The 44,158-nt window shown below is 50.8% G+C and carries 39 protein-coding genes; 33 read left to right on the top strand and 6 right to left on the bottom strand.

What is annotated here, in order from left to right:
* Positions 1 to 457: 457 nt before the first annotated feature.
* The 7 genes from AB4Z33_RS22095 to AB4Z33_RS22125 all read left to right on the top strand — a co-directional run bounded on the left by AB4Z33_RS22095 (position 458) and on the right by AB4Z33_RS22125 (position 9,701).
* The gene (locus AB4Z33_RS22095) at positions 458 to 2,551 is read left to right on the top strand and encodes a methyl-accepting chemotaxis protein (RefSeq protein WP_442051959.1); all 2,094 of its coding nucleotides are present in this window, start codon (positions 458 to 460) and stop codon (positions 2,549 to 2,551) included.
* A gap of 133 nt (positions 2,552 to 2,684) precedes the next feature.
* Complete coding sequence (locus AB4Z33_RS22100) at positions 2,685 to 3,800, top strand: sugar ABC transporter substrate-binding protein (RefSeq protein WP_442051960.1); 1,116 nt, start codon at positions 2,685 to 2,687, stop codon at positions 3,798 to 3,800.
* A 90-nt stretch (positions 3,801 to 3,890) separates the two neighbouring features.
* Positions 3,891 to 5,411 carry an ATP-binding cassette domain-containing protein gene (locus tag AB4Z33_RS22105; protein ID WP_442051961.1) on the top strand — a complete coding sequence of 507 codons (1,521 nt, stop codon included), beginning with the start codon at positions 3,891 to 3,893 and terminating at the stop codon, positions 5,409 to 5,411.
* An 11-nt stretch (positions 5,412 to 5,422) separates the two neighbouring features.
* On the top strand, positions 5,423 to 6,598 hold the full coding sequence (locus AB4Z33_RS22110) for a sugar ABC transporter permease (RefSeq protein WP_337100687.1): 1,176 nt from the start codon (positions 5,423 to 5,425) through the stop codon (positions 6,596 to 6,598).
* Positions 6,599 to 6,748: 150 nt separating this feature from the next.
* On the top strand, positions 6,749 to 7,084 hold the full coding sequence (locus tag AB4Z33_RS22115; protein WP_442051962.1) for an ArsR/SmtB family transcription factor: 336 nt from the start codon (positions 6,749 to 6,751) through the stop codon (positions 7,082 to 7,084).
* Positions 7,085 to 7,103: 19 nt separating this feature from the next.
* Positions 7,104 to 7,613, top strand: coding sequence for an SRPBCC domain-containing protein (locus tag AB4Z33_RS22120; protein ID WP_442051963.1), 510 nt, complete (start codon positions 7,104 to 7,106; stop codon positions 7,611 to 7,613).
* A gap of 144 nt (positions 7,614 to 7,757) precedes the next feature.
* The gene (locus AB4Z33_RS22125; protein WP_442051964.1) at positions 7,758 to 9,701 is read left to right on the top strand and encodes an S-layer homology domain-containing protein; all 1,944 of its coding nucleotides are present in this window, start codon (positions 7,758 to 7,760) and stop codon (positions 9,699 to 9,701) included.
* Positions 9,702 to 9,781: 80 nt separating this feature from the next.
* Here the strand turns inward: AB4Z33_RS22125 and AB4Z33_RS22130 are convergent, their stop codons facing one another.
* Positions 9,782 to 10,642: an aldo/keto reductase gene (locus AB4Z33_RS22130; protein WP_442051965.1), complete on the bottom strand. Its 861-nt coding sequence runs from the start codon at positions 10,640 to 10,642 to the stop codon at positions 9,782 to 9,784.
* A 29-nt stretch (positions 10,643 to 10,671) separates the two neighbouring features.
* On the bottom strand, positions 10,672 to 11,883 hold the full coding sequence (locus tag AB4Z33_RS22135) for an MFS transporter (RefSeq protein ID WP_442051966.1): 1,212 nt from the start codon (positions 11,881 to 11,883) through the stop codon (positions 10,672 to 10,674).
* A 159-nt stretch (positions 11,884 to 12,042) separates the two neighbouring features.
* Between AB4Z33_RS22135 and AB4Z33_RS22140 the strand changes: the two genes are divergently transcribed.
* Positions 12,043 to 12,435, top strand: coding sequence for a winged helix-turn-helix transcriptional regulator (locus AB4Z33_RS22140; protein WP_337100692.1), 393 nt, complete (start codon positions 12,043 to 12,045; stop codon positions 12,433 to 12,435).
* Positions 12,436 to 12,460: 25 nt separating this feature from the next.
* Positions 12,461 to 13,297: a YitT family protein gene (locus AB4Z33_RS22145; RefSeq protein WP_442051967.1), complete on the top strand. Its 837-nt coding sequence runs from the start codon at positions 12,461 to 12,463 to the stop codon at positions 13,295 to 13,297.
* Between the two features lie 38 nt (positions 13,298 to 13,335).
* On the opposite strand, the gene AB4Z33_RS22150 is transcribed toward AB4Z33_RS22145, so the two are convergent.
* Complete coding sequence (locus tag AB4Z33_RS22150; protein ID WP_442051968.1) at positions 13,336 to 14,271, bottom strand: AraC family transcriptional regulator; 936 nt, start codon at positions 14,269 to 14,271, stop codon at positions 13,336 to 13,338.
* Between the two features lie 170 nt (positions 14,272 to 14,441).
* Between AB4Z33_RS22150 and AB4Z33_RS22155 the strand changes: the two genes are divergently transcribed.
* On the top strand, positions 14,442 to 16,067 hold the full coding sequence (locus AB4Z33_RS22155) for a hypothetical protein (RefSeq protein WP_442051969.1): 1,626 nt from the start codon (positions 14,442 to 14,444) through the stop codon (positions 16,065 to 16,067).
* A gap of 204 nt (positions 16,068 to 16,271) precedes the next feature.
* Here AB4Z33_RS22155 and AB4Z33_RS22160 read toward each other — a convergent pair whose 3' ends face one another.
* The gene (locus AB4Z33_RS22160) at positions 16,272 to 17,111 is read right to left on the bottom strand and encodes a DegV family protein (protein ID WP_442051970.1); all 840 of its coding nucleotides are present in this window, start codon (positions 17,109 to 17,111) and stop codon (positions 16,272 to 16,274) included.
* Positions 17,112 to 17,346: 235 nt separating this feature from the next.
* Between AB4Z33_RS22160 and AB4Z33_RS22165 the strand changes: the two genes are divergently transcribed.
* The 5 genes from AB4Z33_RS22165 to AB4Z33_RS22185 all read left to right on the top strand — a co-directional run bounded on the left by AB4Z33_RS22165 (position 17,347) and on the right by AB4Z33_RS22185 (position 22,675).
* Positions 17,347 to 18,510 (top strand): S-layer homology domain-containing protein, encoded by a 1,164-nt coding sequence (locus AB4Z33_RS22165; RefSeq protein ID WP_442051971.1) that lies wholly within the window; start codon positions 17,347 to 17,349, stop codon positions 18,508 to 18,510.
* A 190-nt stretch (positions 18,511 to 18,700) separates the two neighbouring features.
* Positions 18,701 to 19,783: a 23S rRNA (adenine(2503)-C(2))-methyltransferase RlmN gene (gene rlmN, locus AB4Z33_RS22170; RefSeq protein WP_442051972.1), complete on the top strand. Its 1,083-nt coding sequence runs from the start codon at positions 18,701 to 18,703 to the stop codon at positions 19,781 to 19,783.
* 128 nt (positions 19,784 to 19,911) lie between these two features.
* Positions 19,912 to 20,391, top strand: coding sequence for a transcription elongation factor GreA (gene greA, locus AB4Z33_RS22175; protein ID WP_442051973.1), 480 nt, complete (start codon positions 19,912 to 19,914; stop codon positions 20,389 to 20,391).
* A gap of 295 nt (positions 20,392 to 20,686) precedes the next feature.
* Complete coding sequence (locus AB4Z33_RS22180) at positions 20,687 to 21,334, top strand: hypothetical protein (protein WP_442051974.1); 648 nt, start codon at positions 20,687 to 20,689, stop codon at positions 21,332 to 21,334.
* Between the two features lie 78 nt (positions 21,335 to 21,412).
* The gene (locus AB4Z33_RS22185; RefSeq protein WP_442051975.1) at positions 21,413 to 22,675 is read left to right on the top strand and encodes a polysaccharide deacetylase family protein; all 1,263 of its coding nucleotides are present in this window, start codon (positions 21,413 to 21,415) and stop codon (positions 22,673 to 22,675) included.
* A 54-nt stretch (positions 22,676 to 22,729) separates the two neighbouring features.
* Here the strand turns inward: AB4Z33_RS22185 and AB4Z33_RS22190 are convergent, their stop codons facing one another.
* Complete coding sequence (locus AB4Z33_RS22190) at positions 22,730 to 23,911, bottom strand: NAD(P)/FAD-dependent oxidoreductase (protein ID WP_442051976.1); 1,182 nt, start codon at positions 23,909 to 23,911, stop codon at positions 22,730 to 22,732.
* Between the two features lie 30 nt (positions 23,912 to 23,941).
* Positions 23,942 to 24,373 (bottom strand): DUF1641 domain-containing protein, encoded by a 432-nt coding sequence (locus tag AB4Z33_RS22195; protein ID WP_442051977.1) that lies wholly within the window; start codon positions 24,371 to 24,373, stop codon positions 23,942 to 23,944.
* Positions 24,374 to 24,771: 398 nt separating this feature from the next.
* Between AB4Z33_RS22195 and AB4Z33_RS22200 the strand changes: the two genes are divergently transcribed.
* The 18 genes from AB4Z33_RS22200 (at position 24,772) to AB4Z33_RS22285 (ending at position 44,013) form a co-directional block, all read left to right on the top strand.
* Positions 24,772 to 25,422, top strand: a complete 651-nt coding sequence (locus tag AB4Z33_RS22200) for a glycosyltransferase (RefSeq protein ID WP_442051978.1) — start codon at positions 24,772 to 24,774, stop codon at positions 25,420 to 25,422.
* 99 nt (positions 25,423 to 25,521) lie between these two features.
* Positions 25,522 to 25,854 (top strand): MGMT family protein, encoded by a 333-nt coding sequence (locus AB4Z33_RS22205; protein WP_442051979.1) that lies wholly within the window; start codon positions 25,522 to 25,524, stop codon positions 25,852 to 25,854.
* Between the two features lie 145 nt (positions 25,855 to 25,999).
* Complete coding sequence (locus tag AB4Z33_RS22210) at positions 26,000 to 26,494, top strand: glutathione peroxidase (RefSeq protein WP_442051980.1); 495 nt, start codon at positions 26,000 to 26,002, stop codon at positions 26,492 to 26,494.
* 99 nt (positions 26,495 to 26,593) lie between these two features.
* Positions 26,594 to 27,052 carry a hypothetical protein gene (locus AB4Z33_RS22215; RefSeq protein ID WP_442051981.1) on the top strand — a complete coding sequence of 153 codons (459 nt, stop codon included), beginning with the start codon at positions 26,594 to 26,596 and terminating at the stop codon, positions 27,050 to 27,052.
* A gap of 143 nt (positions 27,053 to 27,195) precedes the next feature.
* Entirely contained in the window at positions 27,196 to 28,968 is a 1,773-nt protein-coding gene (locus AB4Z33_RS22220) for a sensor histidine kinase (RefSeq protein ID WP_442051982.1), read from the top strand.
* On the top strand, positions 28,949 to 29,995 hold the full coding sequence (locus AB4Z33_RS22225; RefSeq protein ID WP_442051983.1) for a response regulator transcription factor: 1,047 nt from the start codon (positions 28,949 to 28,951) through the stop codon (positions 29,993 to 29,995). The genes AB4Z33_RS22220 and AB4Z33_RS22225 overlap by 20 nt, the downstream gene beginning before the upstream one ends.
* Before the next feature lie 206 nt (positions 29,996 to 30,201).
* On the top strand, positions 30,202 to 31,596 hold the full coding sequence (locus AB4Z33_RS22230) for an extracellular solute-binding protein (RefSeq protein ID WP_442051984.1): 1,395 nt from the start codon (positions 30,202 to 30,204) through the stop codon (positions 31,594 to 31,596).
* 69 nt (positions 31,597 to 31,665) lie between these two features.
* Entirely contained in the window at positions 31,666 to 32,550 is an 885-nt protein-coding gene (locus AB4Z33_RS22235) for a carbohydrate ABC transporter permease (RefSeq protein ID WP_442051985.1), read from the top strand.
* On the top strand, positions 32,547 to 33,371 hold the full coding sequence (locus tag AB4Z33_RS22240; protein WP_442051986.1) for a carbohydrate ABC transporter permease: 825 nt from the start codon (positions 32,547 to 32,549) through the stop codon (positions 33,369 to 33,371). The genes AB4Z33_RS22235 and AB4Z33_RS22240 overlap by 4 nt, the downstream gene beginning before the upstream one ends.
* A gap of 56 nt (positions 33,372 to 33,427) precedes the next feature.
* The gene (locus AB4Z33_RS22245) at positions 33,428 to 34,459 is read left to right on the top strand and encodes a Gfo/Idh/MocA family protein (RefSeq protein ID WP_442051987.1); all 1,032 of its coding nucleotides are present in this window, start codon (positions 33,428 to 33,430) and stop codon (positions 34,457 to 34,459) included.
* A gap of 150 nt (positions 34,460 to 34,609) precedes the next feature.
* Positions 34,610 to 36,355, top strand: a complete 1,746-nt coding sequence (locus tag AB4Z33_RS22250; protein WP_442051988.1) for an ABC transporter ATP-binding protein — start codon at positions 34,610 to 34,612, stop codon at positions 36,353 to 36,355.
* A 39-nt stretch (positions 36,356 to 36,394) separates the two neighbouring features.
* Positions 36,395 to 37,069, top strand: a complete 675-nt coding sequence (locus AB4Z33_RS22255) for a response regulator transcription factor (RefSeq protein WP_442051989.1) — start codon at positions 36,395 to 36,397, stop codon at positions 37,067 to 37,069.
* On the top strand, positions 37,066 to 38,133 hold the full coding sequence (locus AB4Z33_RS22260) for a sensor histidine kinase (protein ID WP_442051990.1): 1,068 nt from the start codon (positions 37,066 to 37,068) through the stop codon (positions 38,131 to 38,133). The genes AB4Z33_RS22255 and AB4Z33_RS22260 overlap by 4 nt, the downstream gene beginning before the upstream one ends.
* A gap of 196 nt (positions 38,134 to 38,329) precedes the next feature.
* Entirely contained in the window at positions 38,330 to 40,384 is a 2,055-nt protein-coding gene (locus AB4Z33_RS22265) for a methyl-accepting chemotaxis protein (protein WP_442051991.1), read from the top strand.
* 16 nt (positions 40,385 to 40,400) lie between these two features.
* Positions 40,401 to 40,967 carry a class I SAM-dependent methyltransferase gene (locus tag AB4Z33_RS22270; RefSeq protein ID WP_442051992.1) on the top strand — a complete coding sequence of 189 codons (567 nt, stop codon included), beginning with the start codon at positions 40,401 to 40,403 and terminating at the stop codon, positions 40,965 to 40,967.
* Between the two features lie 306 nt (positions 40,968 to 41,273).
* Entirely contained in the window at positions 41,274 to 42,068 is a 795-nt protein-coding gene (locus AB4Z33_RS22275) for an ABC transporter ATP-binding protein (protein WP_442051993.1), read from the top strand.
* A complete protein-coding gene (locus AB4Z33_RS22280; protein WP_442051994.1) occupies positions 42,068 to 42,928 on the top strand; it encodes an ABC transporter permease in 861 nt (286 codons plus the stop codon). The genes AB4Z33_RS22275 and AB4Z33_RS22280 overlap by 1 nt, the downstream gene beginning before the upstream one ends.
* 26 nt (positions 42,929 to 42,954) lie before the next feature.
* On the top strand, positions 42,955 to 44,013 hold the full coding sequence (locus AB4Z33_RS22285; protein WP_442051995.1) for an ABC transporter substrate-binding protein: 1,059 nt from the start codon (positions 42,955 to 42,957) through the stop codon (positions 44,011 to 44,013).
* Positions 44,014 to 44,158 lie beyond the last annotated feature (145 nt).

Raw genomic sequence — 44,158 nt, forward strand, 5'->3', positions numbered from 1 at the left:
CAAAAAGAAGCTCAAAAAGAAGCTTGCTGAGATGTTCGAGAGACGCTATTCACAATCTAACGATTAACCAATAACTCCCAAATCTATGGTGGGGCTGACCCACTACCTGCAAAAACGTCAGAACATTCAGACATAACAGTTACCCATCGTCTCGATGGATATTCCTACCTTCTTACACAAACTTCTTGACGCTACCCCCAGTGACCTTTCTCCGTTCATTTGACTGCATAAAATCCAATCAAACATCGAAATCTTCTCGTTCCTAGCCTTTTGACTGTACGAAATCCATCCAAAATGCGAGCACACCTCTATTGAGCCGAATGATTCGACAGGCAGCACAAAAAAATACTAGGTAACACAAATTTATCATCTTAATTGTTAAGCGGGTATCCAAGCAAGTCGAGTAATATTTGGGTAGAACGAACAACAACCCAAATATTAGGCGGGGGATAGACAGATGAGGAAGACGCGAGGGTGGAATTTTAATTTCCGTAAAATCGTTCGGTTTCGCATGAACGGGCGATCGCTGCGGGTCAAGTGGATGGGTCTGATCTCGGCGGCGATACTGTTGTCCTTGATAGGCTCGAGCGCGATGAACTTCGGCACCATGCAGGCTTCGCTTGCAGAGACGTTCGCAAAGGCAAACGCGACACAAGTTGAAAGCGCTACCAGAGAGCTTCGGATGTTCGCCGAGCAATACGAGAAGGCGGTCGAGGGGATGGCGGGAGAAATCGGACGAATGAGCCGCCGCTCCGGGAATTCGAATCAGGATATCGCAAGCATGCTGCAGGATGTGAAGGCTCAGGATCATTCGCTGCTCGGGGCGTACTTCATCCCAGCGTCGACAGGACAACAGTTGACGACTCACGAGAAGGGCCATTCGGGTGATGCGAGAGAGATGCCTCACTATAAGCTTGCTCTTCAAAACAAGGATACATCTTGGACGGACGTCCGGTTGGATGAATTATCGGGCAAGATGACGGTTTCGATCGTGACGCCGGTGTTGACCGGAGAAGATTTGTACGGTGTCGCGGGCTTCGATATCGACTTGAACGGGATTGGATTGCTGCGGGAATCCAACGAGAAATTCGGGGATAACAAGCTGGTCATCTACGATAACCAGGGCTTGATCATTTCCTCGTTCATGCAAGGCTTGGACGGAACGAACATTGATCCGAACGCGAGCGGCAGCATACCCGGCGTGCTGGACGCGCTCTCCGAGCCAGCCGATATGAAGCGGAATTTTGGCTGGGTGGCGGACGTGGCGGCAGGCCAAAGAAGCGGTATCGACATGGAATGGGAGGATGTCCGGTATAAAGGAGAGGTCTCGTTCGTTTATTCGATGAATTGGAGCGTCGTTTCTTTTGTGGACAAACAAGCGTTGACCGACAGTCTTTTCGAGTTCGTGGCCACGAGCCTGATCTCTCTCGCAATCGGTCTTATCATCGGGGCGCTGGCTGCTTATACAATCGCGACGGGACTGCTGAAGACAATCAATTCGCTTCGAATGACTATTGCTAAAACCGCGGAAGGCGACTTGATGTCGGAGTTCAGCTATGCGAAACAAGATGAGATTGGCGAGCTGGCGACCAGCTACAATACGATGCTTGGCAGCATGCGCGCATTGATAAGGAAAGTCGACCTCAGCGTGCAGGCGGTGGAAGAGACGGCTGGCTTCGTTACGACCATTGCAAGCGAGAATGCGACCTCGGGCGTCGAGATTGCCCGTTCGGCGGACGAAATCGCGCGCGGCGCTTCCCACACCTCGACCGAAATCGAGAAAAGCTCCGAGGCTGTTCAAGTGCTAAGCCGGGAAATCGAGACGCTCATCGGTCAGTCCGGCGACATCAAGCTTGTGCTTGCTGAATCCAGCCGTGATCTCAAGAGCGGCAACAGCCAAGTAGAGCAGCTCGAGCTGTCGTATACCCGCTTGGAGCAGGCTTTCGGAAAGGTATCGGATATCGTGAATCACTTAAGCCGCCAGTCGCAATCGATTGCTTCCGTGGCGAAAGCGATCTTCGCCATTACGGATCAGACCAATATTTTGTCTATCAACGCTTCGATCGAGGCCGCTAGGGCCGGCGAGCACGGCAGAGGCTTCGCTGTCGTGGCGGGCGAGGTGCGCAGCTTGGCGGTTCAGGCGAAGCAATCGGCGAAGAGCATTCATGCGACCATCTCCGAGATGCTGTCGCAAACGGAAAATCTCGTCTCCGTCGTCGGCGATACGAACGCGATGAACGAAACGCAGCGGATAGCCGTGTCCGAGGTGAGCCGAGCCATGAGCGGCATGAACGATTCGCTCGGCCGAATGCAGTCTCGCCTGCAAGGAGAACGGGGTACAATCGCAAGCATCGAAGCACAAAAGGAAACAGTAGTCGCGTCGATACAGACGATACTTGCCGTATCCGAGCAGACGACGGCTTCCACGCAGCAGATCGCATCAACCATGGACATGCAGACGGAATCCATCGGGGAAGTGTCCGAGCATGCCAGCAGGCTCGTGGAGCTGGTAGCCGAGCTGAAGCTCACGGTTTCCAAGTTCAGGACCTAAGAACGGACAAGACTCACCTTAAAAAAGTATAGGATTTTATAAAAGAGTGCTATTGTATAGCGCTTTCATGAATCGAGTTAGGTGATATATTTGACCTGTAAACAGCAGAAACACATTTGAGAGGGGTAAAAAAATGAATAAAAAGTTTAAAGCGATTTCTCTCCTGCTAGTTGTGATGGTGTTCGCTACAATCATGGCGGCATGCGGCAAAGACGTAAGCGGTGGCGGAAGCGACGTAAGCGTCGGTATCGTATTGCCGACCAAAGATGAGCCAAGATGGGTACAAGACGAGCAACGTTTTAAGGATGCGCTATCCGGCACGAAATATACGACGGAAATTTTGTTCAGCCAAGGTTCCTCCGCTAAGGAGAAAGAAAACGTGGAAACGTTGATTAACAAAGGCATTGACGTCCTCATTATTTGTCCTCAAGACGGCGCAGCCGCTGGCGCAGCCGTAGAAGCAGCGAAAAAAGAAGGCATCAAAGTTATCGCATACGATCGTCTGATCACGGATACGGATGCGGTTGACTACTACGTCACGTTCGACAGCGAAGCGGTAGGCGCGGCGCAAGCGAAATACCTAGTAGACAATGCAAAAGGCGCAGGCCAACCGCTGTACCTGTATGCAGGCGCAGCTACCGACAATAATGCATTCCTATTCTTCGCCGGCGCATGGAAAGTACTGCAACCAAAAATCGCTGACGGCACATTCGTTATCGCCAACTCCAGCGAAGCGGTTGCTTTGAAAGACAAAGCTGAACTGTCCCGCGATGAGCTAAGCAAAATCATCGGTCAAGTTACAACGAACTGGGATCCGAACGAAGCTAAAAACAAAGCGCAAACTCACCTGACATCCGCTGCCGCTAACGCAAAAGGCGATGTTCTGATTCTTGCTCCAAACGACGGCACGGCTCGCGCCATCGCGGACGTATTCGGTTCCGACAGCGCGGTATCGAGCTTCGTCGTAACCGGCCAAGACGCGGAGAAAGCATCCGTTCAATACATCATTGACAGCAAACAGTCCATGACGGTATTCAAAGACGTTCGTACGCTGGTTAAAGACGCAATGGGCATGGCGGTAACGCTGCTCGACGGCGGAACGCCTGAAACGACAGGTTCGTACAACAACGGCAAAATTGACGTCGCAGCTAAACAAACAGACGTTATCGTTGTTAACAAAGCGAACGTAAAAGCAAAGCTTGTTGATTCGGCTTACTACAAAGCGGAAGACTTCACAGGTCTGGAATAAGACAAAAGCATAGCCCAGGCGGGATAGTGGTAGTCCATGGCTATCACTATTCCGCAATATTAACGGCTGCTAGGTTAAGGGGGCATAACAATGAGCGAATATATATTGGAGATGAAGAACATCTCCAAGGAATTTACGGGAGTCAAAGCGCTCACTGATGTCAGCTTCAAGGTGGAAGAAGGCGAAATCCACTGCTTGATCGGTGAGAACGGCGCCGGAAAGTCCACGTTGATGAAGGTGTTAAGCGGTGTATATCCTCACGGCACGTATTCAGGCGATATCGTGTACGAGGGCAACGTACAACAGTTTGGCCGGATCAGCGACAGCGTGAAGGCGGGCATCGCCATTATTTATCAAGAGCTGGCGTTATTCCCGGATTTGACCGTATACGAAAATATTAGTGCGGGCAACGAAGTGAAACGCGGCGGAGTCATCGATTGGAACCAAACGATCGTTCATTCAAAGCAAATGCTCCAGAAGGTTGGATTGGACGTCAATCCGGAGGTGCTGATCAAGGACCTCGGCGTCGGCAAACAGCAATTGATTGAAATCGCCAAAGCGTTAAGCAAACACGTCAAGCTGCTTATTCTAGATGAGCCGACCGCGGCGCTGAACGAAAACGACAGCGAGAACCTGCTTGTGCTGCTGCGAGAGCTGAAGAAACAAGGCATCACCTGCATCATGATTTCTCACAAGCTGAAAGAAGTCATCTCCATAGCGGACCGGGCAACCATCCTTCGCGATGGACGCACCATCTGCACGCTCGATGCATCGAAGGGCGAAATAACCGAAAGCGCGATTATCAAAAACATGGTCGGTCGCGAGATCGACGACATTTATCCGAAGAGAACGAACAAGAAATTCGGCGATAAAATTTTGGAGCTTAATAATTGGTCCGCTTACGATCCAAAGTTAGGACGAAACGTTGTTAAAAAGGTTGATCTTCATGTTAAACAAGGCGAAATCGTCGGCATAGCCGGCTTAATGGGCTCGGGGCGTACGGAGCTCGCTCTTAGCATCTTCGGCAATCCCAAGTCCTATAAACTGCAGGGCGACTTATTCGTGGATGGCATGCCCTCGAAATTCCAGCATACAAGCGATGCGATCAAAGCGGGTATCGCATACGTAACCGAGGACCGGAAGGGCGATGGGTTGTTCTTGGCCCAAGACATCAAAAGCAATGTCGTTGCGGCTAACCTAAGCGGAATTGCCAAGAACGGCGTCATTAACGAGAACGAAGAAGTGAAAATTTCGAACGAGTATAAGAGCTCCATGCACGTCAAAGCTCCATCCGTGGAGCAAATCGTCGGCAAGTTGAGCGGCGGCAACCAGCAGAAGGTGTCTCTCGGCAAATGGCTGTTCGTCGGACCGAAGCTGCTGATCCTGGATGAGCCGACGCGCGGCATCGATGTAGGCGCCAAGTTYGAAATCTATACGATTATGAACAAGCTGATCAGCGAAGGAATGAGCATTATCATGATCTCGTCCGAGCTCGGAGAAGTGCTTGGCATGAGCGACCGTATATACGTCATGGCTGAAGGAAAGATGAAGGGCGAGTTGCCGATCGCAGAGGCTACCCAAGAAAACATTATGCAGCTTGCAACGCAATAGGAGGAAGACCAATGAACCTTTTTAACGAAGCGAAGTCGCTTGTCAAAGTGAATATCCGTGACTACGGCATGTACATTGCGCTGTTTGTCATTATGCTTACCTTTACGATTATGACGGACGGATTGTTTATGTCATCGCGTAATATTAGTAACCTGCTCGACGCTACGGGCTACATCGCCGTGCTCGCTGTCGGCATGACGCTTGTCATCGTTATTCGCGAGATCGACTTGTCCGTCGGCTTTGCAGCCGGATTCATGGGTGCGATCGCAGCGATCCTAATGACGCAAATGGGAGTACCGGTGTACTTGACCATTCCGATCATTTTGGTTCTTGGCGTTGTAGCCGGGTTATTCAACGGCGTGCTTGTAGCTAAGATCGGTATCCCATCGTTCGTCGCTTCCTTGGCTTTTATGCTTATTTTCCGAGGCGCGTTGCTGCAAGTCACTGAAAAGACGGGAACGATCAACGTAGATAACGATTTCTTTAATGCGCTAGGCAATGGCTTCATTCCTTCGCTTGCTCAAGTAGGCGGCCTGCATGTGCTATCGCTGCTCCTGGGCTTGCTATGCATCGTATTCTACATCTATAGCGAAATTACGCAGCGCAGGAACAAGATGAAGTACCAATTCGAAGTGATGTCTATAGGCTTGTTCACAGTCAAATTGATCTTCATCTCTTTCATTATTGGTTATATTACTTGGATTCTTGCAGGTTACAATGGCTTCTCCTGGACGGTTATCATTATGCTCGGCGTAGTAGCTATCTATCACTTCCTGACGACGAAGACAGTACTCGGCAGACATATCTACGCCGTAGGCAGCAATCCGGAAGCGGCTCACCTTACAGGTATTAACGTTAAAAAAATTACCTACATCGTATTTGGATCCATGGGCATGTTGTCTGCGCTGTCTGGAATTCTGTTCACCGCGCGCATGCAATCGGCTTCGACAACGGCGGGTACGCTGTTCGAGCTTGACGCCATTGCTGCGGCTTATGTCGGCGGCGTATCCTCCGCGGGCGGTGTCGGCAAAGTAACAGGCGCGATTATTGGCGCAATTGTTATGGCGTCTCTCTCGAGCGGCATGAACCTGCTCGGCGTTGGCGTCTCCTATCAGTACATGATCCGTGGCGGCGTGCTTGCCGCAGCCGTTATCTTCGACGTTATGACGCGCAAGAAAAGAGGCTAGGTTAGACAACAAGAAGGCGGACCTCAAGCGAGAGCAATCGTTTGGGGTCTGTTTTTTGCATTGAATATTCCTTGACAGGAATATTCAATTTGCAGTATATTAATGGTGCAGGATATGTTAACGACTGAACAACAAAGGAACGTAAGGTGTATGGATACAACAACATTTAGCGCTCTTTCCGAGCCGAACCGCTTGCGAATTGTAGAACTGCTCCAGGCCGGACCTCTGACGGTAGGGGAAATTGCTGAACGCTTAAGCCTTCGGCAGCCCCAGGCGTCCAAACATTTGCGCGTATTGCTGGAGGCTGGATTGGTTGAAGTTCAGGCGGATGCGAATCGGCGGCATTACAAGCTGCGGGAGCAGCCTTTTCGAGCAATGGATAAGTGGCTGGACGACTACCGCAGATTGTGGGAAGAACGCTTTGACAACTTAGAAATTTATTTGCAGAAGCTGCAAGCGAAGAATGAGGATGATACGACAAATTAACTTTAGGAGGAATTGTAAAATGACGAATGAAATGCTGACGAAGGTAGAAGGTCAAGAGTTTGTGATGGAGCGTGTCTTCAACGCGCCAAAGGGTCTTGTGTTCAGCGCATTCACCGAGTCTGAGCACTTGAAGCATTGGTGGGGTCCGCGCGGATGGACGCTGACGGTTTGCAATATTGATTTTCGTCCGGGCGGTGTATGGCATTACTGTATGAAGTGTATCGATGAGGCGCAAGGCGATTTCTTCGGCTTCGAATCATGGGGCAAAGCTGTCTATGAGGAGATCGTGGATCAAGAGAAGATTGTATATGTAGATTACTTCTCGGATGCCGAGGGCAACGAGGCAGAGGGTATGCCGCCATCGCATGTGACGTTGGTGTTCGAAGAGTTGGAAGGCAAGACGAAGGTTATCAGCCGTTCGCGTTTCGATTCGGAGGAAGCCGTCAAAACCGTCATCGAGATGGGTATGGAGCAAGGTATCAGAGAAACATGGGATCGTCTGGAAGAGCATCTGCAAGCTTCGAAATAATAGGGAAGGAAGAAGAGCTGCCGCGCGAGAAACGGCTGGCTCTTCTTTTTTTAATGCTTGTTAAGGCTGTTAGTTTGCTATAATGAAGAAGTTTCATAGCGTATTCGTGTATTACATAGCGTGACAAGAGGAGGTTGACTTATTTTGCTAAACAGATTCCAAAAATTATTATCCAGCGTGCTTGTGTTAGTTGTATTTATTAGTATATTTCCGCAAATGATGTTCGCGGCGGGGAGTTCGGAGAACAAGTTTCTTAGCTTCTCGGTGGAAGGGAATCCGGGAGTGATCGATAACGATAGCCATACGATCAGCGTTATCGTTCCTTTCCGCTCGGCCACGTACAACATGCTTGAGCATTTCGAAGTTTCGCCGGGCGCCTCCGTTATAAGTCATACGAGCGGGGAGACAAGATCGGACTACTCGTCGTCTCCGGTAGTATTGACGGTAGTTGCCGAAGACGGCAGCCAGCAGCCGTATGCCGTTACGGTAACGGAAGGACCGAGCAACTTAAAGGCGATAACTTCCTTTAGTCTATCCAACCCGGCCATAACCGGCTTTATTGACGAAGAAGCCTTCTTGATCTACCTGACTGTTCCGCAAGGAACGGATGTAACGCAATTGACGCCTTCCTTCGCAACCGAAGGGGTGCGAGTAGAAGTGAATGGCGACGTTCAAACAAGCGATGTGACGGCGCTGGATTTTACTTTGCCCGTTACCTACACCGTTGTGGCCGCCGATGGCAGCACGAGGAACTACACGGTGACCGTGAATACGCAGCAGGAGCTGAGCACGGCAAAAGACTTGACTTACTTTGCCTTCCCGGCAACGAGTTCTATTGGTTATATCGATAGCGAAGCCTATACTGTCCAGATTAAAGTGCCATTCGGAACGGATCTTCACAGTCTGGTGCCTGCGTTTACGACGACGGGCAGCATCGTGAGGGTGGATGACTTACAGCAGATTAGCGGGGAAGTAGCCTACGATTATATTGATTTCTCGAGCTCCGTTGTTTACCGGGTGTACGATGAAGCAGGCGATTACAGAGACTATACTATTAATGTTCAAACAGCTAATGCTGGAGATAGTTCGAGCAAAGAGCTGCTTACCTTTGCCGTGAACGGCATTGACGGCACGGTGAACGAGTCTGCTCATACGGTATCCGTCGTATTGCCATACGGCAGCGCATTGGCGAATCAAGTCGCAACGTTCACGTCGTCGGCCGAATCGACGGTATGGATCGGGAACCGCATACAGACCTCCGATGCGAGCCTCAACGATTTCACTGGGCCTCTTACGTATACGGTATATGCTGAAAATGGAACAACGCAGGCTTATACGGTCACCGTAACGGTTGCGCCGCGCAAGCCTACGCAGCCGCCGGTAGAGCCTGATCCGGAGCCTGAGGTCGAGCCTGAACCGCCGGTAACGCCGGCTGCGCCTTACAACTCGGTTGTAGACGCGGAGAAGCTGAACGCCTATGTGAAAGCAAGGATTGAAATGAATCAGAACAATCCGGCTAGCGGAGCGTTCTCGGATGCCGATGGACATTGGGCTGCATCGGATATAGCGTTATTCGCAAAGTTAGGCGTTATTAGCGGCTATGATGACGGAACGTTCCGTCCGAACGGCAGCATTACGCGTGCGGAATTCGCCGCGATTACAGCCAGGTTGTTCCAACTGAACGCAGTCGATGGCGGAAGCGCTCCAGCCTTGAATGACGTGCAGGCTCATTGGGCCAAAGACGCCATTGTCGCGCTAGCCTCCAAAGGGATTCTGACCGGCTATACGGACGGCTCGTTCAAGCCGAATCAATTCATTTCTCGCGCCGAGATGGTTTCCATCATCGTGCGCATCGTTAACCTTGATGCTATCGAAAAGCAACAGGACGTTGCCTTTAACGACATTGCAGGCTCGTGGAATGAGAATGCGATTAAAGCTGCAGCAGCCGCGGGCTTGTTCGAAGGACGAGACGCTAATACCTTCGCCCCTGGAGCTTTCTCTACGCGTGCGGAAGCGTTGATGATCATTTTGCGAGTATTGAATTTGGATGCGGATATGACGAGTCTGCTTGATGAATTGAGAAACTAAGCAATCATAATGAAATAAGGCTCGCACCGGCATGTTTACTCTCAAGCCGAGGCGAGCCTTATTTGTTGATGCATAGGACATTAGAAATCGAAGTTGTCCGGGTCCGGGCCGACGCGGCGATTCTCGTTCAAGGCTTCGATTTGTTCCATATCGCCGCTCGTAAGCTCGAAGTCGAACACATTCGCATTCTCGATTATGCGCTGTTCCTTCGTCGATTTCGGTATCGTGATGATGCCGCGCTGTAGATCCCAGCGGAGAATGACTTGGGCGACGGACTTGCAATGCTTAGCGGCGACCTCTTGCAGAACGGGATGCTCGAACAGTTGACCTTGCATGAGCGGTGACCAGGCCTCTAGCTGAATGCTCTGCTCCTTGGCGAAGCTGTGAAGTTCCTGTTGGGTCAGTAATGGGTGCAGCTCGACTTGATTAATCATCGGTTTGATCTCGGCTGTCTCCATTAAGTCCTTCAGATGATGAATCTGGAAGTTGCTGACGCCGATTGCTTTTACTCTTCCTTGCTTGTAAAGCGTCTCAAGCGCTCGCCAAGCTTCTTTGTATTTGCCCGCGACAGGCCAGTGGATGAGGTAGAGGTCCAGATAGTCGAGGCCGAGCTTGGTGAGGCTCGTCTCGAACGCGGCGAGTGTCTGCTCATAGCCCAGATCGGCATTCCATACTTTGGATGTTACGAAGAGTTGGTCACGAGATAAGCCGCTTTCGCTTAACGCTTCGCGTATGCCTTGTCCGACTCCGCTTTCGTTCTCGTAGATGGCAGCCGTATCGATGCTGCGGTAGCCATGCTTGACCGCTGCTTTGATAGCTTCGATGAGCTCGGCGCCTTCCTCTACCTTGAATACGCCAAGGCCGAACCAAGGCATGCGAACACCGTTGCTTAATGTTGTCGTGGATTGCAGATTTGTGATTGGGTTAGTTGTTGTAGTCATAATAATACATCCTCTCAAATTTTGATGATTTATGCGGAAGCGCGCAGCTTCTCTCCTTGCTTCGTGTCGTTTGCCTCGAGCTTGCGAACCCAGCCGGTTAGGACGACTGCGCCGGCGACCATAACGGACCCGATCCATGCGGTATGGATGATGCCGATGCCCCCGGCAATGACGCCGCCGAGATAGGAGCCGATCGCAATGCCTGCATTGAATGCGGCAATATTGAAGGCAGAGGCGACATCGACCGACTTCGGCGTATAGCGCTCAGCCAGCATCACAACATAGAGCTGTAGCCCCGGCACGTTCATGAACGCCAGCAAGCCCATGGCGATAATCGTCAGGAGGCCGGCAATCTTGAATGGCGCGGTGAACGTTAGGATAAGCAGTATAACGGCTTGCATAGCGAACATATAGAACAGGGCTTTTACAGGATTACGGTTGGCGGCTTTTCCTCCAATAACGTTGCCTATGGCAATCGCGATGCCGTATACGAGCAGAAGAACGACAATCGTTTTCTCGCTGAATCCGGTTATGTCGTGCAGCAACGGGGATAAATAAGTGAAGACGACAAACGTTCCGCCGTAGCCGAGCGCCGTAATGGCGAAGGCCAGCAGTAGTCTTCCGTTCGTGATCACTTTAATCTGATCGCGCATCGTAGTGGATGCTCCTTTGCGCAAGCCGGAAGGGACGAGAATCAGATTGGCTATGAACGACAGGATGCCGATGGCAACAATCGCGACGAATGCCATGCGCCAGCCAAGCTGCTGGCCGATCCAAGTGCCGAGCGGCACGCCGGTAACGGTAGCGACCGTAAGCCCGGAGAACATAAGGGCAATGGCGCTCGCTCTGCGGTTCTCCGGCACGAGATCAGCCGCGATCGTTGAGCCGATCGACATGAATATGCCGTGGGCGAGAGCGGATACGAGCCGTCCGATCAGCAGGACGGCAATGCCGCTCGCCAGCGAGGCCAGCGTATTGCCGATGATGAAGACGATCATGATCGCCAGCAGCAGCGTCTTGCGAGATACTTTGGCGGTGAGCGACGTAAGAATCGGAGCGCCAAACGTGACGCCTAGCGCGTATAGCGATACGGTTAATCCCGCAGTTGTTATCGATATGTGCAAGTCGTCGGCGATGAGAGGCAGCAGCCCCACGCTGATGAACTCTGTCGTTCCGATGGCGAAGGCGCTTATCGCTAACGCAAGCAGCGCAAAGGTACTTCTTCGTTGATTGGTTGTCATACGTTTTTTCCTCCACAGTAGTAATGACCGGCCGGTAAATGCTATTATGGATGAATCGCGCGGCGATGGATAGTACGTACTTTCAAGTGCTATAGATACCGCGAAGTGCTATAGGTACTGAAAAGTACCTATAGAATTAGAGGCAAGGAGGAATACGATATGGCTCCAAAAAGGTACAATATATCGGTAGAAGCTACGCTTGAGGTGATCGGCGGGAAATGGAAATGCGTCATTCTATGCCATCTGACCCATGGGACGAAGCGTACGAGCGATCTTAAACGATTAATGCCGGCCATTACGCAGAAAATGCTGACCCAGCAATTGCGGGAGCTGGAGCAGGACGGCATCGTCAACCGGATCAGCTATAATCAGGTTCCGCCCAAGGTGGAATATGAGCTTAGCGAATACGGCTGGAGCTTGAAGCCGATTCTGGATTCGCTCTGCAATTGGGGCGAGCTGCATATTATTAAGGAGTACGGCGATATTAACGAGATGCTGGAGGACAGCATATTGAATTATAAGGATAAGGAAGAGCAGACGGTTATTCGTTAACTGCGGCTATTTTAGGAGATACGTGATGAAGAAAAGGCTGCTAGATATACTCATTATTGTGGGCGGAGCGTTCCTGTTCGCTCTAGGCGTTAATCTGTTCGTTATTCCGAACGAGCTTGGAGAGGGCGGCGTAACGGGCATTACGATTATTTTGTACTACTTGTTCGAATGGTCGCCGGGTATTGTCAACTTGGTTATCAACGGTCTGCTGTTGATCGTCGGTTATCGGTTTCTTGATCGTACGGCCGTTCTGTATACGATCATTGCCGTCGCGAGCAACTCGCTGTTCCTCGTTCTGACGGACCATTGGCGCATCGAATCGGATGAGATCGTCGTTAACGCTATTTTCGGCGGCATGTTTGTCGGAATCGGCATCGGCATGATCATCAGGGTGGGCGGCACGACGGCAGGTACGACTATTTTGGCCCGAATCGCTAATAAATATTTGGACTGGAACATCAGCTACGCGCTGCTGTTTTTCGATCTGATCGTCGCGTTCTCTTCCTTCTTCATCATTGGCGCGAAGGCGCTCATGCTGACGATTATCATGCTCTATATTGGAACGAAGGTGATGGACTTCATCATTGAGGGCGTTAATCCGAAGAAGGCTGTTACGATCATCTCCAAGGAGCATCAGAAGATTGCCGACCAAGTCATTACCGTCATGGACCGCGGCGTCACGATCATGCACGGACAGGGCTATTACACGAAGAACAAGCAGGAGATTCTGTATATTGTGATTAGCAAGCAGGAGCTCAGCACGCTCAAGAAAATCGTCAAAAGCGCCGATAAAAATGCGTTCATCACCATTCATGATGTGCGCGACGTGTTCGGCGAAGGGTTTATCGATATATCGAAGTGACGGGACGACCGGACCGCAGCTTATTGCTGCGGTTTTTATTATTGCTCCAGCTTCAGCTCGAGCGGAGTCAAGTAATGAAGCGAATCGCGTTCCGAGCGGCGGAAGCTGCCTGGCGTCATGCCTGTCCATTTGCTGAATTGGCGAATGAAGCTTTGCACATTTTCGAACCCGATGCGATAGGCGATTTGCTCTAAGGAGTCGTCGCTGTTCACAAGCGAATGCATTGCCTCCTGCTGTCTGAGTACGGCCAAGTAATCGCGCGGTGACATACGGTAAGCTTGCTGGAATACACGGTAACAATGGCGCCGGCTGATAAGCAGCTTCTCTGCGATCTGAGCGAGCCAATTGTGAAGCGGTTCACGGGTTTCGAACCGGTCCTCGCTATCAGAATGGCGGAATGTAATCAGCTTCTCAATCTCGCGAGCAATAAGTGGGGGCAATGTTTCTTCGGAATAGTGAGGGCTGTCTGACTGCTGCGTCTTCATATGACGCTCGAGCAGGCTCATCATCAAGAGCGCGTTGGCGAACAACCCGATGTGCGAGTGCGAGTCATCCTCTTGGAGCTGCTCGATAAGCTGCATGATGATCGGTCGAAGCTTTTCGTTAAGCGGATCTCCCTTCGGATAATGGAGCTGCTCACAGTTGTTCATAAGCTGCATGAATGCCGTATCGGACACTTGAACATGCATAACAAAATATTGCAGCGGCTCTTGTCGATCCGACTTGTAACGATGGGGCTTCATAGGCGGTATGATGAGAAGATCGCCAGCTTGCTGCTCATAGACGGCATGATCCATAATGGCAGTCTGAGTCCCGCTCAGCACGAGATTGACCTCTACCATCATGTGGTGAAGATGCCGCTGGCATAACCAGCCTTTGCCGGTTACGCCTGTATGCATGCCATACAGATAAACCTCCGATTTTAAGTTGGGAAAAGCACGGCTCTTCAGCGCTGCGGCAGCTCTGTTCGTCATTGCTGGCAACTCCTTTCTTGCTGTATCTCTCTATCATGTCCCATTTGGTTCATTATTTCTAGCAGCAAGACCTCATAGGTGATAACGAATGCAGCGATAGTCCTTTATACTCTCATTATCAAGTTTTCTATTAAGGCATACAAGGATGAGGAGAGAGGGGATTGGAATATATGTCACTATCTATTTTGCAGCAACCAATCGATATTCGGGTAGAGAYGGAGCATGGCTGGAAACAGCTGACCCTGCAGGAAACGGGCAAGTGGAGTAAAGACCGTGTTGTCGTGGAGCTTGCGGGGGCGCAAGCGTCTGATGGGGCGCCGGTGCATCTGTGGTTGGAGTCGGCGGCCGAACCGGTTCTTACAGTGAAGATCCGCTGGGCGAAGCGGGCAGAGGGCAAGCTGCTCGTATTGGGTGATCACTGGGAGCGGGCGTATGGGGATTTGGAATGGCGGGGCATAGTGCCTGAGCGAGTGATGCCATGGTACTTCTTGACGAATAACGGAAGTGTCACGAACGGTTATGGCGTACGGACAGGACCAAGCGCATTTTGCAGTTGGAAACTCGATCAGGAGGGAATAACCTTCACCGCGGATGTGCGTAATGGTGCAGTCGGCGTAGTGCTCGGAGATAGAAGGCTGGAAGTAGCTGTATTGTTGGCGTTCGAAGGAAAAGAGGGGGAATCAGCCTTTACTGCCGCTCGGCGCTTCTGCCAGTTGATGTGCTTGCAGCCCGTTTTGCCGTCTCAGCCGGTATATGGGGGCAATAACTGGTATTACGCTTACGGCAATAGCTCGCATGAGCAGATCTTGGCGGACTCGGCGTTCATATCTTCGCTCGCTTCATCGGAAGCTAACCGTCCATTCATGGTAATTGACGATGGCTGGCAGCTTGCAAGCGGCGGCGGAGGCTGTAAGGGTGCGCCGTGGACGGGCAGCGACAAGTTCCCTGATATGGAGGGGCTTGCGCGAGCGATGAAGGAGACCGGCGTTCGTCCAGGCATTTGGTGCAGGCCGTTGATGTCGTCTGACCCGAATGTACCGAAGGAATGGGTACGATATTCGGCAAGCGAGACGGACAGCGTGCTTGACCCAACCGTACCGGGAGTACTCGAGTTCATTGCGAAGTCGATCAAGGATATGTCGGATTGGGGCTTCGAGCTCATTAAGCATGATTTCTCTACCTATGATCTGCTTGGCGAATGGGGGTTCCGAATGAAGTCGGACGTGAACTCGCTTGCGAATACGTTCAGCGACCGATCGAGAACAACAGCTCAAATCGTGCTTGACCTCTATTGGACTATCGCTGAAGCTTCTGGCAGCAGTCTGTTGATCGGCTGCAACACGATCAGTCATCTTGCTGCAGGCCTATTCGAAATCCAGCGTACTGGCGATGATACGAGCGGCAAGTCATGGGAGCGGACGCGTTATATGGGCGTCAATACGATGGCGTTCCGCATGGCTCAGCACAACACCTTCTATAGTCACGATGCCGACTGCATCGGCATTACGAAGGATGTTCCATGGGAGCTGAACAAGCAGTGGCTCGACTTGCTCGCAGGCAGCGGAACGCCGCTCTTCATTTCCGTTGATCCAGCCATCGTGACCGAGGAGCAGGAGGCTGCTCTGCGGGTCGCATTCGATCTAGCATCCCAAGAGCTGCCGCCCGGCGAGCCGCTCGACTGGATGGAAACGACTTGCCCAAGCCGATGGCTGCTGAACGGCGAGGAGACGGCATTCGAATGGAGCCGCAACCCGCTTGAGATCGTGGATGAGTACGATAACGAGTGGTGGCTGTAAGGCTGTGTGCCTTGACCGGGGCGGAATAGCGTAACGAATTTACGTTATTGTTCCTGCATTCCGTCTCTATCCAATGCATTTGATCATTTTTAGTATAAATAAAGTAAAAAAGTTTCGTTATTTGCCCCATTGCCAACCCGGCGTGGAGCAATAGCGAAACTTTTTTTCGTTATGATAGCAAGCAGCTTCCGAGCCTGCAATTGATTATTCAACGCAATACATAAAGCCAATAGCGCCAGGGCCTGTATGTGTCGTTATGACAGGCGTTGCGGGCTGTATGCGGATGGGGGCTGTTGTAAAACGACTAATCTCGTCACGCAGACGTTCGGCTAATGTAAGGTTATCCGCATGGGAAATGCCGATCTCCTTCACTTCTTTTCCTGCGGTATCGGCTTGGAAACGTTCGATTAGGTTTTTAATAATTTGTGTGGTGGTCCGAACTTTGGCAACGGGCGTATAGACGCCTTTATCAAGCATGGCAATCGGTTTGATACTGAGAACGGTGCTGATCCAGCCTTTTGCTTTGCCGATGCGTCCGCCTTTGACCAGATTTTCGACCGTATCGACAACGACATATAAAGATGTTCCTTCAAGTATGCCGCGCAGTTTGGCTGTAATTTGGTCGATCGTGCTTCCTGCGTGCGCCATCTTCGCCGCTTCAATGACTTGGAATCCAAGCGCTTGCGATATCATTTGCGAATCAACAACGACGACGTTGCTTTCTGTCATCGTTGCAGCTGCGCAGGCCGTCGAATACGTTCCGCTCATGCCGCTGGTCATATGAATAGAGAGGATCGTATGGCCGTCGGCCCCTAGCCGGTCATATAAGTCTACAAATGCTCCTACAGCAGGCTGCGAAGTCTTTGGCAACTCGACAGCTTGTTTCATTTTGTGAATAAAATCTATCGGAAAAATCGTAACGTTATCTCCGTAACTTTCCCCATCTATATAAACTGACAGCGGAATGACCTCTACCCCGTGCTGTTGAAGCAATTCCTTAGGCAAGTCTGTCGTGGAATCGGTAACAATTCTGATGCCAGTCATAATGCGGCCTCCTTCGATGTATAAGACCAGAGTATGTACGGTTTTATTTGTTGAAAGTTTCAAGGTCCGCTCTTCTACAGGTAGTAGTTGAAAGATTAACCAAAAGTAATAGACGGATAGTCCTCAAGGGCTATCCGTTTTGTTTTGAAGTTATATACTTTTGAAGGAATTTGTTGAAAAATGGCGAATAAAGGAAGTCGGTGATTGTAACCTACAAACTGGAGGGAACAGACGAATGAAGAAGGGTTTTATAGCAGCCGTTATACTTGCAATGCTTGTATCGATGAGTACGGTAGGCTTTGCGCAGGAGGCTGCGAAGACGTATGGACAAGTATTGAGCGAGATAGGCTTGATTCAAGGCTCGAACGGTGACTTGAATGAGAGCGGTGAACTGACACGCTCTCAAATGGTCGTCATTCTGAACCGATTAGGCGCGAAGTCGGATGAGGCTTTCACGCCGCCGGCGAAGGCGACATTCACGGATGTGCCGACAACGCACTGGGCTTACAAAGATGTGGAGAAAGCATATAGCGATAAAGTTACTACCGGCATCGGAAATGGCAAATTCGGCGTTAACAATAAGATTACGTACCAACAGGCAGCAGCTTTCCTGCTGCGCGTGCTCGGTTACGAGGTTAGCTATGACAAGGCTTTGACTGAGGCGGCTGCCAAAGGAATCAAGCTGGCTGGCGAAAAAAGCGCGAATGCGAATTTGCTGCGCGCGGATATTTTCGAGCTTATGACCAAGACGTTGGTTGCGAACGTTAACGGAAGCAATGAACAACTGGTCGATACGATTGCTGCGATTGACGAGGCACATCGCACAACGTTCCTTAACGAGTACGCACAAGCGATTAATCCGGAGCTAAGAGCATTCAGCTATACGCCAGTGGCCGATGTGTACAAAGGCAGCGACGAGTTTTTGAAGAAAAGCTCGGCCGACGGCAGGAAATACGGGCTTCAAGTGGAGAAGGTAGTGAATGTGTTTACGGGCACGGGTACGGCGGTATCGTATGCAGATTTCTTCAAATTGATTAACCCGGAAGAGACGATTGATTTCCAGTTCGCTTGGTCCGAATATTCGAATGACCCGGAGTATGGCGAGTACGGGATTTATGGATGGTCTTACGTATCAATTGATGAGAGCGGATATTTGTTCGCCCACGTAACAGCAACAGAAGGCGAGTCTGGTTATGAAGCGACCAACCCGACCGTGACGAAGTACAAACCGGTTACCGTGGACGGCAAGCAAGTGACGCCTTATCATGTCGAAATGGATTTGGAGGGTTTCACGGGTGAGATTGAGCCGTATGACCTCTTCTTCCTTCTTGATGCCAAAGGAGTCTATACCGTTGCTAGCGTAGGGGCATTCGGTGACGGCGTACATACGCGTCAATAGCTGATTGGTCGACTAGTTAATGAAGTGCCGCAAACGGAGGGGCGTTAAGCCTAGATCCGTCTGCGGCATTTTTTTGCAGGCCGGTTGCCGTGTGTTATATCCCTCCTTGTGTTCCGTTCGAAATTTTGGGACAATATGATATAGCGAAAATGTGACGTACGAGGAAACAGCGTTGAAAAGAGGGCAACCAATGAGCAAACCATCCATTTACGGATTAACGCTTGCGCAACTGACGGAGTGGCTGCAAGAGCGTGGACATAAGAAGGGCAGAGCGGCGCAAGTATGGGATTATTTATATCGCAGACGGGTAACACAATTTACGGAGATGACGGATCTGAACTCGCTCTGTGCGGAGCTTCTTGCCGAGCACTTCACGATTCAGACGTTAACCGAGCATGTGAAGCAGCAGTCGGCTGACGGAACGGTCAAGTTCTTGTTCCGGTTGACGGACGGCAACTTGATTGAGACGGTTATGATGCGTCATAAGTTCGGTCTCTCTGTCTGCGTGACAACGCAGGTTGGCTGCAATATCGGCTGCAGCTTCTGCGCGAGCGGTCTGCTTGCGAAGAGCCGCGACCTGTCGAGCGGAGAAATCGTGGAGCAGATCATGAAGGTGCAGCTTCATCTAGATAGCGCAGGCGCTGGGGAGCGTGTAAGCAATATTGTCGTTATGGGTATCGGCGAGCCATTCGATAATTACACGAACATGTCGGACTTTATCCGTGTTGTGACCGACCATAAGGGTCTTGCTATTGGACCTAGACATATTACGGTATCGACAAGCGGGCTAGCGAAGAAGATTATCGAGTTCGCGGATGATACTGAGATCCCAGTTAATCTCGCCGTGTCGCTGCATGCGCCTAACGACGAGCTGCGCACGAGAATTATGAAGATCAACAAAGCGATACCGATCGAGAAGCTGATGCAGGCGATCGATTATTACTTGGAGAAGACGAAGCGGAGAATCACGCTGGAATATATATTGCTGAAGGACGTCAACGACAAGAAGGAGCATGCGCTTGAGCTGGCTGAGCTAGTAGCCAATCGCAAGCAACTGGCGACGGTGAATCTGATTCCGTATAATCCGGTTGATGAGCATAGTCAGTATCAGCGGAGCGAGCAGGAATCCATCCGAATCTTCTATGACACGCTGAAGAAGCAGGGTATCAACTGCAGCGTTCGTCTAGAGCATGGCGCGGATATCGATGCAGCCTGCGGCCAACTGAGAAGCAAACAGCTTCGCAGCAACGATAATGAGGCGGTTTTAGCCTAATCCTCAACAAGCGAGAGCGTATCCGAGGGGTCGGGTACGCTTCTTTCTATCATTACCAAGAATGAAAATTTCTGTTTTGGACCAATATCGGTTAAACTATATAAATATTACTAGTGGGAGTTGTCCAAATGTCGAATGACGAAATTATATTGACCCAAGAAGGGCTTGAGAAAATAGAAGCTGAATTGGATGAATTGAAATACGTGAAGCGCAAGGAGTTGGCTGCCCGTATTAAGCTGGCGATCAGCTACGGCGATTTGAAGGAGAACAGCGAATACCATTCGGCCAAGGAAGATCAGGCGTTCATGGAGACGCGTATTACGATCCTGACGAAAATGCTGAAGAAGGTACGCGTTGTAGATGCTGCCACCCTCGATACGTCGAAGGTGAATATCGGCCTTACAGCTGTACTAAACGATATTGAGTTCGCTGAACGGATCGAATACAAAATCGTCGGCAGCGAGGAAGCGGACGTCGAAGATAACAAAATTTCGTAMGAAAGCCCGCTTGGCAAGGAGCTTATTGGCAAGAAAGTCGGAGATATCATTGAGGTAACAGCGCCGATGGGCATCATTAAATACGAGCTGCTCGAAATACGAGCAGATTGATCGATTGACAGCTTAATTTAACAGCAGCCGCCTATGAGCCGTGCACTCGTCCGCCTGGACGAATGTCACGGTTTGTTTGCGTTCGAAAACTAGGCCTTTAGTTCGATTTGGTAAAGTTAGGTACAAAGTCTCGCTTATGGCGTCTGTAATTATTTTATAATAGATCCAATATAGTTCGACAGATAATGACAAATTTAATAGATAAATTAGACAAGGTGATGATGAGAGAATGATTTCACCCTTCTTCAAAAAAAAGGATGCAAAAGATCAACAACAGGAGCTTGGATCTGAACCATTGGTCCCAAAGTCTGCGCCTGACAGCGGCCTAGCCGATTCCGAGCTGGCCTCGGCAGCAGAGGAGCCGTTGTCGTCCATGCCATTCGCAGCCAGCAAGTCTAATCTAGACAAGAAGTCGCTCGATCTCGTGTTTGCCGTTGAGCAGATGATTCAAGCTCGCCAACATGCGGAAATCAACATTTACGAGCTGCAGGATCGGTTGACGCATTCGAACGGCAACATTGAACGATTAACCCGCGATCTGAAGAACTTGAACAAAGTGATTGAAGAGCGCGAGAAGAGCATTCTAGATCTGGAGCAGAAGCTGATTGAGAAGAACTTGAAGGTCGATCAAGTCATCGAGGATTACCGGGAGCTCCAATCCACCTTGTCGACAGAAATCGATGACCTTAAGAGTGTCATTGACCTCGAACAGCAGAAGTATACGAGTCTTGCTCAGACCCATAACGAGGCTAATGCCGAGAAAATGAAAAAAATCAATGAGATGGAAGAGCGGATCGGCAGACTGGAAGTAGAGAACGCGCATGTGAAACAGAAGTATGATACGGTACGCCAAGAGAAGGCTTACTTGTCCAACATGATTAGCGACTTTACGAGCCGGATGTCTGTACCGCTAAGCCAGAACAAAAACGATCGCAACGACTAATAGAATAACGTATCGCATTCATACATAAATGATCGGTTATGAGAGTCGGGAGCAGCTATGGAAACTAAAACAGTCCAAATGATTGAGCTATCGTCCATTGAGCAGACACGGACCGGCTTTCAGATGGAGGTCATCATCACTCGCAATCAGGAGCCGGCTCGGTACGTCATCGCCATCGATGAGTTTACCTACAATGAAATAATCACACTCCATCCTCTTGCTGCGAACAGAGTGAGGATGTCTTTATATGCCAAGTGGGATCCGTTCCGCAATCGGCATTATAGCTCGCTGATCAAGATGGATGAACGTTTCGGGGAAACGCTGTATTTTGCCTGCTCGGAGTCCTATGCCGTACAGTTGGAACAAATGCGGCTGAGTGATTCGGTTCCGGAGAAGGCTGCTTCTGCAACAGCAGAAATACAGCCGCCTCAGCCGAAGCCTCGCAAGCGCAAATGGGCGCCGTTCGTTGGCAAGGCAGCACTGCGTCTCGCCATGGTGGTTTGCTTATTTTTCTTGTTCGCTTCTCGTACGGAGAATGGTTTGTTCTCTAATCATGCTGATGCACTAAGCCCGGACAGCGGCGATACGGTAAGCGCCAATGCGGCACAATCGTTCCCGTTTGTCGATGAGCTCTTAATAAGAACTACACCGAGGCCGGTTCTGCCAACAGTGAAACCTGTAGCCCAAGAAACGCCGCCTGCAGAAACGGTCGAGCCAAAGACGGAAACTGCTGCCCTCGGCTACGAAGTGTTGGAAGCTGACGCTGAGGAGTATACCTATTCCGTTCCGAAAGGGTATGTTGCCTTGACGTTCGACGATGGTCCTTCCGAGTATACGGAGCAGATCGTCGATATATTGAAGGAGCATGACATCGCGGCTACGTTCTTGTTCGTAGGTGTTAATGTGAAGCATGATCCCAAAGCTGCGGCGTATGCCGTTGATAATGGTATGGCTGTAGGCAATCACTCTTGGGCTCATAACGACTTCACGGCCAGTACCGCCGAAGAGAATGCCGATAGCATTGCGAGAGTGAACGAGCTGATTGAATCGGAGGCGGAGGGCGAGAACACAGTCGTTAACCTGTTCCGTCCGCCATACGGAGCGATTGATGATGAAGTAAAGGCGGTTGCGAAGCAGGAGCAGATGAAGGTGCTTATGTGGAATCGCGATCCTGTTGATTGGAAGGCGAAGACGGAGAAACAAATATTAAGCTACTTCAAGCAAAAATCGCCGTCCGGCGGCATCTACGTCATGCACGAGAAGAAATTAACGGTCGAAGCGCTTCCTGAAATCATACAATATCTAAAGAGCAAGCAATTGAAATTCGCTATATTCAAATAAAAAAGAAGGTCGGGAGCTTCCTATGAAGCCCTCGACCTTCTTCTATTTCCTAGCTTAGTAAGCCAGTGCGAATAGACCGTGGATATGCGACAGGTAGCGGATGTTGCTCGCTTCCTTCATCAGCGATGCAGGCAAGCCTTTCAGCTGCGTTGCGTTGCCGCCGATTGTGCCCACGCCGTCTTTGCGGCCCAAGCTGCCAAGCGTTCCGGAGAATACAGGCTCGAACTTGCTCATAGCGCCGCCTTTGAACAGAACGCCAAGGTTATGGCCGACTGTTTCACCCATTTGCCAAGCAAGCTGAGCGGTTGGCGGGTATGGACGCTCGCTGCCCTCTGGGAACACAACCGCGCAGTCGCCTGCAAGGAATACGTCCGAGTGGGAAGTCGATTGAAGAGTTGGCGTAACCGTCGAACGACCGCGATCTTCTGCAAGGCCGCTGCTGCCGACAACAGGGTTGCCTTTAACGCCGCCAGTCCAGATGATTGTGTTGGATTCGATTGTATTGCCGTCCTTCAAGGATACAGCTGTTTTCGTTGCTTCCGTGATCGCTACGCCAGTGATGAACGTAACGCCGCGTTTCTCAAGGCTGGATACCGCGCGCTCGATCAACACTTTAGGGAAGATTGGCAATACGGCAGGGCCGGCTTCTACGCAATACAACGAAATATCTTTGAAGTCGATGCCTTTGCTTTTGCATACTTCAGGCAGTTTGTCAGCGAATTCGCCAACGAGCTCAACGCCAGTCAGACCGCCGCCGCCGACTACGATTGTAGCGTCAGCTTTGTTGCCGGATGCTTTGTAAGCGTCCAGACGAGCTTCAACATGCTTGCGGATACGGTTAGCATMAGCAACCGACTTCAGCACCATGCTGTTCTCTTCCAGTCCAGGAATTCCGAAGTAGTTCGTTTCGCTTCCGAGTGCAACAACAAGCGCATCGTAACCGATTACTTTGCCGCTCTCGAACTCAACGATTTTGTCGTCAGGTCTGATTTGCTTAACGGTGTCAACAACGATGTCGACGTTTTTGTCGCTAAGCAGTTTGTTAAGAGGGAGGGATACAGCATTCTCCTCAATAGTGCCGCCGGCAAGACGGTGAAGCTCCGTAATGATCTGATGAGTCGGGAAACGGTTGACAACCGTAATTGTTGCTTCCGATGCAGACAGATGTTGGCGTGCTGTTAGAGCGGAAAGAAGACCACCGTAACCGCCGCCCAAAATAAGAATATGTTTAGACATGTCCATCCTCCATTCTTTGCTTATTTGTAATTAGTTTTTGCGCTCTGCCAATACGTTCAAGAAAGCTTGAGCGAAGCGAAGCGTTTTTTGAACTTCTGGATCTTTCAGCATTTTAAGCATAGCGAATAGACCGACTGTCGAAGAAGTGTCGGCTTGCGAGCGCTCGCCAGCTTCGATAGCGGCTTGAGCGATGCCTTTGGCTTTCTCTTGCACGGGTTTCACGAATTCGCCGATACCTTGAGCGAAATCGTTGATCAATACTTTGTCAGTCGCGATGCCTTTAGCGAAGTCATAGGCAGTTGTCATTGCAGTGACCATTTCAGCTAGCTTAGGCAGGTTATCCACCAATACAGTCAGAGAGTTCTGTACCTCTGGCTGCATAAGCTGATCGAGCACGTCTAACGATTTTTTTTCTTCCGCGAGGCTTGCAGAAACCTCTTGTTGAGCAGATGGTTGTGACATTGGGGAACGTCCTCCTTTACATAGGAATGTAGGTGAGTCATGGGCTCGATGATGTCAAACGCCTCAGGCAAGGTGAGTAAGGCATGAGATTGTAACATTTTTCACATAGTAAAAGAGAAAGACTCCTTACAGGTATGTTACAAAGTAAGTCTTACTTTACCGACGGCAAGCATCGGTGAGTTTGACGAGATCGGGCATTAACTCTTTACTTCTATTCTACATCCTTTATCGGAAAAATAAAAAGCAAATTTATTGAAAGTCGAAAAAAATGTCGAAATCGTAAATAAAAACAGCAAAAAGATGGAAAAACGATCAAAAGTTTGTAGTCGCATGGAAAAGATTGATTGGGTCACACTAATCTCAGGCGTGTCGTACAACCACTTGGAGGAGATGTGTGCATGTTAAGAAAATCAGTTGTGATGACCCTATTATGTGCAGCGCTTATATTCGGAGCCGGTATACCCGGTATGAAAGCTCAAGCCGCGGAGAATAATCCAACTAAATGTCTGAGTCAGTCCGCTGCTACGCTGAAGCAAGAACTGAGAAAGCTGTGGATTGATCATGTCGTATGGACACGGTTGTATCTCGTTAGCACACTAGCTGGGGTTGGAGACCAGGAACAAGTTCTGGCAAGATTGCTTCGCAATCAGAAGGATATCGGCGACGCATTCAAGCCTTATTATGGCGAAGCTGCCGGTACGAAGTTAACGGAGCTGCTGACCGAGCATATCGTATTGGCAGGCAAGCTGCTGGATGCGCTGAAGAGCGGCAAGTCGGAGGAGGCGGCAGCGTACAACAAGCAGTGGTATAAGAATGCGGACGATATCGCGAAGTTTCTAAGCGCCGCCAATCCGAATTGGTCGTACAAGGAATTAAAAGACGATATGGAAACCCATCTGAAGCTGATCACCGAAGATGTGTCGGCAAGAATGAACAAGGATTGGAATGCAAGCGTAGCGGCATTCGATAATGGCGAGAATCATATGGCGATGTTCGGCGATAAGCTGGCGGCGGGAGTCGTGAAGCAATTCCCGGCGAAGTTCAAATAACACGTAGTTGACGCTGCACGGTGCAATCGAGTATCCTCTGCTTACAAATATAGCGCTGCCTTCAGGCAGGCAAAGAAGGCAGAGGAGCGTCATAAAGTTATGCAGCCTTTCACGCAACGGGTTATATCGATTATTCAACAAATTCCGGAAGGGCGCGTCATGACGTATGGTCAGGTAGCCGAGCTGGCGGGCAGCAGCCGGGGCGCGCGTCAAGTCGTTCGTATTCTTCACTCGATGAGCCGTGCTCATAACCTGCCATGGCATCGGGTCGTTAACGCCAAGGGCGAAGTGGCGATTCAGGATGACGAAGGACGTTTCCTGCAAATGATGAATTTACAGGAAGAGGGCGTTGAGGTGAGCGATGCAGGCAGGATCGACCTCGCTCTTTACCGCCATTCGCCGCTTGCTTGGGAGGAAGAAGAACGATTCTAGCTAAGTAAAGGGCTGACTGCCGAAGGGATTCGGACGGTCAGCCCTTTTTTGTTTTGCATGAGGTACCGATCAGGGTTGACATCAGCTTTTTGATTGTATACAATTTAATTATACAAAATCGAGAAAATCGAAGGAGCGGATGAACATGTCTATTTATAATATCGATGTAAAGACGATCAAGGGGGAGGAGCAAACGCTCGCGCCTTATAAAGGTCAAGTGCTGCTGATCGTGAACACGGCAACGAAGTGCGGTTTTGCTCCGCAATTCAAAGGGCTTCAGAAGCTCCATGACGATCACAAGGGGGAAGGCTTCGCCGTCCTTGGCTTCCCATGCTCGCAATTCAATAATCAAGAGCTGGCTAACGACGATGAGATCGCGCAGTCTTGCGAGATTAACTTCGGCGTGTCGTTCCCGCTGTACGCGAAGATTGATGTCAATGGCAGCAATGCGCATCCGCTGTTCCAGCATCTGACGAACGAGGCGCGCGGCGTGCTCGGATCGAAGCTGATCAAGTGGAATTTCACGAAGTTTCTCGTTGACCGTGACGGCAATGTCGTCAAGCGGTTCAGCCCGACCGATGACCCGGCTAAGATCGAGAGCCACATCCAGAAGCTGCTCGGCACGGCAACAAAAGTATAATCCGGATTTATTATGATGTTTTTCTCATAAAGTACCGATTTGAATCCTCGGTTTCGAACCTTTATGATGGTATAGACCATCTGGAAGGGAGAATTCATTATGACTAACGAAATGAAGCAAATTGACGTACGCAATTTTACCGTATCAACAGAAATTTTCTTTAAGCCGAACCTCGATATTTACTCGCAAATGATATATATCGTCTTAAGCTCCCGGACATCGGAGGCGTCTACATTGACGTTGTCCGAAGTATCCAGGAAAGGGCGTATGACGGTTAAGCAAGCGATTAAAGCGATGCAGTCGCTCGTCGATCAGCAGTTGATTCCACACAAGCTATTCCGTAAAATGATCGGCGAGTTCCAGGATGACCGTCTATCCTGGGCGGCCAAGGGCTTGCTCACTTACTGCAAGCAGCAACCGGATATTTCAATGCAGGAGCTGCTTGCGCTATCCGACCAATCCGGCGAGGACGAGAACAGCATCCGCAAGGCGCTGCTTGAGCTGGAGCTGAACGGCTACTTAGAGGAATTTCCGGAGCTTAGAAAAATAGCAACTTAAATAAACGTGCAAGTCGAAGGCACCCGTATGCAACGGGTGCTTTTTTGCATGTTAAGTGATTTACGGTTGGACCAATTATGCTATAATACGGCATTATTGCTCGGACAGATTGGAATACTATCATCAGAGCGGGGTGCTGTGCCATGAGAGAGGTTCTCCGATTGATCGTCATGCGGGTGATGAACCTTAAATTTTTCACGAAAATTTTCATCTCGATTTCTATCGTTTCGGTAATCGGCGTGTTCAGCATCGTCTATATTTATCAGCAATATTTTCAGAAAATTGTCACGGAAAACGAGATGGAGCGCGTGCAACGCTCTATCAATCAGGCTGGACTCAATCTAGACAACCAGTTGAACCGAGTCGTGCAGAACGTATACTACTTCTTTTACTACTCCGACAACGGTACTGAGCTAATAGGAGCAACGGATCGGAACAAGGTCGAGAATGCGCTGGAAGCGTTCCGGACGCAATATTCGAGCGAGCTGGAATCGGTGCTGCTCATGATCAAGGATAATCGGACCGGCGGCGAGGAAACGATGATTTACGACGAGAACCTGGATCGCGTCCGCGATATCGATTATAAGGGACAGGCATGGTACCGCCATTTCTTGAACAAGGATACGGAGCTGTGGTCAAGACCGACGAAGGAGCATCTGTTCTATCAGGACCGCTCCTATAAGACGATTTATTTGACGCTGGCCAGATACGACGACAACGGCAGGGACGGCATGCTGGTCGTGCGCCTGAACGGCAAGCTGTTCAGCGATGCCTTCCGCTTGCTGGCTGCCTCTGACCTGCTTATCGAGCTCAAGGACGCGCAAGGGCATATCGTCTACTCATCGTTCCCTGAAGACGCCGGCTCGAACAAGGCGGTGTATTTGAAAATGGACTCGAAGCTCAGCTATAGCGGCTTCGAAGTGCAGGCGTATATCAACCAGCAGGCGATTACGGGCAAAGTGCGGAAGATCCAGAACGTGCAGCCGTTCGTTATCGTCGTTATTTTGCTCATCACGCTGGTCATTTCGATCGTGCTCTCGCTTACGCTCGTTCAACCGATCAGGAAGCTGCTGCAGCTCATGAAGAAAGTGGAAATCGGCGATCTGGACGTGCGCTTCGCGACCAAATATACCGACGAGATTGGGCTGCTGGGCCGGAATTTTAACAAGATGTTAGCCAACCTATCGGAGATGATCGACAAGATGTACGTCGTYGAGATGGAGAAAATAAACGCGGAAATGAAGCAAAAGGACGCCACGCTGCTCGCGATGCAAAATCAGATCAACCCGCATTTTCTGTACAATACGCTTGAGGTTATTAATTGTCAGGCCATCATTAACGAAGTGCCCGCGATCAGCCGCATGAGCAAAGCGATGGCCGATTTCTTCCGCTATACGATCGACAATCCGAAGGCCGAGGTGGAACTGCGCGTGGAGATCGATCATGTGAAAACGTATTTGGAAATCCAGCATGAGCGATATCCTGATATCGAGATCGATCTGGACGAGCTGGAGCCGTTCAACCGTTATCCGATCGTGAAGCTGACGCTGCAGCCCATCGTGGAGAACGCGTTCCATTACGCCTTCATCGGAGAAAGGGATTATTACTTGAAAATCTATGCCGAGGATATTCCGCAGAGCGACGCTTATGCGCTGTACATCGAGGATAACGGGCAAGGCATGGATGAAAACGCGATGGCGGCGTTAAACCTGTTGTTCGAGCGGAACGATACGGACGTGCCCGAAACGGACGCCAGCCGCAAACGAGGCATCGGCCTGCTGAACGTCCACAACCGGATTCGCCTGCGGTACGGGGAGCCGTTCGGATTGTCGATCGAGGAGTCGATGACGGGCGGCGTGACGGTTCGCATAGTGCTGCCGAAGGAGGGGAAAAGCTATGAGAGTGCTGATCGTTGACGACGAGGTCGTCATACGGAAAGGGATCGTGAAGCTGCTGGAGAACTTCGGCAGAACGATAACCGAAACGGACGAAGCAAGGAACGGCGAAGAGGCGCTTCAGCGCTTAATCGATAAGCGTCCCGATATGATCATTACGGATATTCAGATGCCGGTGATGAACGGATTGGAGCTCATCGCCCGCGTGCGGGAATCGAACCCGGAGCTCGAAATTATCGTCCTTAGCGGTTACGCCGAGTTCGAGTACGTGCAGCAGGCGCTGCGGTATCAGGTAACCGATTATTTGCTCAAGCCGGTAACGCAGGAGAGGCTCGACGAGGTCATCTCCAAAGTGCTGCTTAAGGATCCGTCCAAATGGACGGCGCAGATGAACGCGGACAGTATACGCTTCATGAAGGAAACGGCAGCCGCCCTGATCAAGAATGTATTGGCTGAGCATAAGGCGGAGGCGAATCGCCTCATCGACGATTGGGGCGCCTACTGCAAGTCGCAAGGCTACACGCTGCTCGAATTGAAGCGGATCATGGGACATTTCCAGCTGTTCTTCCGCTCGGAGCTGCTGCTCTCGCTGAAGCAGGATGCAGGCGGGCAAATGATGGCGACGCCGCAGCCGGCCTCTACGGCCGAAGAGTTGTTCGAAGGCTGGAAGAGCTACGTAGCCGATGTGATTGCCCGCGTATCCGAGAGAAGGGCGCCTCGCAACAAGCGCGTCGTCGAAGAGGTGATGTCCCAAATCGACAGCCGCTACGGCGATGCCGCTCTGAACCTGCAGGCGCTTGCCGATCACAGCGGCGTCAGCTCCCCCTACTTAAGCAAAATATTCCGCGAAGTGATGAAGAAGCCGATCACCCAATATATAAGCGAATACCGGCTGGAGAAGGCGCGCGAACGGCTGATGGGCGAGGATTCGGCCAAGATCAACCTCATCGCCGAGCAGTGCGGATTCAACGATTATCCGTATTTTTCGAAAATATTCAAAAAGTATTTCGGCGTCTCTCCGCTCGAATACAAGGAAAAAAATAGCTAATCTATGTGACGAACCTTCACACGAAGGTTTGTTTTTTGTTTATTTTTCGCATTTCAGTTTTGAAAAGACAAGAGTCGGCGTCACAATACATTGTTGAAAACGCTTTACAGTTCTATTATTTGTTATATCAACACCGCAAGTGTCGGATGAATCCAAAACAATGTGATGTTATCTGACACAAAACTCAGACAGGGGAGTGTCTATCAATGACAAAGAAGTGGTCTCAGTCAATCGTTGTCATGCTGCTCGTAGCCGTCCTATCGGCATGCGGAAGCAACAACGGCAATAACGCAGGCAAAGGCAATGCAGGCGGGGGAAATGCGGGCGGCGCCTCCGGCGGCGCAACGGATACGCTTGAAGCGTGGGGGGAAACGATCAAATCGCAATACGGAGGGCAGGAGCTGAATCTAGCATTCGCGAGCCATCCGTCCACGGAATCTTTCCAGAAGCTTACGGGCGACTTCGAGAAGCTTACCGGCATCAAGGTGAAATGGGAAGTGATGGAGGAAACGTATCTCAAAAACAAGCAGCTGCTTGATTACACGGGCAGAACCGGTACGTACGACGTGCTTATGGTCGACGGATTCTGGATGAGCGAATACGGCGCGAAGAAAGTGGTCGAGCCGATCGATTCCTATATCACGGACAAAACGCTGACGCCGGACTGGTTCGACTACGAAGATATCGTACCGGCTTACCGCAACGGCATCAGCAAATACGACGGCAAGACGTACGGCATTCCGACGGCGGGCGAAACGCGATTCATCGCTTACCGCAAAGATCTGTTCGAGAAATATGCCAAGCAGCCGCCGGTTACGATGGACGAATTCCTGGAGCTCGCGAAGTTCTTCAACGGCAAGGAAGACGGCTTATACGGCGTGACGATGCGCGCGCAGCGCGGTACGCATGCGGCATCGGGTCTTATGACCGTCATGTACAACTTCGGCGGCGGATTCTTGAACCAACAGACGGGCGACGTTACGATGACCGATCCGAAGACGGTTCAAGCGATGCAATTTTACGTAGATTTGCTGAAGAACGCACCGAAGGACGTAGCATCCTATACGCATGAAGAAGCGTTGTCCGCCTTCACGACGGGTAAAGCAGCTATGTGGCTGGATGCGACGGCGCTGGCGAAGCGGATTCTCGATCCGGCAAGCTCGCAAGTGTATGACAAAGTAGGTTTCGTGCCGACGCCGGAAGGTCCGGAAGGCAAAGCGAGCGCGCTCGCGGGCTGGAACATGTCGATCTCGGCGCTGTCCAAAAACAAGGAAGCAGCTTGGGCATTCATCGTGTACATGAACAGCAAGCAAAATGCGAAAGCATACGTGGAAGGCGGCGGCGTGCCGGTTCGCACATCCATCTACGAGGACGCCGAGCTCGTAGCGGCGGATCCTTCGTACCCGGTACAGCTTGCAGCGCTTAGCGATGCGAACGTACTGGTCGAGAAGGGCATTGCTTGGATTCCTCCGCACGAGAAGCTTGGTCAAATTCTTGACCGTGTCGGTTACTATGTGAGCGCGGCGATGTTCGGCGAAATTACCGTGCAGGAAGCGGCGGAGAAATCGCAAGCGGAGCTAGAGGATATTGTCGGCAAGTAAACGTTAAGGATCCGGGCCGCGCGGGAAGCGCGGCTTGGATAAGCTAAAGCAAAGAAGGTGACAACAGCTATGATTCGCTCCTATTTTGAGAAGAGGCCTCATCTCGTATATATTATGCCGGCTATGGTTATCCTCGGCGCGCTAACGTTTCTGCCTACGATCTTCCTGTATGTGCTGAGCGTTACGGATTACGAGCTGGGCTATTCCTCCTTCAACTTCGTCGGCTTGGATAACTTCATCCGGTTGTTCTCGGGACAAGACGCCGAGTTCTGGTATTCGGTGTCCATTAGTATCGGGTTCATGATCATTACGACGGTTATCGAGCTGCTGCTCGGATTCTGGCTGGCCGTGCTGCTCGACCGAGAGTTCAAGCTCAAATTTCTAGTCTTCGCCTGCATGATCGTGCCGATCGCGATGACGCCCAGCATTACGGGGCAAGTATGGAAGCTGATGATGAATGCGGAGTACGGCGTTCTGAACTACTTCCTGCAGTTTGTCGGGGGCAAGGTGATCTGGCTGTCCGGCGAAAATGCATTCTGGTCGACGGTGCTCGTCGACGTTTGGCAGAACACGCCGTTCGTGGCGCTTATTATTTACGCAGGTATTCGTTCGCTGCCTTCCGATCCGTACGAAGCGGCTGCGATCGACGGCGCCAACAACCTGCAAATTTTCCGTAACATTACGATGCCGCTGTTGTGGCCAATGATTTTGCTCGCGGTTATTTTCCGCGCGATCGATTCGCTTAAGACGTTCGACATCCCGTACTCCCTCACGCAGGGCGGACCGGGCAGCTCGACAGAGTTCTTAAGCCTTCATGTCTACAGGCTTGGATTTGCCGGAACGGGCTGGATCGGGCGATCGGCCGCCGTATCCGTCGTGCTTCTCATTCTGACTACGGTCATCAGCATGGTGCTCATCAAGATGTACCGGAAAGGGGTTGAAAACAAGGGATGAATCCGCTTGGAAACAAAAAACTCGGCCTCTCTACCGCCGCCATATTGGCAATCGTCTGTATCGTCTGTGTGTTTCCGCTCTTTTGGATGCTTATTATCAGCTTGAAAACAAAAACGCAAACGTACGACCCTAGTATTTGGTTTTTCTCACCGACCTTCGAAAATTACAAGCAAATCTTTGAAAATAGGCATGCGCTCGATTATTTGAAAAACAGTGCGATCGTAGTCGTTCTTACGACCTTGTTCTCGATCTTCATCGGCGGGATGGCCGCATACGGCTTCGCCAGGTTCGAATTCAAGAAAAAGGAGAACCGCGCGTTCTGGGTGCTCAGCCTGCGGATGCTGCCTCCGATGGCATCGGTTATTCCGATCTTCGTTATGGCGAGCATGCTGCGCATTCTGGACACGCATTTCGTGCTTATCATCTGTTATATGCTCTTCAATATTCCGTTTACGATCTGGATGATGCGGAGCTTCTTCGAGGAAATTCCCGTCGCGCTCGAGGAGGCGGCATTCGTGGACGGCGCATCGCGGTTCCAGGTTTTCATGAAGGTTATTCTGCCACTCGCCACGCCGGGACTGATCGCCACCGCGATCTTCTGCATCATCAATTCGTGGAATGAATTCGTATTCGCGTTATTCCTGACGAGCTCGGATGCAAGCACGCTGCCGACGACCGTCACGCTGTTCCTGTCCGTAAGCGGCGTCGTGTGGGGCGAAATGTCGGCGATCGGCATTGTGACGATCTTACCGGTGCTCCTGTTCGCCATGGTTGTCCAGAAGTACATGATTCGCGGCTTAACCTTCGGCGGTGTGAAGTAAATGAACGAGATCGTTTTATTAATTTCTATTACTAACTAGAAAAGGCGATGACAATGATGACAACGATCAAAATGGGTATTGTAGGCGCAGGTACTTGGGGCGAGACGCATGCCTTTATTTATAACGATCATCCGCAAGCGGAAGTGACTGCTATATGCGATATGAACGCAGAGCGCGCCAAAGCGCTTGCCGCGAAGTTCAACATCCCGGAGTCGAACGTCTTTACGAGCCATAACGACATGCTGGGCAGCGGCCTTGTCGACGCAGTCGCAATCGTGACGCCTGACTTCGCCCATACGCGGATCGCGGTGGACTGCGCGAACGCGGGCAAACATTTCATTATCGAGAAGCCGCTTACGACAAGCCGCGAAGAAGCGCTTGAGATCATGGAAGCCGTGGAGAAAAACAATGTGCGCATGATGGTGGACCTGCACAGCAGGTGGAGTCCGCTGTTCGCGATTCCGAAGCAATCGATATTGGACGGCGATATCGGCGATCCATACAGCGCGTATTACCGTTTGAACGATATTAAATGGGTAGCGACCGATCTATTGCCATGGGCGGCGAAATCATCGATCCTCTGGTTCCTTGGCTATCATAGCGTAGATGTGCTGCGTTGGTTATTCGATGACGAAGTGGAGCGTGTATACTCGGTATCCCGCGAAGGCGTCCTGAAGGACGAAGGCGTTGATACGGTTGACGTATACCAGACGATACTTGAATTCCGCGGAGGCGGCATCGCCACGATGGAGAATGGCTGGATTACGCCGAACTCGAACCCGAACGTGAACGATATGAAGCTGAACATTACCGGCACGAAGGGCATGTTCAATATCGATCCGACGCACAGTCAAATGCTGGAGCGCTTCACGGAGACGAAGGCCGACCGTCCGGATTTGCTTGTACGCCACTTTATCCACGGCAAGCCGAAAGGCTTCGCCTACGAAAGCATTCGCCATTTCGTCGATCAGTTGATTACGGGGGAGCCGTTCCTCGTAACGAAGGAAGATGCTTATAACACGACGATGGTCATTCTTGCGATTATGGAATCCGCGAAAACAAGAACGCCGGTTAAGGTTGTTTATTAGAAGGAATAGAAGGAGCTCTGTCTCTCGCTTATTGCGGGCGGCAGAGCTTTTTTTTGTTGAGGTGTGCTGCCCTTCTTTCGTTTAAATTGCGTTTAAATGGGTACGGTACAGTACGAAGAGAGATAGAGAAACAAGGAATAGAGGAGTGGTATGATTAATACTCAAAAAGGAAGTCTTAAGCGATTCATTCGCCTGTTAATGGATACGAACCCGCCCAAAGCGCTATTGTCTATCGCAGTCGTGCTTAGCGTGATGAATACGCTCGTCAGCTTGACGATCCCGTTGTTTACGAAAAACCTGGTGAACGGGTTCTCGTTCGGCTCCTTGAGTACGGGACAAATGCTGGCGCTGGCGGCGGCATTCATCGGGCAAGTCGTATTCGGCGGTATATCGGTGTACTTGCTGCATTATGGAGGCAACAAAATCGTTGCTGCTATCCGCGAACGGTTATGGGGCAAGCTGCTGCGGCTGCCTGTTCCGTATTACGACAGCAAGTCTTCTGGCGATACGGTCAGCCGTCTGACGAATGACACAGGCATCCTCAAAGGGTTTATTACGGAGCATGTGACCGGATTTTTTACCGGCATATTATCGATTATCGGGTCACTTGCTATATTGTTCTATATGAATTGGCAGATGACGCTCGTCATGTTAGTTGTATTTCCGGTAGCAGCACTCATTATGATGCCGATCGGACGTCAAATGTATAAGGTGTCGAAGGAAACGCAGGCGGAGAACGCGAGCTTCACCTCGGTGGTGAACCGCGTCGTCTCGGAGATCCGTCTCGTGAAGGCTTCGGGATCCGAGCCGGCTGAATACGAGCATGGACGCAAAGGCATTCACAATCTGTTTGGTTTGGGGCTTAAGGAAGCAAAAATGCAGGCGCTTATTTCGCCTATCATTACGTTTATTATCTTAATGCTGCTGGTCGGCCTGATCGGCTTCGGAGGCGTGCAAGTATCATCGGGCAAAATGACGGCAGGAGAGCTTGTCGCGTTCATTATGTATTTGTTCCAGATCATGCTGCCGATCACGCAGCTTTCACAATTTTTCACGCAATTCCAGAAGGCGATGGGGGCGACGGAGAGCATTATCKGCATTCTCGAATCCGAGGAGGAAGAACAGAACAAAGGGCAGATGCTGTCCGCTATGGATAAGTCGCTGCAAGTGGAGGGCGTCTCGTTCGCCTACAAGCCCGAAGAGCCGATTCTGCGCGATATCAGCATGACCATTGAGGCGGGCAAGGTGACGGCGATCGTCGGTCCGAGCGGCAGCGGCAAGACGACGCTGTTCTCGCTGCTGGAGCGGTTCTACAAGCCGTCGTCGGGCACCATTCGGCTCGGAGGCCAAGATATCTCTGGCGCATCGCTCCGCTTCTGGCGTCAGCAAATCGGTTATGTATCGCAGGAGAGCCCGATTATCGCGGGAACGATCAAGGATAATTTGTGCTACGGTCTCGAGCGTGAGGTTGATCAGCAGGAATTGGAACATGCCGCGAGAATGGCTTATGCGGATGGATTCATAAGCGATTTGCCAGACGGTTACGCGACGGAAGTTGGAGAGCGGGGCATTAAGCTCTCGGGCGGTCAACGCCAGCGCATTGCGATCGCCCGCGCCTTGCTGCGGGATCCGCAAATCTTAATGCTGGACGAGGCGACGTCGAATCTCGACAGCAAGTCGGAGGAGGTCGTGCAGCAAGCGCTGAAAAACCTGATGGCCGGCCGGACGACCGTTGTCATTGCGCACCGGCTGTCTACGGTCGTTGATGCCGACTCCATCGTTTTTCTGGAGAAAGGCGAGATTACGGGTGTCGGTTCTCATGAGCAGTTGTACCGCACTCATCGTCTGTACAAGGAATTCGCGGACGGTCAGTTGCGAATGAACAAATCCGCTTAAGCACTCTTGGGAAAGAAGCGGCAGAGGAGAGAAGGACGAATGAGCTATATATTGGTCGTGGATGACGATCCTCATATAAGAGAGCTTGTCAGCGTTATTTTGCGGAAGGAGGGCTACAGCGTACAGGAAGCGTCGGATGGCCGGGAGGCGCTCGCAACGATGGAGAAAGCTGCCGCCGATATGGTTGTGCTCGACGTCATGATGCCGAACATGGACGGCTGGGAATTGTGTAAGGAGCTGCGTGACACTTATGATATACCGTTGTTTATGCTGACGGCCAAGGGAGAAATGGGCGACAAGGTGCGAGGATTCAACATTGGAACGGACGACTACCTTGTGAAGCCGTTCGATCCGGCGGAGCTCGCCGTTCGCGTCCGGGCGCTGCTCAAGCGCTATCGGATTGCGCTGTCCCAGCAGGTGACGGCCGGCGAGCTTCAATTGGATCGACATAGCTTCGCGGCTGCGGTGAACGGCGAGCCGGTGACGCTGCCGCCGAAGGAATTCGAGCTGTTGTTCATGCTGATAAGCAATATGGGGCGGACGCTGCCGCGGGGGCAGCTCATCGAAGCGATCTGGGGTTACGACTTCGAAGGCAATGAACGCACGCTCGATGTGCATGTGAACCGGCTTCGCGAACGATTCGCGGGTTGGGAAGTATCGGTGAAGATCAGCACGATTCGCGGGCTCGGCTACCGGCTGGAGGTGCAACGATGAAGCGCAAGCTGTCGAAGCTGCAGATCACGTTGCGAAGGACGGGTGCGGTCTCCGTTCTGCTCGTATTTTGCGGCAGCATGTTCTCGCTCGCGTATATGCTCTCTCGATGGTTTTATCGAACACATCATGTATCATGGTCCGACTACATCCTCCAACTAATCAATTGGGGGCTTGGTCTTCTATTTATTGTCGTCATGTGGATGATTATCGGAATACTGGTGCTTCCGAAGCAACGTAAAGTGTGGAACGAGATGTTGGATGCGCTGCGCCGAATCGCTAAAGGCGACTTCAATGTCGTTGTCGACGAGGAAGGGAGATATGACGGGCAGATCGGCCACATTGCTCAATCCATTAACGAGATGACGCAGGAGCTAAAGCAGGTGGAACGGCTTAGGCAGGAGTTCATCTCCAACGTGTCGCATGAAATTCAGTCGCCGTTAACGTCGATCAGAGGGTTCGCGAGCACGCTGCAACGCGCGGATTTGACGGTAGAGGAGAGAATGCACTATTCGGCGATTATCGAGAAGGAGACGACGAGGCTGTCTAAGCTTAGCGACAACCTGCTCAAGCTTACCTCCCTGGAAGCCGACGAACAGCATCTTGAGCTCCGGTCGTTCAGGCTGGATACCCAGCTGGAGACGATCGTGCTCGCGTGCGAGCCGCAATGGTTGGAGAAAGAGTTAGAGCTCGACTTGGCGCTTGCCGAGGCTGAGATCGTAGCTAATGAGGAGCTGTTAAGCCAGGTGTGGGTGAATCTCATTCATAACGCAATCAAGTTTACTCCCGTCCGCGGCAGCATCAAGCTGACGCTTGCGCAGACGCAAGAGCACACAATCGTATGCATTGCGGATACAGGAATAGGCATGACGGATGAAGATCGGAAGCGGGTGTTCGAGAGGTTCTACAAGGGTGACAAGCAGCGGACGAGAACGACTGAAGGCAGCGGGCTTGGGTTATCCATCGTGCAGAAGATTGTCGACCTGCATCAAGGCAGCATAACAGTGGAGAGCCGCTTGAACGAGGGCTCGATCTTCGAAGTCAGACTGCCGCGCAAAGCGGAGTAGGGCCAATATAGGAATCGCTGGAGCTTCATCCGCGCGGATGAAGCTTCTTTGTCGTGAGAGTATCCTTGAAAAATTAAAAAAATGAATAAAAATTTGTCGAATGATGCCTGTGATCTTACTCGTCATCCGATATAAAAGGTATGGTATAAGTGTGACAAGCATGCGGGTACAAGCCCGGTACAGGAGCGATGACGAGATGGAAGAGAAAAAGAGGGTCAATTTTTGGAAACGAAACGTATCACTGAAATGGAAGCTGCCGATTTACATTTCATTGCTGGTGGCGGTAGTTTTCGCTGGCACAGCGACGATGATTTATCAGAGCAATTCGGAACTGCTGTTCAAAGAAAGCAAAGAGTCTTTGTTAACCAGTGGAACGCTGATCGGCGAGAACCTATGGTCTTCTGTATTGTCGGAGAGACAGAGCGTTGCATTGGCTGCAGATCACAATACATTCAAGTCGTTGTTGACGCTCAGAAACGCTGGACAGATGACGGACGATCAATTTTTCTCACCGAGCAACGAGTTGTTGACGCAATCCAACGGTATATTAAAATCGGGTCTCGAAAAAACGAAGGGCTTTCAATCTTTTCAACTTATAGATGCGAATGGGATTATAGTGGCGTCGTCTTCCGAGAGCGATGTCGGAGGCGATCGGACGGATCGGGAATATTTTCAGGAGACGATAAAAGGCAAACCTTTTATTAGCGATGCAATCATTTCCAAAAGCACGGGCAAACTGATCATTCCTTTTACGGAACCAATCATAAGCCAAGAAGGATTTGTAATAGGCGTGTTCAACGGAACGATTGACGCATCGTTTTTTGTTGAAAAGCTGGAGCGCGTGCAGACGGAGGGAAGCCTATCTATATTAAGCCGCTCGGGCATCGTGATATACGACAATGTGAATCCGGATAGCGTGGGTCAGAAATTGAACTCGCCGGGTCTTGACGAATGGTTGAAAGAAAGAGCCGCGGGATCCCCCATTCAAGGCAACGCAGAAAGCGGGAACGGTATCGTTAGCTTCACGAAAATTCCTGATGCGGACTTCGTTATCACATTGACAGAATCCTATGAACATATTAACGAGCCTGTCAGAGAAATGATGACAGAGTTGATTGTCGTGACCTTGGCGGCCATTCTTCTCGCTATTGCGGTGGGCATCTTTATTTCTCGCAGCATGACGAGACCGCTTATTAATCTGTCTAAGTTGTTCAAGCAAATGGCAGCCGGCGATTTGACGGTAAGGGATGACGCGAAATATAAGAGCGAATTCAAGGATCTTGCGGACAGCTTTAATATGATGGTTCTTAACAGCAAGGAATTGATAGGCAGCATGAACCAGTCCATCGGGATTATGAAGGTAAGCACCAATGAGCTGGATACTTCTGCGAAGCAAACGTCCGTTTCGATTACGGAAACAACAACAACGAGCGTAGAGATCGCAAGGGCAATGGAAACGCAATCGAAAGACACCGAGCAGATCGTAGACAAATTCCACGGCTTCGGAGAAAGTTTCGTTTCGTTGCGAGAGAAAACGGATTTGATTAAAGGGGAAGCCGAGAAAATCGTAGGCATTTTCCATCAAAGCCGCGAAGTTATTGAGAACCTGATTCGAGTAAAAGAGCAAAACGAGCATGAGGTTCAAAAAATTTCGGAAATCACAGCTAAGCTGCAGCACAGCTCCACCAACATTAGCCAAATTACGGGGGCGATCAAGGATATTGCGGGCCAAACGAACTTGCTTGCTTTGAACGCCTCTATTGAAGCGGCCAGAGCGGGCGAGCATGGGCGGGGCTTCTCCGTGGTCGCGTCGGAAATTCGTAAGCTAGCCGAGCAAAGCACGAAGCAGTCTCAGGAAATCAACGAGATTATCGGGCAGAACCTTGGCTTCGTTCAAGAAAACAATGCCAGCGTATTGGAAATTCGAAATGTTTCCGCTCTGCAAGAGCAATATGTAGAAGAAACGAAGGACGCTTTCCAAGCCATCTTCGAAAACGTGTCGCATATCGCGGATGAAATCCATGAAATGTCCAGCCGCGTCGTGGAAATGGAACGCGACAAGGACGACGTCATGGAGTCAGCTCAGAGCTTGTCGGCAACGGGAGAAGAAGTATCGGCTTCTGTAGAAGAGGTCACGGCAACGATGCAGGAGCAATCCGCAATGGCCCAGCAGCTTGCCGGCATGGTTGAAACGATCGACTCCCTTACCAAAGATCTGGCGGAGGCTGCATCGAAATTCAAGGTTAATTAGGCAGGAGTGAGGCGGGGTGAGCTCTACGTTCTATAGTACGTTCATGACTATTGTTGCGGGAGTTGTACTGATTGGACTCGTCTCGATCGTCTACAGAAGCTGGCGCAACGGCATATCGCCGATGCCCTCTTCGGCGCAGGCCCGCAGAGCCGTGTCTACGGTGATCGGCCGAATGAACGGACCGGTGAGAGTCATTGAAGCGGGATCCGGATGGGGACATCTTGCTCTGCATATCGCAGAGAGGTGCAAGGAGTGCACGGTGGAAGGGGTCGAGAATGCTTCCCTTCCGTTATGGACTTCGAAGCTGGCCAGATTTGCATTATGGCGGAGCAAAGTCATCTTCCGCAGAGGAGATATCTACAAGGAAGCGTACGAGCAAGCTGATGTCATCGTCTGCTACCTCTACCCCGGTGCTATGAAGCGGTTAAGCGGAATTTTCAAAGAGAAGGCTAAGCCGGGAGCGCGTATTATTAGCGTATGTTTTGCTTTGCCGGATTGGCAACCTAACGGGGTTATCGTATGCAGCGATGTTTACCGCACACCCGTATACCTTTACGATGTACCTAATCGAATACCCGAGTAGGGTGGAATAGAGGCTGTCCCAGAAGTCATTGTATATGGCTAGGGCGGCCTCTTTGCGTTTTCTGAGTTTGTTATTTATGTGATATTTTGATGACGAGCAACATGTCGGAAGGCAGTTATCGGACATAAACCTAACATAAAAATGCCGTTTTGGGTACACTGAACAAACAAATTTCACAAATTTGGCTACTCTGAATATTGTTTCAGGCAAACTCCGATGCTAATATGTTACTTAACTTAACACGTAATCAATAATCGATCTGATCGAATAGATGCCGATAACGATTAGCGCAAAGGAGAGGGACGTATGGCGGGAACAGCGGAGAAGCAACTGGTAGCCTTCGAGCATGTGAGCAAAATGTTTAGTACCGGAACGTTAGCGCTCAACGACATTCATTTTACGATTCAAGAGGGAGAGTTCGTCAGCTTTCTAGGGCCATCAGGCTGCGGCAAGTCGACGGCACTCCGGATGGTAGCGGGTCTGGTGGAGCCAACGACGGGCCAGGTGACGGTGAATGGCAAATCGCCTAAGCAGCTCGTTCGCGAATCGAATGACATCGCCTTCGTTTTCCAGGATGCTAATCTGCTCCCATGGCGCACTGTGCTGGACAATGTTGTACTGCCGATGGAGCTTCGGGGCGGAAGCCGCAAGGAGCACAAGGAAACGGCGCTTCATGTGCTGGAGATGGTCGGCTTGAAGGATCATACCAAGGCTCACCCGAGGCAGTTGTCGGGCGGCATGAAGATGCGCGTGTCGATTGCCAGGGCGCTGGCTGCAAAGCCAAAGCTTCTGCTGATGGACGAACCGTTCGCTGCGCTCGACGAGATAACGCGTCAGTCGCTCCAAATGGAGCTGCTCGATATTTGGCAGAAAGAGAAGATGACCGTGCTGTTCGTTACGCACAATGTCTATGAAGCGGTATTCCTATCCTCCAAGATCGTCGTCATGTCGGCCCGTCCGGGAAGAGTGTCGTCCATCATCGATGTAGACCTTCCTTATCCGCGCGAGCTTGGAATGAGAACGACACCGAAGTTTTCTGAATTTGTGGACTTGGCATCGAGCCATCTGGAGCATGGGGCAGACCGAAGGGAGCTGGGATAATGTCGATCTCAAGTGTCGAAACGGCTGGCAAGGCCATTGTTCCTGTGGGGGAGATTGTAAAGAAGAATCAGGGCTGGCACCGCTTCAAGCACTATTATCTCGGCCCGATTATCGCATTCATCGTGTTCATTACGTTATGGGAGATTATCCCGTCGATGCTGGGGCTGAAGCATTTCATCTTCCCTAAGCCATCGGATGTGTATAAAGCTGCTATAGAGGACTGGAGTATTCTGACTGCGGCTATTCAAATTACGGTTGTCGAATCTCTAATCGGATTTGCGGTTAGCGCGGTCATAGGCATCCTATTATCCGTACTGCTCGCCAGCTCCAAGATTATGGAACGAAGCATTTACCCGTATGCGATTATTTTGCAGACGATTCCCGTTGTCGCGGTCGCGCCGATTGTCGTCATCTGGTTCGGAGCGGGGTACAAATCCATTGTCGTCATTTCGTTCTTGATCGGCTTCTTCCCTATCATCTCTAACACGCTTATGGGTCTGAACTCGGTAGACAAGAACATGGATGAGCTATTCACGCTATACAACGCTTCCAAGTGGAAGAAAATGCTGAAGCTGCGCATTCCGGCTGCAATGCCTTACATTATGGCTGGTCTAAAAATCTCCTGTACGCTGTCGATCGTAGGCGCCATTGTTGGTGAATACGTCGCGGGTATTGGCGGAGGGAAGGGCGGTCTCGGTTATGCGATCACGGTCGCTGCCATTCAAGTGAAGACGCCATTTCTATTCGCATGCGGTATTGCTGCCGCCATTCTAGGTATTGGGTTTTATCTAATAGTCAGCATTTTTGCCAAGTGGGTATTGGGATCATGGCATGAGTCGGCTATGAAGGTTGAAAAATAAATAGATATAGGCGGAGGAGAGAGAACATGCAACATTTCAAAAAGGGTAAAGTACTTATTTTGTGTCTATTGGTGGCGGTATTCGTAGCGGCTTGCGGCGGCGGAGGCAACAACAACGAACCGGCGAACGCTCCTGCGGCAACGGACGGAGCAACAAACGGAGCAGCTACGGATGCACCGGCTGCAACAGATGTACCTGTCGAGAAAGTGAAGCTTGTCCTCAACTGGTTTCCGAAAGCACAGCATGGCGGCGTATATGCGGCGCAAGAGAAAGGTATCTTCAAGGACAACGCGCTTGACGTTACAATCGAACCGGGCGGCCCGCAAGTATCGGCGATTCAGATCGTCGCTTCCGGCGCAGCGGAGTTCGGTCTTGTGCATGCCGACCAAATGGTTATCGCTAGAAACCAAGGCATCGAGCTGGTGGGCGTAGCAGCGGCGCTGCAAGGCAGTCCGCAAGCGCTTATGTTCCATGAGAATGCGGACATCCAGTCGTTCGATGACCTCGCAGGCCGCTCGGTCTACATTCAGCCTGGTATTACATACTGGGATTTCCTCAAGAGCAAGTTTGATCTGAGCAAAGCGAAGGAAGTTGCTTATAACGGCCAGCATGTGAACTTCATCGCCGATAAAGAATCGGTAAGCCAGGCGTTCGTCACTTCCGAGCCGTATTTCCTTGAGAAGGAAGGCGTGAAGACGAAGACGATTCTTATCTCCGAAGCGGGTTATGACCCGTACAACATCGTATTGTTCGTAACGAAAGACTACTTGGAGAAAAACAAAGAGACGGTTGCGCGTTTCGTCAAAGCGTTCTCCGAGGGCTGGATGTCCTATAAGGATTCCGCTACGGAAATCAACGAAGTCATTCATGCGGCGAACCCGAACATCGAGCTTGACGCGCTGAACTTCGAAGGCGAAGCGCAAACGAGCTTCGTATACGGCGGCGACGCTGCCGAGCACGGCTTCGGCTACATGACCGAAGAGCGTTGGACGACACTGATCACGCAGCTCGCGGATCTCGGCTTGCTGAAAGAGAAGTTCGATGCGAAAGAAATCTTTACGACAGAGTTCTTGCCGGCGAAGTAAGAGGCAGAGCTATAGAAGACCGGTTCGCGACGAGCGACCGGTCTTCTTGTTGTTTCTATGAGGAAATTGCAAAATAATAGATGAAATTGTGGAAAGCTCCTGTATAATTAACAAAAAATRCTATAATAGAATAGGTGAATGTAGA

The sequence above is a fragment of the Paenibacillus sp. 2TAB19 genome, from assembly GCF_052115185.1.
Classification (GTDB): domain Bacteria; phylum Bacillota; class Bacilli; order Paenibacillales; family Paenibacillaceae; genus Pristimantibacillus.

Coding starts and splice junctions, on each gene's coding strand:
- AB4Z33_RS22285 (WP_442051995.1), top strand. CDS start 42,955: ATGCAACATTTCAAAAAGGGTAAAGTACTTATTTTGTGTCTATTGGTG.
- AB4Z33_RS22185 (WP_442051975.1), top strand. CDS start 21,413: ATGATTGAGCTATCGTCCATTGAGCAGACACGGACCGGCTTTCAGATG.
- AB4Z33_RS22200 (WP_442051978.1), top strand. CDS start 24,772: ATGTTAAGAAAATCAGTTGTGATGACCCTATTATGTGCAGCGCTTATA.
- AB4Z33_RS22165 (WP_442051971.1), top strand. CDS start 17,347: ATGAAGAAGGGTTTTATAGCAGCCGTTATACTTGCAATGCTTGTATCG.
- AB4Z33_RS22245 (WP_442051987.1), top strand. CDS start 33,428: ATGACAACGATCAAAATGGGTATTGTAGGCGCAGGTACTTGGGGCGAG.
- AB4Z33_RS22210 (WP_442051980.1), top strand. CDS start 26,000: ATGTCTATTTATAATATCGATGTAAAGACGATCAAGGGGGAGGAGCAA.
- AB4Z33_RS22230 (WP_442051984.1), top strand. CDS start 30,202: ATGACAAAGAAGTGGTCTCAGTCAATCGTTGTCATGCTGCTCGTAGCC.
- AB4Z33_RS22235 (WP_442051985.1), top strand. CDS start 31,666: ATGATTCGCTCCTATTTTGAGAAGAGGCCTCATCTCGTATATATTATG.
- AB4Z33_RS22130 (WP_442051965.1), bottom strand. CDS start 10,642: ATGACTACAACAACTAACCCAATCACAAATCTGCAATCCACGACAACA.
- AB4Z33_RS22160 (WP_442051970.1), bottom strand. CDS start 17,111: ATGACTGGCATCAGAATTGTTACCGATTCCACGACAGACTTGCCTAAG.
- AB4Z33_RS22095 (WP_442051959.1), top strand. CDS start 458: ATGAGGAAGACGCGAGGGTGGAATTTTAATTTCCGTAAAATCGTTCGG.
- AB4Z33_RS22260 (WP_442051990.1), top strand. CDS start 37,066: ATGAAGCGCAAGCTGTCGAAGCTGCAGATCACGTTGCGAAGGACGGGT.
- AB4Z33_RS22135 (WP_442051966.1), bottom strand. CDS start 11,883: ATGACAACCAATCAACGAAGAAGTACCTTTGCGCTGCTTGCGTTAGCG.
- AB4Z33_RS22195 (WP_442051977.1), bottom strand. CDS start 24,373: ATGTCACAACCATCTGCTCAACAAGAGGTTTCTGCAAGCCTCGCGGAA.
- AB4Z33_RS22150 (WP_442051968.1), bottom strand. CDS start 14,271: ATGACGAACAGAGCTGCCGCAGCGCTGAAGAGCCGTGCTTTTCCCAAC.
- AB4Z33_RS22100 (WP_442051960.1), top strand. CDS start 2,685: ATGAATAAAAAGTTTAAAGCGATTTCTCTCCTGCTAGTTGTGATGGTG.
- AB4Z33_RS22215 (WP_442051981.1), top strand. CDS start 26,594: ATGACTAACGAAATGAAGCAAATTGACGTACGCAATTTTACCGTATCA.
- AB4Z33_RS22275 (WP_442051993.1), top strand. CDS start 41,274: ATGGCGGGAACAGCGGAGAAGCAACTGGTAGCCTTCGAGCATGTGAGC.
- AB4Z33_RS22265 (WP_442051991.1), top strand. CDS start 38,330: ATGGAAGAGAAAAAGAGGGTCAATTTTTGGAAACGAAACGTATCACTG.
- AB4Z33_RS22110 (WP_337100687.1), top strand. CDS start 5,423: ATGAACCTTTTTAACGAAGCGAAGTCGCTTGTCAAAGTGAATATCCGT.
- AB4Z33_RS22280 (WP_442051994.1), top strand. CDS start 42,068: ATGTCGATCTCAAGTGTCGAAACGGCTGGCAAGGCCATTGTTCCTGTG.
- rlmN (WP_442051972.1), top strand. CDS start 18,701: ATGAGCAAACCATCCATTTACGGATTAACGCTTGCGCAACTGACGGAG.
- AB4Z33_RS22115 (WP_442051962.1), top strand. CDS start 6,749: ATGGATACAACAACATTTAGCGCTCTTTCCGAGCCGAACCGCTTGCGA.
- AB4Z33_RS22205 (WP_442051979.1), top strand. CDS start 25,522: ATGCAGCCTTTCACGCAACGGGTTATATCGATTATTCAACAAATTCCG.
- AB4Z33_RS22120 (WP_442051963.1), top strand. CDS start 7,104: ATGACGAATGAAATGCTGACGAAGGTAGAAGGTCAAGAGTTTGTGATG.
- AB4Z33_RS22140 (WP_337100692.1), top strand. CDS start 12,043: ATGGCTCCAAAAAGGTACAATATATCGGTAGAAGCTACGCTTGAGGTG.
- AB4Z33_RS22145 (WP_442051967.1), top strand. CDS start 12,461: ATGAAGAAAAGGCTGCTAGATATACTCATTATTGTGGGCGGAGCGTTC.
- AB4Z33_RS22240 (WP_442051986.1), top strand. CDS start 32,547: ATGAATCCGCTTGGAAACAAAAAACTCGGCCTCTCTACCGCCGCCATA.
- AB4Z33_RS22255 (WP_442051989.1), top strand. CDS start 36,395: ATGAGCTATATATTGGTCGTGGATGACGATCCTCATATAAGAGAGCTT.
- AB4Z33_RS22225 (WP_442051983.1), top strand. CDS start 28,949: ATGAGAGTGCTGATCGTTGACGACGAGGTCGTCATACGGAAAGGGATC.